This is a genomic window from Methanosarcina sp. DH2 (assembly GCF_020804225.1).
In the GTDB taxonomy this organism is placed as follows: domain Archaea; phylum Halobacteriota; class Methanosarcinia; order Methanosarcinales; family Methanosarcinaceae; genus Methanosarcina.
Map to the genome: position 1 here is coordinate 115,343 of NZ_WJBI01000015.1, position 56,723 is coordinate 172,065.

Sequence of the window (56,723 nt, forward strand, 5' to 3'; positions counted from 1 at the left end):
CGAATTTCTTTATATTGATAGCTGCATTAATGTCCCTATCATGCAAAACATTACAAGAAGGACAAAGCCACTCTCTAATATCTTCTGTCAAATTTGGATGCTTATAACCACAAACGTTACAAGTTTTTGAAGATGATTCCCATTGACCTATCTTGGTTCTTTTTCATTCCTTTAATATTTAAAGTTTCAACTGCTACTGCTTGGTTTTCGCTGATTAGCTTTTTTGAAACTTTATGTTGAAAGTCATGTCTCTGATTAGCAATTTTCTCATGCAACTTAGCAAGTTTGTATGCTGCCTTTCTACGGTTTTTTGAACCTATGACTTTCCTGGAAACTCTTCTTTGCAAGAATTTCAATCTTTCAAGAGAAATTTTCAGGAATTTARGATTATCTATTTTTTCTCCTGTAGAAAGAGTAGCAAAAGTCAAAAGTCCAACATCAACTCCAATCATTGTAGCATGGGAAAATGATTCAGGTTCAGGACATTTCTCTCCATCATCAGTTAAGATACTGATATAGTATTTTTCTGTAGGGGTTCTCGATACCGCTATTGTTTTTAGAAATTCAGAATTAGAATCACTTTTAATAATATTTCCTTCTAATCCCATTTCCTTAAAAAGTTGCTTATGTATCTTAACTTTTATCCARCCGATTTTTGGTAAATTAATTTTAGAGGTAGCAAAATTAATAATATAATGTTGTGGAATTTGGAAAGAGAAATGATTATCTCTTTTTCTTTTCTTTTGTGGATATTTAAACCCATCCTTAAAGAAATGGTTGAATGCAGAATTAAGATTTTTGCTAGTTTGTTGCAGAGATTGAGAATTTACTTCTTTCAAGAAGGGATAAGCTTCTTTAAGAACTTGAATATGGTTATTAAGTTCAAATTCAGATATACTTATTCTGAATTTTTTATACATTAATGATTTTATTTCAAGAAGTTTATTGTAGAYAAATCGAGTACTACCGAAGTGTTTTTCCATAAGGGCTTTTTGTTCCTTATTAGGGTAAATTCTGTATCGGATTCCTCTTTTCATCGGCATTATATACGTTTGGAAACTATATCAATATTAACAGGATAACTATCGGTATGATGTTGGGAAGTTGACGGCTCTCATCCCCTCCCTGTCCCATTCGGGCGAAAGCCCGATGTGCTGAGGAAGGGGGCTTCCCGCCTTATGAGATAAAAGAAACGAATGTGCATAAACGAGTACGCATAAACGAGTACGCATAAACGAGTACGCATAAACGAGCACGCATAAACGAGTACGCATAAACGAGCACGCATAAACGAGTATACATAACAGATCGGGGCAGGAAACAGAATAAGACAGGGAATCCTGACAAAGGCAGCACAGGGCGGAAAATAAACTCGAGAAGAGAAATTCTCTGCTTTTTCAGCCGCTTCTATCCTTTTCCACAACTTTCATAACATCTGCACTCGATGCGGTCTGCACAATAACAAACTGTTTGCTCACGGAAGCCGTTTTCTTTGCTGTGGTCTCCATGCAGAGCATAAGAATCTTCACTGCATTCTGGAGGTTACTTTTTTTCGTCCATTTATCCTGGAAGCATTTGTTGGCTACCTGCTTTGTAAACTCGTTTCCGAAAGCTATGAAATTGCTTCCTTTTCCCTGGGAAGTCAGCGTCAGTTCGGAATCCTTGAGTTCGGCAATTGCATAGTTTCCTGCTGAAGCATATAGCCTTCTTTTTTTGATGACTCCACCCTCAACCGAAGATACTTCCCCTACCAGGACGCTGTTTCTCTCTGAGACTTTCTCCTTACAGTCCGTAACTATTATTTTGACCCCAAACTCCTCCGCCTTTTTTGCCAGTTCCTCATCCGTAACTATTGTGCCGCTGTAAAGCTCTTTTTCGAGCTTTTCCCTGTCGATTTTCTCTCCTTCAAAAGTGATCTCACGCATATCTCCTGCCATGACTGTGCCGTTCTTTCCAATAAAAGCTATAACAAGAGTCATATTAATTGCTCCAGAACCTGCCTTAAAAATCTTTCTGTTTTAAGGTATTTATATTTCTTAATAATTCTCCTAAAAGAAATATTTCGCATGGACCAGGAAATAATTTTCCTGACCCCTAAGACCGTATTTTGACCTGCAGTTTATAGAATACTCCCGCAGCTTGCCTGGCGGCCCTTCCCAAAAGGAAAAAATATTGAGACCTGAAAAAAGTGTATTTTGGTATTATTTAGTTCAGTTCTGTTGTATTTTCACCATTACACACTTTTTCGATATATTTTAATTTTTGTATTTTTTCACTCTTTATTTCTAGCTTTTTCTCTTCTTTTTCGCGGAAAAGGCTGCTTTCCTGCATCAAACGTCATAAGGCTGGTCAGAGAAGGCCTGCCTCCAAAAAAACTCTTTTACCGGGATCGCTTTTTGATTGATATGTAAGATATAAAAGCCCCCGCCCGCTTGTCTGGTGGCCCTTTCCAAAAAGAAAAAGTAAAGAGAAATAGACGGAAGAAAACGAAACTGGAAAAAGCAATAAAGATAGATGCAGAAAAGAATTTTATTCAGGAAAATTCAATTCGGTTTCGTTTACATCTGCATAGACTTTTTATATCTTTATTCACTTTTGCTTTTTTCTTCTTTTTCTCTCTTATTGGGAAAGGACGTTCTCCCGCGTCGAACGTGACAAGAATGACACGGTATGGCGAATAAAGTTGTCCTGGTCAGAAATATCTAATTTAGTCCTTCTGAGCAAAGCTCACTGCGATAAACTATAAATTAGTCTGCTTGAGCGAGCGAAGCGAGTGAAACAGACCGCGTACTCCCGAGGCGCAATTCGGGCGAGGCGCAATTCGGGCGAGGCGCACTTCGGGCGAAACGCAATTCGGGTGAAGTATTCCGGGTAGAGTAATTTAGATGGAGTAAGCCGGATGGAGCAACTCGATCGGTTCAGGATTCAACTCGATCGATTCAGGATTCAGAATTTAAGCCAGTTTTGTTTTACTTAAGGGACTCTTTGCTGTATCCCTGAGATTCGGAATGTACGCATAAAGAGGCATTACAAATGAGCTGGACTCTCCGGTTTCTTTTTGCTTGAGATGTTCCTGGAATTTTTCGATTACTTCCTTCTGTATCTCTTCCGGGATATTGCTACTGCTTGCCATTGAAATAAATACATCGTGATCGGGCTCTTCTGCAGTTCTAATTAACCAGCATAAAATATTATGCCTTGTAGTTTCATCAGGGTGGCTTAGCAGTTCAAACATGGCGGAGGTATCTCTGGAGGAGAGAAAGTCACGGATGCTAACCGAAGCTCTTGCTGAAATAACCCCTCCAGAGGTTTTAAGAATTAAGATCAAACTCTCTCTTATCGCTTTTCTCTCCTCTTGTGAGAATCCTGTAGAATCAATGCCCTGAAGACCGACTGCAGAAGCCAGGATATAATACTGGTTTTCAGTCTCTCTCAGTCCCTTAAGAAGGCAGCTTATCCTGATATCCTCAGGTATGAGAAAGGGGTGAAAAAGCAGGTTGGCCACTGCCTGAGGTTTATTCCATTTTTTGAGTGTGAAGCGGATCTTCTTAATATCTTTCTCATCTAACTGCCTTAGTTTCGATCTGGCTTCCAGTAAATCATCCAGATCCTCTGCCTCAAAAAAAGCTTTAAGATCAGGACTTGTCCCAGTTGAAAAAATACCCATGTACCATATCCCCAAAGTTTTATACTCTAATTCTGCAAAAAGCTAATTAGAGACCCCGGCATGCCGGCATTGTTATAATACATAGTTACACATTTAGAACATATATGGGCTTAGAAGTTAATCTATTGTGATCTTATATCTAATTATACTTAAACTTATTTTTTATGTTCTTAGTTGAATATATAATTTATTAGCTTATTAATCTCTTATGAGTCTTATTAATCTTTCACAGTCCAATAGTAAAAATATAAATTATCAGTTATATAGATTCACATTAAGTATCATACAGTGAAAACCATATTTTCCCAACAAAACCAAATACCTCGACTACAGTATTTACATAGGGGATCGATGGGCGTGATACAATAATCGAGAATTCTGATGAGCTTGCGAATTATTGAAGATCAGAAAATTGGAACGAGGAAGAGTTGTGATGTGATAGCAGTGACCTACATCTAGCAGTGACCTACATCTGTTTCGCTGCACTCAACCGGATCCATTCTTTTTATATTTATGAGAAATATGGTAGATTATTTTTCGAGAGGTGGTAACTATAATGGCTAATCTCAGAAGAATAAGAAAAGTAAGGAAAAGTATGCCAACCGTCGAGGGTGCAGGGGTACACCTTAAGAGAGCTTTCGGGTTCCAGCATGTGCCTGAGTTCGACCCATTTTTATTGTTTGATGAATTTCATTCGGAAAAACCTGAGGAGTACAGTATGGGATTTCCATTTCACCCTCACAGGGGGATTGAGACTATTACTTATGTCCTGCAGGGGGAGGTAAGGCATGAGGACAGCCTGGGAAACAGGGGTATAATTCGGCCCGGCGAAGTACAGTGGATGACTGCTGGGAGCGGGATTATCCATCAGGAAATGCCACAGGGGGATGAAAACGGGGCTTTATGGGGTTTTCAACTCTGGGCTAACCTTCCGGCTTCGCAAAAGATGATGGAGCCGCGCTACCAGGAGATCAAAAGCAACCGGGTGCCTGAACTTTTAATGGAGAAAGGGCTGAAAGTAAGAATTATTTGCGGGGAAGTTAACGGGGTTGAAGGACCCGTGCGGGAAATAATAACCGATCCTGAGTATCTGGACGTGACAGTACCGGCAGATGAGAATTTTTCCCATATAACAGTCCCGGGCTATACTGTCTTTGCATACGTGATCGAGGGCAGCGGGCGTTTTGATAAGGAAAAAGACCCATGTGCCTTTGAAGTTGAAGGGGGAAGGTATCTTGACCCTGCAGAGGGTTGTGTGATAGGTCCGGAAACCCTTGTTCTCTATGGAGATGGGGATTCGATCGAGGTGACTGCAGGGGATAAAGGGATAAGGTTCCTTCTTATATCGGGAAAACCTATCGCTGAGCCTGTTGCCTGGTACGGACCGGTTGTTATGAACACAAAAGAAGAACTGAAAGTGGCTTTTGAAGAATACAGGCAAGGGTCATTTACAAGATAAATGGAAACAAAAAATTAAATTTATTATTCTTTTTATAAATGCATTATCGTTACTGAGAATGAACGCCTTATTCTGCCTAAACTGTAGACCTCTGAAATCAGCTTTAAAGTGAGTAAACTTTTTTATCGGTATACGATGTTTTGTCGGATTTTACTTGCAAGGTTATTGAGTTCTAATTAAGTTTTTACAAAGCCTTAAATGTTAAAACATGTTATTTATATCTAACACATGTTAGCTAAATCTAACTAAATGTTAGTGATTTCGAATAATATGTTGTAAATAAAGAACATAATTATTGATTTCCAATAAGAGATGTTCAATAAAGCCGCATTAAATAGAACAAGATTATTGAAGAGGATGTAAAATGAAAAATATAAAAAAAGAATATACGTACAGGCTTGCTTTAGGAATAGCCATTATGCTTGCGGGGATGTTTTCGGTAGTTTTTCATATATTTGAGACTTCTATCTCTATTTTTCTTATCAACCTCGGCCTGATCCTCTTTGTTATAACAGCTTTCAAACATTTCAGGCTGGGGGATCTCCCTGACAGAGACGAGAGAACAAAAAAACTGGCAGCTTACGGGATAACTTATTCCTGGCTTCTGACATTGGTGCTAATTGCAGTGCTCTACTGGATAGAATACTTCAAACTGATTGAATTTACTGCAGGAGATGTGCTTGGCATACTTCTTATTTTTATGACTATCTCAGCGAATGTCTTCAGGTGGTATTTCATGCAGAAAGGCGATGTTGAGTAAAGACTTCGGAGGATAAAGAGTGAAAACAAGGATCAAAGAGCTTCGGGCAAGGCATGACCTTACTCAGGAGGCTCTTGCAAATCTGGTAGGAGTAAGGAGAGAAACCATCGTCTTCCTGGAAAAAGGGAAGTATAATCCCTCTCTGAAACTTGCCTACAGGATAGCCAGAACACTTAACGCCACAATTGACGAACTGTTCATTTTTGAAGACTCGGACCTCGAATAAATATCAAGGTTCTCGGATCTCGAATAAATACCAGGGTTGTTTCTAAAACTGTTCCGAAAAAAACCGACACCAGCCAATATTATATTTATAATTTCTCTCCAGAGTATCAAACAATTAAAGTCCAGGGAACCGGGAAGACTGAAAAAGAGTCTGGAAGCAGCCAGTTTGAGAGTCCGGTTAGAAAGACTCATAAAAGGTTAATTAAAAGTAGTTTATTGTGTTTTAATTTATTCTGAGAAGTCTATATGAAGCCCATCTACCTGAAACTAAAAATGTATCAGATCCTAAAGAGTTGCTTTTGCCTCCCAATTAACTGACAAAGGAGCAATTGAATGAGATTATATCTAAAATATAAAAGCGTGAAGGAATTAAGTCGAGGCTGTAATTGCAGTAATGCTCACTTTGCTTTTTTGAATTTCACATTATATGGAGAACTTAGCTTTCTAAAGGGAAGAAAAATTAAATAAGTTTTTTAAATAACATATTATATTTACTAAACGAGTCATTCAGGAGAAAACATGGAAAATACACTGATTGCCTTTCAGAATGTCTGGAAAACCTATCAGATGGGAGAAGTTCAGGTCAATGCTTTGAAAAATGTAAGTGTGAAACTTGGAAGAAGGGAATTTGCCGCGATAATCGGGCCTTCAGGGAGCGGGAAATCCACTATGATGAACCTGGTGGGCTGTCTGGATATCCCTTCACAGGGCAAAATTTTCTTGAAAGGCAAGGATATAGCACGTCTTCAGGAATCGGATCTGGCAGCCCTTAGAGGCAGGACAATAGGATTCGTTTTCCAGCAGTACAACCTGATTCCAGGAATGACGGCTCTTGAAAATGTGCTTTTACCTCTGGAAATTCAGGAAATTGATGATAATACTGCGGAAAAAAGGGCAAAGGAATTGCTTGACCTTGTAGGGCTTTCCGATAAGATGCAGAACAAACCCTCCCAGCTATCTGGAGGCCAGCAACAGAGAGTTTCGATTGCAAGAGCCCTTGCCTGCGACCCCGAAATTATACTTGCGGACGAGCCGACAGGGGCGCTTGACAGCATCACCGGAAAAGAGGTGATTTCAATCCTTTACAGGCTCTGGAAAGAAAAAGGTAAAACAGTAGTTATGGTCACCCATGACATGCACCTTGCAGGATATGCCAGCCGGCACATTCAGCTCAAGGATGGAGAGATGGTCAGAGACGGGCCGAATAAAGAACAGATCAGTCCTGAAACATGACCAGGAATGTCTGGGTGAACTTCAAAGGAAAATTGGTTACAAGAGAAAGAAACTGGTTACAAGGGGAAATTGGGTTCGGTAAAAAAATTGGACTCAGTAGAAAACTAAACGGATTTCATGTTAATTTTCAAAATGGGTTTCTGATAAATCTTCTGGAAAAAAGTGGCAAAATTAAGAAATTAGTAAACTGAGGTATCCAAAAATGAATTTTAAACAATTTATCCTTTTTATTTGCATGATTATGCTGAGTTTGTCTTTATGCAGCGGAACTGCCCTGTCTGCAAGTACTTATGACACAAACAGGAGTCTTGATAAAGGCATAAGTGTTAACCTGCTCAACCAGGATCCTGACCCTGTAAATCCCGGGGATATACTTGAAGTCAGGATTTCTATTGAGAACACCGGTTATACAGATATAGAGAACTGTTATCTGGAAATCAAGCCAGAGTATCCTTTCAGGGCTCTTTCGGGAGAGAAACTTGTAGAGAGTATAGGCACTCTCGGAAAACGCTCTGAGGATGACCGTAGAAAAGTTGTTAAGTTCAAAGTCGGAATTGAAAATGACGTTAATGAAGGCAAATATCCACTCAAGGTATACCTTTACTCAACAGGCAGCAAAAATAAAATCTCCCTTACCAGGGAGCTAACAATAGATATTGATAGTGAATCAAACGCTGAAATAGAGCATATTAACGTCGAGAAGCTGGTGCCCGGGGAGAAAACCAGGCTTATTTTCGGCATAAAAAATGTAGGAAATTCTCCTCTCAAAAACTCAATGTTCTCCTGGGAATGCACAAACGATGTGATCCTGCCTGTGGGTTCCAGCAATGTCAAGCACGTTAACCTTATTGATGTTGGAGAAACTGCCAATGTCAGCTTTGAGGTTCTAACCAATGTGAATACAAAGCCTGGGCTGTACAAGCTGGATATGATACTCACCTATGATGATATCGAGGCACTCCAGACAATTACAGAAGCAGGAACCGTAGAGAACCAGAAGAGAAAGACAATCGAAAGCAAAGCAGGAATCTATATCGGAGGTACCACGGATTTCGATATTGCTTTTATGGAAAGGAGCCCTACCGGAGCTTATACGTTTTCAGTTTCTAATATCGGGAACAACGGCGCAAACTCGGTCAAAGTTTCTGTCCCCCTTCAGGCAAACTGGACAGTAACGGACGGCAGCAATTCCGTAATTCTTGGCAACCTCCAGAAAGGGGACTACACGATTGCGGATTTCAACCTGGAACCCGGAACTGTTGGCAAGGAGCTTCCTATAAAATTTGAAATCAGTTATACCTCAAGTGACGGGATGAGGCAGGTTGAGGAAAATGTACTCTCCCTTTATGCTTCCCCTTCTGCCCTTCCTGCAGGTTCCAAACTGCCAGAAGAAAGCAGCGGGTCGAGTTTCTCATATAAACTTGTATTACTTATCCTTCTCGGGGCTACAGGTCTTTTTATTTATAAAAAGTATCAGAAAAAAATGAAGGAAAATAATGCTGAAGGACTGAACGGCGAGAACCAGATAGAAGAAAAGAAGACGGACGAGTAAATTTGAAGCCCGGGCCTGTGGTTCCATGAAACTGGCAAAGATTTTGAAAATCGCCCTGAATATGGTCAAAGCCAATAAATTGAGGAGCTGGCTGACCATCATAGGGGTTATTATAGGCATTGCCTCGGTAATGGCAATCGTTACGACCGGGGAGTATTTCCAGGAGCAGGTGACTGAAACTCTGGAGGGACTGGGAGGTGATACCATTACAATCGTGGCATCAACTCCTTTCCAGATATCTTATGAAGAAGATGTGGGGTATGAAGAAAGCTCAGAAGAAAGTACAGTGACAACTGCAGAAAACAAAGAGGGATCTGAAAATGGCAGTTCTGAACCTATGGAAGTTGAACCCGTAACAGAGGCAGAACTCACAAGGATGGACGTATTTGTCCTTCGGAGCATTCCGGCTATCGAATATCTGAACGTCAACGTTGAAGACGGGGCGGAATTGAAATTCGGAAGCGAGTCAACTTACGTATGGGTTAAAGGTGTTGATCCTAATGTCTGGCCTGAACTCACAAAAAAGAAGGTGGGAGAGGGCAGGATGCTGGCACCCGGAGACAGGTCAGTTGTGATTATTTCTAATGAACTCGCAACGAATACCTTTGAGCGGGAAATCAGGCTCAACCAGATGATCCTCCTCAATGGCAGGTCTTACCGGGTAATCGGGATCCTGGCAAAGGACGGAGGACTTCTCGGGGGATTTGGAGGGCTTTTTGGGAGTAGCGTTTACATGCCTTACCAGGAGGTATATTCTCTTCAGTACAGCGATGAGGAAGTGCCTGAAAGGGAACGGGATGTCTACGACAATATAGAAATAAAGCTCTATAAAGGAGCAGATTACGATTTAGCCCTTCAGGAAATCGAGCGGAAATTAAGGCTATCGAGGAGAGTTACTGAAGATACTCAGGACTTTTATGTAAACTCTCAGAAAGAAGCAATTGAGAGTACTCAAAAACTGATTAACGGCCTTACAGCGTTCCTCGCGCTTATTGCAGGTATTTCCCTTCTTGTAGGCTCCACAGGGATTGCAAATACTATGTTTACCTCTGTCCTTGAGAAAACAAAAGAAATAGGAATTATGAAAGCCATAGGAGCGAAAAATAGCGATATCATGCTGATATTTCTCTTCAATGCCGCAATGATCAGCCTTGTAGGCGGAATAATAGGTATTCTTCTGGGTACAGCTGCAGTACAGGTAATTCTGCTCCTGATTTCAATTAAAATGAACATTCCCTTCGAATTTGCCCTCAGCCTGAAAGGCACTGTTGTTGCAACTCTTGTTTCCATAGTTGTGGGGCTTATTGCAGGTCTTGTGCCGGCAAAGAATGCATCCGAACTGAAGCCTGTGGATGCACTGAGGTATGAGTGAAGAATTCAGGAGTGCGGAATTCTGGCAAACAGAAGATCTAAAAACAGAGCAGAAAAAGAATGAAGAAAGAAGAAGAGACCGAAAAAAGTAGAAAAATTAAAGTATATACTTTTATTTAAACTATAGATAATAGTGCCAATAACTCTATATAATTAAAAAAGTATGTATGTTACGTATTTATATGGAGGGAAAAATGGATAGTATAAAATTATTTAAGCAGGTTACGGATGCAATCACCACAATCATCCTTTACATACTGCTGCTCGCGTTAATTGTGGGCATGGCAAAGACCTTACTTGATATTCGCTTTATTATTTTTGAGTCTCTTGAGAGCGGATTCACTCATATGGTAACAAGTGTACTGACAGTTTTTATTGTTATTGACCTTTTCAAAGCTTTTGTTGATTACCACGAACACGACCGGATTAAGCTTACGGATATAACGGATGCCACAATTTTAATAGTACTCCGTGAGATCGCTGTGGGCCTTTATTCCCAGAAGTTCGGGTATGAATTTATTTTGAGCCTTGCTGTACTGCTTCTTGTGCTGGGCATAATGAGAGTTCTTGCTGTCACATATTCCCCGGCAAAAGTCCAGGTGCCTTCTGCCCCTTTAAAAGCTCAAGAGCAGCCTTCAAAAACAGGCATAAGCGCCTTGCTTGAACGGTGCAGTCCTGAGCCCGACGGTAATTAACCTCATACCTGAAAACAATTAATCTATTACCTGAATTAGTCTATTACCTGAAAAACCTCTTAACAGATCTCATTTGCCCCCAAAAGGCAAGATGAGAAACACTACCTTTTTATCTGGAGAATCAAGAAAATGTAGATCCTATAATCGGCAGGTATTTTGTATTTTTTGAATAATTTTACCCGGTACCTTTTTTGCTATATTTTAGAAATACATCTGGTATCTATAATTCCATACACGCGCTCTCACTTATATGTGAATCGATGTATATGAATTGATATATATGAACCGAGGTTTCGAGCATGTGTAAACATTATCAAAAATTTTAAGACAGATATTATTGTTTCAAAAACAATACCATGAAAAAAGCTTAAATTTTTATGTCAACATGCCAAATATAGGTTAAATAGAGGAGAACCAATAGAAGAGAACCTAGTAAAAAATAAATATATAAATTAATTTTCTCTGTAAGCTCTCTCAACGTTACTTCCAATTCAGTTGATTTTATTTTTTCTTCTTATGTATCAAAGAAAATATACAGCGCACTATTGTGAATCATGAAATATGTCCCGGCTTCTGTGTCATATATTACCCGTGAATTCATATCAACAGCAGCATCTATAAGTTCCTGGAGTGAAGAAATCTCAACCTTCATAAGGGAATCCCTTTCTTCAGGGAGTTTGCCTTTGCTGATAAATTCCTTAAAAGTAGAGCGTCTGCGTTCCTTTTCCAGTTTTTCGATATATTCGGGCTCAACCTTATTCATTTTCATGAAAGGAAGAATCATCCCTACAAGTACTGTGCTTAGAAGGAATAAGGACAGGGGTATCTTGATAATGGACACCGATGGGTCCTTCTGGACTCTAAACTTTTTATATGTATCAGTATCTTCGCTGAACTTCAGTTCTTCAGGCATCTGATAGTATGAAGAACCTACTACGAGCGGTATGGCAAACTCTTCTGTACCTTCGACATTCTCCCCGTTTATTTTTCCGTCATAGTTGACGCGGGTTACAATTTCTATTGTTGAATCCTGTGAGTATTTTAGCTGGTCCTGCACTCCTTTGACCATTGCCTGAATTTCGGGCACGTTAAGGGAAAACTCCTGGGTGACCGAATCCCCGTTATTAATATGATCAAATCCTTCAGATTTCAAAGGAAACTCTTTTTGCCAGAAGATTTTCTCTTCTTCCCCGGATACTTCCTTACTTGTCGCAACAATTATTGTCTCCCTCTCTACGCTGACGTCCGCAGAATCCGTAGCTTCAAGGCAGTACGTAAAAGAAACGTCAACAGTTGGAGACACTGCAAAAAAATAAGCCGGCTTTCCCATCTCAAGTATTGTCCCCTTCGCATAGAGTGGGTTTGCCTCCGTTACAGGTGCAGTATATGTATACGTGCCATACTGCGTATAGGAAGAAACCAGTTTTTCCTGGACATCATACCCTGACCCTGTATATGCCCCATAAGTCCACAGCCCGGAAAAAACCATGGTCATCCCGAATACGAATATAAGTAGTGCAAATTTTTCTATTATAACATTTTTAAGTTTAAGAGACACAATATTCAGAGTCTTACCTCCATTTCCCCGTGTGTCATTAAGCACTTAAACATTTAAATCTTTTATCGGTTTTATGTATATCTTTTTATATTACGCTCAAATTATTGATTAAGTTCGGGGATAGGCAAACGTAGAGCTCAATTTCATCTGAAACGAATTCTCCGCAAGTTTAACTCATGTGTAACGTCCTTTTCCACTGTACAAACAACCGGTGGAATCTGACCCTCCTTCCCCTCCCTCCAACTGCCGATTTCCTGTACCAAAGAGGAAACAGGAGCAGTGTAAAAACTGAGGTATAAAGCAAAACTCCGGCAATCGCAGGAAGATAGGGGTTTATATCTGCCAGCAAAATTATCCAGAAGACCGGCAATATATAAGGCACTGAACTGACCGCAGCGGGTGTATTTTCCGGCGCAGTAACCTGAGTTATGTTGGCCGGGGGAACCACCCCGTACCAGGGTTCAATGGCAAGCCTCTGCCTCGAATCGTCAGGCACGAAAACATATACTGACGGCAGGAAGCCGGGGTTTTCTACCATATTTTCTCCCTCCAGCACTACAGGACCGTTCTCCCCCAGGTTTTCCGCAACAACCCCTGTAAAAACAAGCCCGCTTATAAGAATGAGCGCTGCAAGCCTTCTTCCCTTAACGACATAAGAAACGCGCCTTGCCGCCTTTTTCTGTTCGCGTTCCATTTTGCGGGCACGGGCTGGATTGGAGTACTCTATTATATTCCTGACCTCATCCAGAATGATCAGGCCTGCAGGCAGGATGACCGTAAGGAAAAAAAGCATTTTATCATTTGAAGCCTCGGGCAGATATCCTGCAAAAGGAATGACAAAAATCAGCTTTCCCACAATGTTCGATGCAGGCACCTTAAAGCTGTCTTCTTCCTCGTTTGCATCCCCTTTTGTCCTGAAAAGCCGTTCACCTCTCTCTTCGATGGATATAATCCTATGGGTAACAAAAGAATCAGGTTTACTGCCCGGGTCCCTGAAAGCTATAACGTCCCCTACCTCAAGCTCATCTGGATTGACAGATTTTACGGTTATCATATCTCCAGGCAGCATTAAAGGCGTCATACTCCCGCTCAACACTATCAGAGCCTTCGCTGACCCTGTAAAGAATGGAATTAAGGAACTAATAAGGAATACTGCAACCAGAAAGACAATTGCAGTCTGCAGGACTTCTTTTTCCTTCACGCTTCTACTCCTTTCACAAATTTCCATCCAGGGAAATTTTTGACCTTCCTGACCCCCTTCTTCTGTATTTATAGCAGGAGAGGAAAATCCTGACTTTCCCCTGTATCTATTACGTATTTTTCCTGTTACTGACTATTTTCTGTACAGGTACAGGTGCTTCCTGCCCATTTACAGATCCATATTCTTGGCTACTTTCTGTCTCTATTACTTCTGTATTTGGCGCAGATACTTCCTGTTCTTTCTGGCCCGTATCTATTCCGGAAGCTTCCTGCGCATTCGGACTCTCTATTTGTGGATCTGCCGCAAAAGATTCCTGAAAATTCGAGCGGTATTTGGGATCCGTTACAAAGCTCCTTACAGACCCATCACCCATAATAATGTTAATTGTGAAGGGTGCAAGGCTAAATATGTCGCTATCGAAATAAAACTCAAGATTTGCAGAAGAATCATTCCCAAGCACATAGTTCTCCACGTCCATTACTTCCCCTACTTTCCTGCTGCCTGTGAAGAATTCTTTTCCGTGTACCTTTATCTCTGTTATAGATCTGGCATCACCCTTGGAAATATCCCACCAGATCTGGATTTTATCAATGGTCACACTCTGGGTCCCACTGACATCAAAAGTGATTCCTTGAAGTTTTTCACCGTTTTCAATGAGCTTGCTGTCGGAAACTATGAGATGATCGGCTTCATTGTCCCAGACAGCTGCTGTCATTGCGTTTCCAGCACTGTATTCAACATCATAGAAATAAGCAAATGTATTTTCCGTCAAACAGTTGAATTCTGTTCCTGATAAAATGAGAGATGTTAACAGCATTCCATAAAGTATTATCTTATTGAATGCCCTCATTTTTATCGCCTCATTGAACCCATAATCTCAAGCAATTCCTGTATAATCAGGATTGATGCAGGAAAAATTACAAGTATTAAAAATCCCTTTGAAGTCCCTGCAAAATGAATTAAACTCCCAAAGTATGGTATCTTGAAAAGCATAATTCCTACAACGTCTTCAGGAGAAACCATGTAGTCATCTGGTTCAGTGTATGCGTCTCCTTTAGTTCTATAACTCCCTTTTTCGATTCCCACTATCCTGTGAGTGACTATAAGCCTCTCATTTTCTTCAAATGTATGATGATAGGACACTATATCTCCAACAACGGGCTGCGTTTCTGTAGTGTCGACCACAATTATATCGCTGGCTGTTATTGTGGGCTCCATGCTGCTTCCTGTCACAGTCATGAGCTGGACTGAGCCTGTTGGGATTATAGTGCTGAGAATTGGTATGATCACAATGATAAGCAATGTTGAAATAAAATTCTCTATTATTTTCATATTCCACAAGTCGATCTTATTTTCTTAGTCCATTTGTAAAAATAGAAATGTGTGGAATGTGCTGTTCGAAGTTCCCCACATTTACTTGCTTGCCTCCTGATTTACGGCGACTCCTATAGTCATACAAGTTTTATTAAGTGAGACATATTTAATTCCTTGGGAGATGGAAGGTTATCAAGTTTGGTTTTTGAGAGATCTCCAGGATATCTTACATTATTACAATTCTTATCGGATAAGAACTGATGATTGTACTGATATGAGCCACTTAGTACCATACGAGATCAGTTACAGGAACATTTATTACCACAACAGAATATTTCATTCCGTCAACCATGAGGAACTTTGTCATTTTTAACACCATTTTTGTCAGCATCTGACTCGGATCTATTCCGTGACCATTATTTGCTTTCCTATCGTCATCCTCATGTTCATCCTTATAAAAACGAATTTTGACATGGTTTGCTTCCAGGCTTCCAAGGTTGTGTATTCTGATATCTCCTCCTTAACTATGCTTCCGGGAGCCAATGACACTTCTACTAAGTATTAGGATGGAATTGTATCTGTTATATAAATTAAGAGTCCCAGCTGTCAAGGAATTTCCACTCGGTATCTCATATCGCGATTCTCTGCACACTCCCTATACAGGCTAGAAAACGCACAAGAGATATTGGCAGGACTGCAGAAGCAGAAGGTATCAGTTTCATTTTTGATGCCTCCTAATAAAAAATAGTAAGGAATAACCTTACTATTCCTTACTCAGGTCTGAGTTAAAGCCTGATTCAGAGTGAACTCAAGGTCGAAGACAAATTTGTCAGTTTGAATCTCGTTGTTTGCATTGTCAACTGCATATGTAAGATCAATCTTCGTGTCTGCACCATTAGAGAGCGATCCAAGACTCCTTGTATATATACTACCTTTATTATAAATTGTTAGATTATCTGCATAAATTGTCAGATGCTTTCCAAGCTCTCCTATTTCAGGAGTTGTATCGTCTTGAATTTCAGGATCTATTATACTATTTTCAAGATTTTTTATAGTTGTTTCATTAATAGTTACGGAGAGATTTCCGTCAACAGAACCTTCGTTTTTTACGTATATGGGTCCAATATTACCTTTATCATTTGGATATAAGCCATCAAGAGTGAAGCCAGAGACTCCATTAGAATAGTTAGTTCCATCCTTCGATAACTTAAGATTCATAGTTCCAGCCGTAAGTGTGTTTCCAGTACTTTTTTCAGTATCACTGAATTGTGCCCATGTTCCGGCACCTGTCACAGCAGCGACCAAGCCAATAATGAGCACGCTCAAAAGTATCTTCTTGTTAAGCATTTCTTTACACCTCTTTGATCAATCCTATAATTGTCAATCGTCAATTTGCTTGTCATTTGCTCCCCAATCTCTGCAATAGAAAGGGAAGAAGCCAATTTCTGGTCTCGGTCCTTCGACCTCCTGCTCCCTCGATCTGAGCTATAGGACATATGAATTTATTTAATATAGTTATTGGCTGATTAGTGGTGTTTTAGGAGTGTTAATGGGCAATTAAGGTTATCAAGAGGCTTTATGATCTTATGGAAAGATAGGGTATGCTTAATACCTGAATGCTGTAAAAAGGGAGACATTAACCAGGAAAAGGCTAAACTTCAATTTATTTTATATAAAGATTCTTCATCTAGGATCTTGAAAACTGGCCTGAGATTCGGGCAGAAGGATCTGGATTTGTCTACACGCTAAGAGGAATAGAAAAATGACTGGTTAAAAGAAATTTTTATCTTGATAATGTGGGGTTAACATTATCGGATGGCTTTTGGTTGCTACATGAAAAAACAGGGGTTAAATCTGCACTATGATATACGCCTATCCTTCAAGTTTACGGAGATGGCACATGTTGGTTGTTGAGGAGACAAGAAAGATTATGCTTACGAAAAGCATCCACTGAGAACTTGAGATCCATTCGATGAGACCTGATAAGATGGTGAGGCTGCCACCAATGGCAAGGATGCTCAAGCCTAAGTAGAACTGGCTCCAGGAGATGTCACCTTTATCTACGGTTTCCATATATATATCGAAATCATGGACTGCGTGAAGAAGTTCCACAGTGTCATGTTCCCTGTTGTAGGTGATTATTCCCAGGCTTTCCATTTTTGGGATATGTGTCTGGAGTAGAGAGATATATATGCTTTTTCTGACATTGCTATTTGGCTCTTCGGTTTCGGCTTCCAAACGGGCGATTTCTTCAGACAGGGAGCGTACACTCTGATTTCCCTGGCTGCGCAGGAGTTCCAGAACATGCCTTCTCCGATCATTCTGGAGGACTCCAAAAATATCACTCTTTGACAATTGCGATTGTGTCATGAGAAGATCACTCTGAATTAATTTATACTGTTTTTGAGCATATAAACTTATTTAATTTCTCTTACTATATTTTTATGCAGATTGACCACAGATTGTTTTTTAATTATAAAAAGTAATAAAACACTGCAACCACGTATATTATCGAATCTTGTAACTAGGAAAATCTAAACAATAATGTATTGGCCGGGCGCTAAAGTTCCTTTTTTCAGAATAAAATCGGCAGTGCGAGGAGAGTTTTTGAACCTGTCTGAAAAAAGAATATATTAATCGTGCTTGAACATATCAAAGTTCCATTCTGCTACTCCTGAAATACAAATAATAACAAAACACATTTAAAGTTTGAATTTAAGCAATCCAGAAAATTGAAAAGAGAATCAAAATGTCTAGCAACAGAAAATCCAGTGTTAAATCAGTCATTCAAATAATTTATGATTATCTCTTTAATTCATACGGCCCTCAGGGCTGGTGGCCTCTGACAGAACTTCACTACATAGACGGGACAAACCCTACAAAAACAGGATCTGTCCGGGGGTATCATCCCGGAGACTACACCTATCCACATACAGATAGTCAGCAGTTTGAAATCATCTGCGGAGCCCTGCTTACGCAGAACACGAGCTGGCAGCAGGTTGAAAGAGCTCTCATCAACCTCCGGCAAACAAACTCCCTTTCTCCGGAGTCAATCCTTTCCATTGACCCGGAAGCCTTAAAAGAATTTATAAAGCCTGCAGGCTATTATAACCAGAAAGCAGCACGCCTCAAAACCCTTGCAGAATGGTTTCTGGAGTTGAAAAGCAGAATACCTCAGAGAGAAGAACTGCTCTCGCTAAAAGGTATAGGTCCCGAGACTGCAGACTCGATTCTGCTTTATGCCTTTAAGCAGCCTTCATTTGTGGTTGACACATACACAAGAAGAGTCGTAAGCAATCTCGGTCTGGCTGATGAAAAAGCAAAATATTCTGAAATCAAGGAATTGTTTGAAGAGAATCTGCCGAAAGATCTGGTCATCTATCAGGAATATCATGCTCTTCTTGTGGAACATGCAAAGAGGTATTATCAAAAGAAGATTAACTATTCTAAGTGTCCGCTTCTAAGAAGCTTTCTGGACTGAAATTGCCGGTTTGAACCGTACAGGGTGAAAATTGTGGCCGTACGAACTGAAAATTCGTAGATTAAAAGGTTTTTAAGGGGAAGAAGTAGCTACTTGCGAAACTTCGGATGAAGTTCTCGCTGTATTATGTTTCTTAGCCCGACTTAAATACTGGTTTACGTGATCAAATTCTGGGCATTCAAATGTCCTTCCGTAATTGAATACTTGATCTAATCCAGAATTTCGTTACGCATTGGTTGTGCTTTGGTTGTGCTTTGGTTGTGCTTTGGTTGTGCTTTGGTTGTGCTTTGGTTGTGCTTTGGTTGTGCTTTGGTTGTGCTTTGGTTGTGCTTTGGTTGTGCTTTGGTTGTGCTTTGGTTGTACTTTCCTGTTTTTTCCCGAGAGGGGCAGCATCCTTATAAGAGCTTTATTCCATACCAGTCGGAAAGTTCTGCATCAAGGACCCCTTCATGGACCATCTTCTCGATCTCGTTTTCGACCTGTCCGTAAGTGAACTTATAGTCATATGAGATCGCTGAGATTACATCCGGGCTATGACAGAACCTGTCTGGAAATGCCTTATTGAATATTGTCACGTTCTCGATAATTAAGTTTCTAAGTTTTTCCATTTTATATCACCTTTTTTATTTTTAATTTATGGTTTATTCTTATTTTCATTTGTTTTCGGTTTCTCTTAGACATAATATAGTTTGTATGGCTCATATAAATAGATTATCCAAGTAGTCACTATATATCATAGTGATCTATATATTTCTAAAACTCACATCATTGAGAATATTTTTGACTAATATAAAATTACTCACTCCGAATAATTACCCAGTTTACTTATATAAATTTTGTGTTCAGTCTGAGAAAAAGTGTAAGGATTGAACACCAGAGGAAGTAATTTATTAGAGTAAAAGTATATTATAATGCAATAGGAGCAAGAAAACAAACAATAGCTACAAGAAAACAAACAATAGCTACAAGAACTTTTGTTCTAAACCTCTACCCGAGAAGAAATCTTAGGTCGTAGAGACGATTATTCAAAAATTTATAAATGCTGGCGGATTTCTGGTCTGCGAATATTAATTTCTGACTGAGGGCTTTTAGAGGGGTAGACTCCTGGGGGAAGGAGCATAGTGAATCAACTGGTGTTTCAAAATCCAAATCCTATTCTTCGGGCCGGGGCTGATGGGAGGGTCATCTATTCAAACACAGCAGGTGAGGCCCTGTTGCGCAGGTGGGATATTAAAGTAGGGGAGAAACTTCCTCATTCAGTAGAGGCTCTTATTAAAAGAGTTGTTTCCAGGACCGATCCGGAAAGAACAGAAGTTAAAGTGGGAAAAAAAGTGTATTTCATAGCTTTTTATCCCGTGCCCGGGAAGGAGTATGTAAACATCTACGGGTCTGACATAAGCGGGCAAAAAAAGCTGGGAGAAAAACTCCGTATCAAAGAAAAGCAGTATAACGCTCTTTATACACTCGGGAGAATGGCCCTCAAATGTGAAAGTCTTCAGGCTTTTATGGATGAAAGTGTAAGGCTGATCGCTAAAACCCTGGACCTTGAGTTTTGCAAAATCCTTGAACTCACACCTGACGGAAATTTCCTGCTCAGAGCAGGTACCGGCTGGAAACCCGGTTTTGTAGGAAAAGCAGTGGTAGAAGGAGGTAAATGGTCTCAGGCAGGATATACAGTGTTTTCAAAGGTGCCTGTAATAGTAAGAAATTTTGCAGAAGAAAACCGTTTTGAAGCCCCGGAAATCCTGAGAGAGCACGATATTGCAAGCGGGATTAGCGTCACTATAGGGGATGTAGAAAAACCATTCGGAGTGCTTGGCGCTCATTCTACAAAGAAAAGGAAATTTACCGCGGATGAAACCTACTTTTTAAATTCTGTTGCTTTTGTGATTGCGGAAGTTATTGAGCGCAGGCAGGCGGAAGAAGAGTTACGTCAGTACAAGGAACACCTGGAAGAGCTTGTTAATGAAAGGACTTCTGAGCTTACAAAAATAAATGAACAATTGTTCAGTGAAGTTTCGACCCGCAAACAGGTGGAAAAAGACCTTCAAAATAGCGTATACTTCCTTGAGACATTCCTTGATGCCATACCCTCTCCTGTGTTTTACAGAAACCTTGAAGGTATCTACCAGGGCTGCAATGAGATGTTTGCCAGACAGGTCCTCGGCCTTCCGAAAGAAAAAATAATAGGGCACTCCATGTACGAATTCAAGGGACAGTACTCTAAAGAGACGCTCAATAAATCCGTATATTATGACAATATACTTCTGAAAGAAGGCAAAAGCCTGCCTCACGAATTGAAAATAAAATGTGCAATAGATGGAGAGTTAAGGGATTTCCTTGCCCACAAAGCTATTTACAGTGATGTATCCGGGGAAATAATCGGGATTGTAGGCGTAATGCTTGATATTACGGAACGCAAAAAGGCAGAGCAGGCCCTTTTAAAAACTGAGGAAATCAGGAAAAAAGAGATCCACCACAGGATTAAAAACAACCTTCAGGTAATCTCATCCCTGCTCAGCCTCCAGGCCGAGCATTTCAGTGATAAAAAAGTAAAGGAATCCTTCCATGATAGCCAGAACAGGGTTATATCGATGTCCCTCATTCATGAAGAGCTTTATAAGACCGGACAGAACGGAGATGTAGAGACCTTTGATTTTAAAGCCTACATCCAGAAACTGGCAAATGAGCTCTTCCGGTCATATATGATAGGAAATGAAGGTATCCACTTAAAGCTTGATATGGAAAGCGCATTCCTTGGGATGGATACCGGAATTCCTCTGGGGATCATTATCAATGAACTTGTGTCTAATTCTTTAAAGCATGCTTTTCCTGCTGGAAGAGGCGGGGAAATACAGATTAAACTCCACCGTACAGGTATTATCAGTCAAAATCAGGACAATAACCGGCACCCTGAAAGTTGTGAGGTCTCTGAGTTCTTACTGACAGTTTCGGATAATGGAATCGGTCTTCCTGAATATATTGATTTCAGACGTACCTCCTCTCTCGGCCTTCAACTTGTAAATATTCTTGTAGACCAGATCGATGGTAGTATCGAACTTAAAGGAGGAAAAGGGACCGAATTCAGGATAAATTTCATGGAAGAAACCTGTCTTGAAGAGAAAAGTGGATGATGTTGGATTATTTATAAACCAATGAAGTGAACCAATGGAATAAACCAATGAAATAAACCAATGAAATAAACCGATAAAATTAATCGGTACAGGCTAATAAAAACCGAGGTTAGAGAATGGGGTCTCAGAAGGCTTTGAGCTTCAGTTTGCTTTGTGGCCTATCAGTTTTTCTGGCTGTGCTGCTGTCGGGCTGTGGGTGCATTGAGGTAGGAGAGCTTCAGGTTGAGTCCAGATCGGTTGAGCCGGCGGGAGCCGAATCTGCAGACCTGGAGTTTGATATGGCCAGTGGAAATATGGAAATCAGTGGAGGCACGGACAACCTGCTTGATGCCGAATTCCGGTACAATGTTGAAGACTGGAGACCGGAAATGGGATATGAAGTACGGGAAAAAACAGGCAGACTTACAATCAGGCAGCCTGAAGTACAGGGAGTTGCAGGAGGAAATCGAATCCGGAACGAATGGGACCTGCGTCTCAATCAGGAAATGCCGATAAACCTGAGTGCTGATCTTGAAAATGGAAACTCCGAGCTTTCCCTTGGCAGCTCTTTGCTTAATACACTTGCTCTCAACACTAATAACGGAAATATGCAGGCAGAACTTACAGGTAACCAGTCCCTGCTAAAAAAGGTGAATTTGATGCATTCCAATGGCAATGTCCTGCTAACTCTCTCAGGAGACTACCCCTCTCTATCAGGCATAACAATAGAGTCAGCCAATGGGAATATTCAGTCAGAGCTTTCAGGCAGCTACTCTTCCCTGGATCATGTGAGAATCAAACTGAACAACGGAAACATCCTTGCAGACCTCACAGGTAACTGGAGCCAGAACTCCAGTATAGAAGTGCTGGTGAATACCGGTGAAATAACCCTGCTCCTGCCCGGAAACACAGGGGTTTATGTTGAAGCCGCTACGCCTGTCGCTGTAGAAGCTGCAGGTTTCAGGCAGGAAGGAGATGCTTACGTCAACGACGCGTATGGAGAATCAGAAGTAACCTTAAACATAAGTGCCTCATCAAGCATAGGAAGTATTAAACTGCAGCTGGCAGATTAAAAGCCTCCAAGACCACAAGCGAAAATGATCATAAAATTATAAAACCGGCATTTTTCAGGAAATTGACTGGCGCCAATTAAAAGTCATTGCAGATTATAAGCAGAACCACGCAGCAAAAACAGACAAAATAAGCAGGAAAATAGATAAATTAGCCTGTGAACGGCTAAATCAGCCCGCGAAAGTCGAGGGCGGCAGGAGGGCATAAAACATGGTATTTGTTACCAAATCTGTTGAGCTTCCCAACAGGGTCGTGCTTCCATATGTTGAGCAGGGAGACATATCGGGCGTTCCCGTATTGTTTTTGCATGCCGTTGCAGACTCATGGCGTTCCTTCGAACGCTTGCTGCTTAACCTGCCCGAATCTATACATGCCATATCTCTGACGCAAAGGGGCCATGGTGATGCAAGCCGCCCTGAAGCGGGCTATCAACCACATGATTTTGCGGCTGACCTTCTGGCTTTTATGGACGTACTTCAGCTTGAAGCAGCCGTGGTCGTGGGGGGTTCCAGCGGAGGCATTATCGCCCGGCGCTTTGCAATCGACCATCCCGACCGCACCCTCGGGCTTGTGCTTCTGGGATCTCCTTTCACCCTGAAAGACAAAACGGTCCTGCAGGAGCTGTGGGACTCTACAATATCGAAAATGACAGAACCTGTTGACCCGCGGATTGCACGTGAATTTGTAGAGGATACACTTGCTCAGCCATTGCCGCAGGCATTTTTAGAAACGCTGGTGCAGGAAAGCCAGAAGGTCCCTGCACGTGTATGGAAAGCGACATTCGAAGGTCTCCTGGAAGATGATTCTTCTGGAGAGCTCGATAAGATAAAGGTTCCCACCCTGGTTATCTGGGGAGATCATGATGCATTCTTACCCCTGAGCGACCAGGAAACCCTAAAAGAAGCAATCCCAGGCTCACAATTCATTGTATATCCCGGTGCCGGACACGCATTCTACTGGGAAGATCCCGCTCGCGTTGCATCCTACCTTGTGGCATTCATCGAAGAGATCACCGATTGATTGTAAATGTATGGAAGGCAGTTACTGTCCCTTTATATTTTATATTTCTTAAAATCCCTCTGAATCCCTGAGCAATAAAAATCCCTTCTTTCTTTTTAAACTCTCTATTAACCTTATTTAACTCTCAATCTTATTTAACTCTCTATTAAGGAATAAAGAAGATACAATTTCATGATTTTTGTTCTCGGTATTGTCTTCAGCAATGGTTATGAAGTCATTCCCAAAGTGAATATTTGAAATTATATTTTTACCATTCCTAAGTTTTATTCACCCTCTATTTACTCTCTATTAAGAAGATTCTTAGATGTCCCGCTCGACTCCAGTATCTTAACCGCTTCAGCAAGATCTTCAGCTATCATCACTCTTTTTGATTTCTCAATCAGGTAATTCTGTCCAGTCTGCAAATATGAAGGAAAAACCCGCTTTCCCTCATAATAAAACTGATCCTTTCTTATTTTGTATGTAGAACCAGCAGGAATCGTATTTTTACCGTTCCGCCTCTTGCTGATGTAGTTGAAAGCCTTTATTGCAACATCCCCCATTAACAAATAAACCTCAATATTCGGAAAGAGAGAAAGCTCATTCTCCAGTACAAAAGAGCAATTTTTAATCGTTGCAGCTGAAATCCCATACTGAGTTTTTGGGCATTTTACCGCAGTCGTCAGGTAGAATCCGAGATCAAGGATCTCCTGTATGCTGCTTACAGAAATTCCAGCGTCATTAAACGCCTGTAAGGTTGTTTTCAAGAAAAACGGTTCTCCTGAAGCATAAAAATAGTCATGAGAGTTTTCAGGAGGAGCTTCAGAAATCATAATTACTTTAACTTTTCCAGGATCGATTTCCACAGCAGGCGCGAGACACCCGCTTTTATTGATATCGGAACAGGTAAAATCTTTACATTCAATATTTTCAGCAGGTTTCATTTTTGGGTTCACCTCGAGTTGACTCGCTGGTCACAGTGTAAGCTTTGCTTTCCTGCGGAATATCAAGCTGCTTTTAATCAGGTTTTCTTTGTGGGGCAGATTTGATGAATAGAAAGCTGTAGCCTACGACAACATAAGGCATAAGAACCCCATGAAGCTCTGAGTTTGATATATTCCTTCAAGTGCAGGATATGCTCATGTAAACTAAAATAATCTTTTAAGGTTACTTAATTTATTCGTGTATTTAAAGCTTCATTTAAAAAGCAACTAACAGGTAGCCGGTCAGAGCCCGGGGCTTTGGAGGCTGAAAATAACCTGTCATTCCGGTTGATTAAAACAAACAGGACCAAAGAAACAAACAGGAGCGAAGAAACAAACAGGAGCGAAGAAACAAACAAAACAGAAGAACTGAGGCTGGTATAATTAATCCAGAACCAAAACAAAGGTAAATAGAGAAATATAGAAAACAGAAATCAAAGTAACAGAGATTAAAGTATTAGAAAAGAGGGTATAAGTGACCCATAAGATCCGATCCACAATTCAATGTAGTTCTTTACTCAGTTAAGTTCTACTTATTTAAGTCACTACTCAGTTAAGTTACTACTTAGTCAAGTCATTACCTATTTAAGTTACATACCTTCTTCGTACGTCTTCTTCATAGATCTGGGACTGACCTTATGGATCAATTTATAATATGTTGTCAAGGTATAAAAAAATAGCGATAGAATACTTCTTTCTTTAGTAAGTAATAATTCCTGATATATAATCTGTATTTAAAAAACGATTGGCTAACCAGGAGTGGCTAGCCAGGTTATTAAGAAGGCGTTAGCACATTCCCAGGGCTTTAAGGAGTTTCCCTAAATCTGCCTTTGAGCTTTCGACAAAGACTCCCCTTGTTCCTGAGATCATAACAGTCCAATCACCGCCGCTGTACATCCAGTTATTCTGAGGCACCCAGTTCATCTTGTAGAGCTTTGAGTAAGCGCTCGCCAGAGCATCAAACATCATATTAACGGCTCCGCAGAACTTGGCGGTCATCTCTGCCATCTCCTTGGGCATCCCGTCCCTGGCTTTATAATCTACAAGCTTTCCTTCGGGACTGAAAATCCCAGCTGCCATTACCCCTTCAAACTTCAGGAGCTCATCTAACGATAGGTTGCATTCTTTTCCGTTCATATATTTCCCCCCAATAATTCCAGTATATACAGGTGAACTGCTCGCTAAATCTAAAGAGTTACAGGCTTCCTGCTTCATTTTTCGAATTGCCTTTTACAAATCCACAGGCTCTTCTCTTTGCCTGTGCATAAGATTAGTTTAGTAAGATAATAGCTCCTTTGTACCTGTTTTTTCTCATAAAGGAGTAGAAAAAGATTGACACAATATTATATAAATATATCAAATTAAAAAAAGAAAGTTAAAAACTTAAAAATCAGGCATTTCCATTTAATGAAAACCTGCTTAACACTGTTCTCAAAGTTAATTATAGACACTTTCAGGACTCTGTTTTGGAGAATATTGCATAATTAAAATCCAGTAAGGGCATTTTGGTAGTCTTAAAAACATACAGATTACTGAATACAAGCATTTGAATGACTGAAAAGAAGACTCAGATAGCTGAGATAAGCCTTCAGCTGAGATAAGCCTTCAAAAAATGCAGGAATATGACTTGAAATCGGTTTACTGGAATTCAAAGATGGAAAAGAAATCCAACTTATCCCAGTGTTCTAATTCAAAACTCTCATAAGGGATTTCATAGAGTTCAGGCATGTGAAAGGAGAAAAAGCAAACTGTCTTAAAAATGAAAAAATTACCCGAAAAAACTGAGAATCAACAGGAGATTTGAGAGCAACAAGTGAAATTTATTTGCTATTTTGATAAATATATTTATACAGTGCAAGTATGTGTTTTTGGGGCTTTTTAGATTGAAGAGGTACAGTTTGAAAGAATAATAATAGATATAAATATAGGCAGATATTAAAGATACCCCCAATTAATTAGTTATAATTATAAATAATTGATTGACTATACCAGCAGCATATGGGCGTATCCTGGCATAGACACCATAAATAATTTATATATTGAAAAATAATCAATTTAAAATATATGTTAAACTCTTCCGTTGTAACGAAAAAGAATTTCCATGCTGGGCAGTCTTACCTGTGTTTTACATAAAAGACTCTATATAAAAGAAGGTTAGACTTTTCTTTATGCAGGAAGGAGAGGAAAAGGAACTCACAGCCTATTGCGGGCTTTACTGTGCTGACTGTATCCATTTTTGTAATAAACATAGTAAACTTGCGGGACAGTTAAAAGAGGCACTTGAGGATGCAGGCTTTCAGAGTTATGCCAGTGTAAAAAGTCCTTTTGGTTCGGAGTTCCAGCAGTATGATGCGTTTCTTACCGTGCTTGAAGCTCTTATAAATCACACCTGCTCTGAAGGTTGCAGAACCGCAGGAGGGTGCAGTGCAGTGCCCTGCCAGATAATTCAGTGCTGCAAGGAAAAAGGCTACGAGGGATGCTGGGAATGCGGGGCTTTTGAAGCATGTGAGAAGTTTGAGTCCTTAAAACCCCGCTGTGAAGCTTCGGTAATGCATAACCTTAAGGAAATCAGGGAAAATGGTTTTGAAGGCTGGAGTAAGCGGCGCAGGCCTATTTATAACTGGCAGGAGGAGTGAACGTAGGAAGAGCCAAACTGAGAAAGGGCCTGTTTGAGAAGGAATCAGAACTCAAACAAGCCCAAAAAAGTAATCATATTTAATGATCAACTGGCGTGACCTACAAATGAACTTGAATCCAACCCGAATCGGAGAAATATTTTGGAGGCACTTCTATGGCAAATCCAGGCGATAAAATATCACCAATCGATGTAAAAACCGAAAAACTTAAAAACCTGCCAGTAATCAAAGATTATTACCTTGTTCTGGGTGGTGGAAAAATTGGCACAGATTTTCTTCATTACGCCCGCAAGAATAAGTTCCCCTTTATGCTTGTTATCGACAGGGATGAAAACGCGCCTGCTTCAAGAGAAGTTCAGGTTCTTAAAACCGAAAGCGAGATTGTAGATCTCCTCAAGAAAAGAGCAAAAGCTCCGGTTCAGGAAGGGATGAAGGAACAACTTCTCCGGGCAGAAGGGAAAAGGAAAGAAGAAAATAAGGAATCTGATAAGGAATCAAGTAAGGAATCAGGTAAAAAATCAGAAGCTTATTTTTACAGAATGGACATGCAGAGAATCCCTTTTCTCCTCAGCTCTGGCATCCCTGAATATATTATCCCTGCCGTGCCATGCCATGCAGTTGCATATATGCTTGCAGATATCCTTAAGTTCCCAATGCAGGAGGCAAAGAAAGAAGAAAGCCTCAAAGAAAACCGCAAAGCAGGCCTTCCAGAAATAAATAGTCCTGAAAAAAGCATTTCAGAGAAAAACAGCCCTGTAAATGAACTCTTTATCAGGCCTGAAGATTCGGAGCTAATGTCTTTTTTCAAAACAATTGCATCGGTGTTTCCTGAAGATGTAATCGCAGGCAGTTACCCTGAACACAGCATGCTGTTTTTCTCGTATGCAAGGGAAGGAGAAATTTGTCCCGATGGCTGCCCCGGACCGAGAGATAAATGTCCTACCTTCGGGCGGAAAAAACCGAAAACCATTACCGAATATACAAGAGAACTTATCCACACCATCCCGGGATGGGTCTTTGAAAGCCATCAAATGAAGCCTGGAATAGGTGGATTGAAGGGCGTGGAGTTTAAACGGAATATGCTGGAGATCCGGGAATTCGTAAGTAAGCTTCAGGAAAACGGGAGCGCGAAAAAGTCTGAAAAACTCGAGGACAGGGCTTTTTTCATAGCTACTACCTGCACATGCCATGGGGTTTTGAACATTTTCTACGTTACCTGAATTGATTATTGAACATCCGCCGGCCCTATCCTGACTATCGAGCTCTTATCCGAAATATCAAGTCTCTATATACAAATTATCAAATAACCTTTCATAGAACCTTTCATAGAACCTTTCATAGACCAGCCGTTCAAACGATCAAGCAGCTTTTCATAGACCAGATCTTCCATAAACCAAAGGTACATCTGTTAGCAGACACGATACTGATGGGGATTACATGGATGCATTTGTGGGCACAAGCGGCTGGTACTATGAGTGGAATAAAAAGAAAAATCTGGAGTGGTTTGTGGAGAACTCCGGTTTGAATTCCGTAGAGCTCAACGCAAGTTTCTACAGGTTTCCATTTCCAAACAATATAACAGGCTGGAGCACAAAAGGTGCGGAGCTCAGGTGGAGTGTAAAAGTCCACAGGTCTATAACCCACTGGCGCCAGTTCAGTGAAAGCGCTCTTGATATATGGGAAAACTTTCGGCAACTGTTTGAGCCCCTGGACCACCTTATTGATTTTTATCTTTTTCAGGCACCGCCAAAATTCGATGATCTTGAAAAAGCCCTGTGGTTTGCAGGAGAAACGGGACTTGGCGAAAGATTTGCTCTGGAAATAAGGAATAAAGAACTGCTTGGAAACGATGAGCTGTGTACAGAGCTTACGGAGAATGTGACCCTGGTATCGGTAGACTCACCGGATCACAGGGACCGAATATTTCCCGGAAAAATCGTTTATATGAGAATGCACGGAAGAGAAGGCTGGTACAGTTACAATTACTCACAGGAAGAAATTAAAGAAACTGTCCTGAAAATAAATGAATCCGGGAGTGAGAAAGTCTACATTTATTTTAATAACAATCATAACATGCTCGAAAACGCAAGGACGGCATTAAAAGTCTTTTCAGATATGTAAACCCGGGAGTTTTACCCCGGTTTTCAAAAATCTCTATTTTTATGGACTGAAAATATCTGGCTTAACGGCTTCAGACTTCTATTCTAATAAGAAAAAAAATTTGCTCCAATTGTTAACCAGTGATATGAATAAATTATTATATAAAGAGCTATATTTAAAGTTTGATCCGGATAACCCACATGGTCAAAAGTTATATGTCTCAAAATAAGAGTTTAATTCTATGGCATTGTAACTGGTGACAAAAAGGTATTTGCCCGGAACTCCCTATATATAAAAAAGAAGTGAAATATATGTTCTGGAGTAAAGATGATATTGTCGAAAGGCTAAGCAAAATACCTAGAACGCTGGAAGATATCTCAATAGAGGTCTTTGAAGGCGTACCCCCAGCCAATGATCTGGTATACAAAACAGACCTTTCGAGAGAACATTGTGCAGATGCATCCAACGGCTGCAGAAACCCACAAACAAATATAAGTATAGAACAGGTGAGCATAGAGAAGGAACTTATGTATCCTTATATGGATGGCTCTCTTTCGAATGAATTTGCCATTCACTCAGATCAGTACCGGTTTATGCTGCCTTATGAGATCCTGGGCTACAATATAAAGAAAGAATACAGAATCTTTCAGCCGGAGGAGTTAAAGACCAGGTTCCCAATAGCTTATAAACAGCTGATGGAAACAAAACAAGAGTCTGGAACCGAGAAACAGGAACTGGATTCTGCCGAGTGCTATCGTCTGGAAAACGAAAGCTTCCTGCAGTATATAAAAACACCTAAAATAATCATTACCAACCACTACCGACTTCATGCTTCATATGATGCGAATGGAAAACACGTGTTTGCAGACGGGATAGGAGTTGTTCTTGGAGATCCCACACTCTACCATTATGTCACATCCGTGCTTAACTCTTCGATAGCAAGGGCTCTTCCTGATATATGGAACCGTGAAAAAATGCAGAATAACCAGCATTTGAACTCAAAAATGCTGAAAAGGTTTCCAATTGAGTTTCCTAAAAAAGAAGTTACTGAGACCCTTATAAGCACAATCTGCAGATACCTGATTTATCTCAACAGGCAAAAGCAGACAGCAAAAGCGTACTCCATACCAGGTTACCAGAACCTGATTGATTTTTACAAAAGAATTGCAGATCTTCTGATCCTGGACACCTATATCACAAATGATCTTGATCCGAAGCTCCTTGAAATCCTTGCAGAAAATATCACAGCATCCGGAGAAGAATTCGAGTACAGTAACGACATAAGCCTTTTAATAGGGCTGCAGGCAATAAAGAAAAATATCCTGGACTCTGCTGATTTCCGGAAATGCAGGTTCAACAATGAATTCACCAATATTCTGGCTACCCTGAAAAACAACGGTGTCTGGTAAAAAAGAACAGGGACTCTGGCTTTTAAGAATTTTTTAGTTTTCTTATTCCTTTTCTTTTTCAGCCAGTCTTTTTTCCAGCAGACATTTTTCCAGTATATATTCTTTCAGTAGATATTTTTCCAGCAGACATTTTTCCAATATATTCTCTCAGTAGATATTTTTCCAGTAGATATTTTTTCGGTCAGCCTTTTTCGGTTAATTCTCTTTTCAGGTCATTTATCAGGTCTTTTTATCAGTTTGGTTCTCTCAATTAATTCCTTCAGTCTTGAATGAATTGTGATGGACGGTCGCCGTGAGTAGCTGAAAAGGCACATGTCCCACAACTATCTCCCTTTGATTCAAAGCTATTTATTAACTGCAGAAGCGTCTGTTTATTTAAGTCCTCTTTTTGCATGACAAACGAAACATTGTTGTTTAATATTTTCATTTCCTGCGCGCTCAGGTCTTTTGCAGTGCATACGATTATAGGGATATCCACGGTCTCAGGGTTTTTCTTAAGGGCCCTTACAACCTCAAAACCTGATACATCAGGCATCATCAGATTCAGGATTATAGCATCCGGAAGTTCTGTAGATGCCCTTTCAATTGCTTCCTTTCCGCCATATGCCCGGCTGATAACATAACCTTCCTCTTTAACCAGAGAAGCTATAAGTTCAGTCATAGTTTCCTTGTCATCCGCAATCAGAATCTTTGGAGATTCCTTTTTCATTTTCTCTTTTAATCGGTCCAGAGTTGAAAGCAGGATTGACTTTTCGACCGGCTTTACAAGATGGTCAAAGGCACCCCAGAGCATTTTGCAGTCACTTCTTTCATCTATTGAGAGAACAAGTACTGGAATTCCTGCAGTCCCGCTGTCTTTTTTCAGGTTTTGAAGCACGTCCCATCCATTCATTTCGGGCAGCATAAGGTCCAGAGTAATTAAAAAAGGCTTTAATTTCCGGGCAAGAAAGAGAGCTTGCTTCCCTGTGACAGCCTGGGCTACTCTGTAGCCTGCTTCCTTTAATGTGAACATGAGAAGTTCTCTGGACAGCTTATCATCCTCAACAACCATAACAAGGGGTCCGGATCCTTCTGATCCTTCGGGCTCAAAAATATCAGAGAAACCTTTTTCTTCGTTATTTCCTGCCTGATCTTCGGTCTCAGGTTCATCTGTTTCGCCTTTTTTGTCAGAGGGTTCGAGAGTTTTCCCTATTTCATCAGGAGTTTCGAGAGGTTTCTCTATTTTATCAGGAGCTTCAAGAACCTTTTCTCCATTTATCTCACAGGTTTCAGGTATCCTTATTTTTTCACCGGCACACAGGATCTTTACAGGCATCTCAAAAGTGAAGGTTGAACCTTTACCGGGTTCACTCTCAACCGATATCCTGCCTCCGTGCATCTCTACAAATTTTTTAGCGAGAACAAGACCAAGGCCAGTACCTTCGTATTTGCGGCTGAGGGCAGAGTCAATCTGCTTGAAGGGTTTGAAAAGATGTTTTATGCCATCTTTTGAAATCCCTATACCTGTGTCGGATACGGCAACCCTGATCCCGTTTTCGGATCTTGACCCCAGGACTTCGACAGAGCCGCCAGCAGGAGTGAACTTTATCGCATTGCTTACAAGATTATACATAATCTGTTTGAAACGGGTCCTGTCCGCGTAGATAAAGAAACCTGATTCAACATTGAAATTCATTGAAATGTTTTTCTTCAGGGCAAGAGGGGAAATTATATTTTTAGTATCAGTAAAGGTATCGTAAAGTGTAAAATAGTCAAGTTCAAGGTCCATTTTCCCGGCTTCTATCTTGGAGAGGTCCAGAATACTATTTATGAGCGAAAGAAGATGTTTTTCGCTATTTGAGATATTTCCAAGAAACTTTTTGTTCAGTTCGTCGAACTCACCAGTGGTCCCTCCAAGCATGAGTTCCGAAAAACCGATTATGGCAGTAAGGGGGGTACGCAGTTCGTGGCTCATGGTCGCAAGGAATTCGCTCATTGCGCGGTTCGCCCCTTCGGCTGCAAGCTTTGCCTGCAGGAGGTCTTCTTCAGCTTTTTTATACTCCGAGAGATCTATAAAGCTTTCAACAAAATAACCGTTTCCTCCTATTGAGACAGGCACGACATTTCTAAGAATTGGTATGGGATCTCCTCTGGCTTTGAAAAGCAAACTTTCAGAGAGATCTTCAGCCTGGTCCAGAGAAAGGGCAGTGCATCTTTCTTCCCCGGCCTGGCAGATTAACTGGCTGCAGACCATTCCTATAAGTTCCTTTTCGGAATAACCAGTCGTTTTCAGGGCAACAGGATTTGCATCTACAATTTTCCTGGAGGAGGCCTCGATCAGCAGGATACTGCACAGCGTATTATCAAGGATAGTTTTAAGCCTTTCCCGATTCTCCTGTTCCCACCTTTCTGCATTTTTCCTATCGGTAATATCCTGGGCTACAATCTGAACAATATTATCTTTCCTGTCGATAAGGGACAGGTTAACTTCTATGTCAACAATTTCCCCGTCAGGCTTCTGATACCTCATTTCAAAGTAAGAAGAATCCTGTTTGAAAGTTTCCTTAAGTGCCTGTTGAAGCTCAGGAAGGTACTCACCTGGAATAAAGGACATTAGAGAAGCATTAAGTGGGCGCTTCTGTCCGAAACCGAAAATTTCGCAGCCTTTTTTATTAATATCCATGACCTTTTTTCCGTCTGAAATGATAACAGCATCATTGGACTGCTCAAAAAGAGCTATGTACATCTTATCTTTTTCCTTAAGGTCGTCTTCTGCTTCCTTGTAAAGTACGAGAGCATTTTCGAGCTCCATCCATCTCCTGAGAGAAAATATTCCCATTCCAAAAGAGACATATATTGAAAGAACGAGCAGAAGACCCAAACCCTCACGGTCGTAATTTTCAACAAACAACACAACAGATTCAAAAAGATTGTAGTTAGAAGCTGCCAGTGTAAATATAAAGCCCAGGACAAGAATAAGTACGAGTTCGTTAGACCTTTTTGTGAATGGCGACTTTGAAATATTTACCATCCCTTCATCCCCCTTAAAGGACCAGAAACTGCGTAAACTCCTTACACTGCTCTGCATTCACCTGTGCACATCTCTAATATTGATTTGAATCTGCCGATGTCAATGGGTTTAGAAACATACCCACTGCAACCTGCTTTTAAAAACCTGTCCTCATCCCCCTGCATGGTATGAGCTGTAAGGGCAATTACAGGTGTCCTCTGGATTTCGGGGATTTTTTTGATTTCTTTAAGGACTTCAAGCCCGTCAAATCCTGGCAGCTGTATGTCAAGAAGTATGAGATCGAACCTGTTTTCTTTAGCAATTCTGAGAGCTTCAAACCCATCACTCGCTTCTTTACTCTCATAGTCAAAAGTAGTAAGAAGGAATTTGATAAGTTCCATAATTACAGGACTATCCTCAACTACAAGTATACTTTTCATTTCCATGACCCCTCAATCTGCATATATTAAGAGACCTGGCAAAATACAGATGCTTCCCTAGCAAAGTGATTATTTTTCCAAGCTCTGGATTGGTACGAACTCTGGATCGATATTTTAAGTAGATGCCTCTACCAGTCCATCTAAACAATTACAAGTCCATATAAAGGTTATATATCCTTTAAAACATCAGAGCTAAAAGCAAAGAGTATTTTTGGCAGACTCGGTAAGACAATTGCATCTAGACCCTGTCGTTTTCCCCTATTTGATAAACTTACTAGACAGTAAGTTAATATATTATTCGTTTTCCCCGAATATAATAGAATTTAGTAAAGTTTAAAAGTTACAAAGTAATTGTATTCCATACATATAAAAATTTTGTTTTTTGCCAAGAAAAAGCCTGATCAGCAGGTAAATAGAACCGGCTTTCTTAAAAAAAGAAGTTATGTTTCCCAAAAAACAGGATAATAATGGGAGAATAGCTGAAGAATAGCTGAAGAATAGCTGAAGAGTAGCTGGAGACTAACCTGGGATTGACCATGCAAAAAGTACCCAGCTAAATATGAAAAACAAAGATGGGAAACGCTCTGGAGATTGAAGCTGTTTAAGATATGAAAAATGATGTTAAGAATAACGAATAAAATTTGAAAGTTGAGGGTTAAAAATCAACTTTTAACTTACAGGTCCTTTTCTTCCCGTATTCTTCCACAATACACGTTACTCTCCGTTGATTAAATAACTTGAATTTAACACATGGGTTTGGTAGCCTTTGATTAATCAGTTTACTTATTCAGGATCAGGAGAAAGAGTGTTTAGTTCTTTTCTTGAGCTTATCCCAAAACTAGGTTTCTTCTTAAATTAATAAAAGTTTCAGAACTATTTTCTATGATCATAAACTCGATTGATTGTTCAAAATTCGAGATTCAGAGGATCAATTTTCAGTTTTGGGATAAGCTCATAAAACAATTCTCTTTTTCTATGTGAATCAGTAGATCTTAATCTCGAAGTACAAATCTGAGATTACGTCTTTTTAAAACTTGTTTTCTATTTTACGTACTTTATAAATTCGTAAAAATATTTATATGTCTCTGAGCATTCTATATATCGTAGTTTTTTCTCTATGGGGGGATCCAATATGATTTGGATTTTTGACATTTCAATTGTCTTTTTATTTATCCATAGATGGGAAAAAAGGTAAAAAAACTGACTATAAAAGATCTTCAAATAAAAATTATAAAAAATAATATGGGAGTAAGGAGAGTTTTTATGACTAGAAGATTTCCAAGTCCTAGTTTGGTACTTTTCATAGCTGTCCTATTGGGGGTTTTGCTGGTTGTACCAGCCACAGCACACACTATTGATTATATTGCGACTGATATACAGCCTGAGGCCGAATTTTCCGGTCAGTCCGGCCACTTCAAGGTAATCGATCCTATTGCTCCCGGGGGCAATGTTACATTTATGCTTACTTTTGAATTGATAGAAAGCTCTGGAGGGCCTACAACAGCGCTTCCTTTGACTTCCACTTTCTCCGTCAAGAACAAAGGTGGTCCCGCGGACTTTGACGTAACATTTGGTCCTGCACCTGGCACGGCGACGGCCTCCTATATGTATGAAAAGAACGCTGGGAAGATTATGCCGTTCACTACACAGGTGAAAGCTATAGCTCCCAGTACCCCCGGAAGCTACCACTTCAAAATTCAAGCTGAACAAGGCACTCTGAGCAAGGGATTGCAGCCGGGTGAAGGCATAGTCATTCACTTCAAGGTTGCTGAGCCTGATCAGCCATGTGATCCAGTTGAAACGGTGCTTATTATCGACGAACCAACCTGTACACTTTTTAAACAGCCCTCGATCGATTATACAGCCACGCTGACCTACAACAATGGTGGTACCTATGTGCCACTGTCTGACAAACAGATTGATTTCTCTGTAGATGGCAAATCCATCGGCTCTGCGACCACTTCTACCGATGGTAAGGCAACGATCACTTACAACCCCAGCGCTCTGTCGGTCGGTGACCATACTGTCGTAGCTAAATACCAAGGTGAAGAGTGCGCATATATGTCTGACAGCCACTCTGCCACTTTTGGAGTAATATACAGGTTCCTGGGCTTCCAGCCCCCAGTCCAGATTGACGGAGTAGGATCAGGTCTCTTCTCAGGCAAAGTCATACCTGTCAAGATCAAGATCGCCGACTATTATGGTAATCCGGTAACGGATGCGACAGCTCGCGTCTACTTTACTCAAACGACTCAGGCTCTGGAGATTCAGGCAACAGCTATCCAGTCAGTGATTGTGGATACAGGCAATCTTATGCGTTATGACGCCACCCTGGATCAGTACATTCTGAACTGGGACATCAGCAACATGCAGAATGGTGCCTATAACATCCGTGTAGCGATGGGCGAAGGAGAAAAGTGCGCTGTAGGTCACTGGGCCCCAGTAATGATCCAAAAGAGTGGAAAGAAATCTACTACAACGTTGGCACTCAGTTTCCCAGCTTTGTTTCAGATAAAAATTTAAGACAACCGCATTTAGACGATGATCAAGAATGCAGGCAGTCTGATGCGTTATGGCGCCGTCTAAGGCTAGTACATTCTGAGCTGTGACGCCATAAAACGCAGAGCAGCACCTTTAAAATCCGTGATGTGGTGGGTGAAGGACAGAAAAACTCCTTCGCCCATGAGCATCTTCCAGGATCTAAGACAGATTGATATTACGTATCCTCTAGATCGAAACATTTTTTGATGAGCTCAATTATTAGGGGAGCTTTAAACCTCATCATTCTTAAAATAGAGAAGCGGTTATAGTTATATTGGTCTCTTCGAAACCTCTATAAAGATACGCTCTTGATCATTAAATATAGGTATTTTTATGACAGAAAGCTTTGATAAAATAGACGCACATCTTGACAAAAAAGCCAAGCCCACCGAAGGTGAAGCTACCAAAATGAACATATGATGTTGGAAAAGGTCTCAATGAATCCTTCAAGAAGAAAGCTTCTCAGGGTTGTTGGGGTCTTCGGAAAAGACGAGAAACAATTAAGGGAAGAATCGGGATTAAACGATTTCTTTTTTAAATACAGTATGGATTTCCTTCTCAAAGAGAATTTACTTAAGTTAGAAGATGGAGTGTACCGCCTTACAGATCCCGGAATTGCTCTACATGACTCTGTATGTTAAATAAGGGGTATCAACCTTTGCCTCAAAAATTTTTAGCTCCTTAAAGCTTAGCAGTTTTAATATATTTCATTTTATATAATATTGCTTTTAGGATAGGCTCGAAGATAAATAAATGGTTTCTTATTAATATATGATTTAAAATGCAGATATATAACTGACCTATAATATTCTAGTAACGTATACAATACTCTAATATATCCTGCAGTATCCTAATATAGCATCGATCCGGAATGTTTACAATTAGAAATTTCACTGAAGATCTTAATTATTCTGCTTTTCATTCAGGAGGGGTGATTTACGGCTAATTTTACAAAAAATTCAGAAAATGAGAAAGTTTCTGCCGAAAGAGGCTCTATTGAAAACCACGAAATTCTGCTTGAAAGATACGGAGAGCGGTTAAGGAACCTGGACCCTGAACTGGTCACATCTGAGGATGAAATTATCTTAAAAGAAGGTTACAGGCATGCAAAAGAGGTTTTAGAGCCCGAGGGGCTGGTAAACTGGTTTAGAAATGCTGCCGAGCCGTTCTACAGGTCAGCAACCTGGGAAGTGCTTTTACCTATATACGAAGAACTGCTTGATACCGCGGAAAAAGAGCTCGGACCGGAAGCCCCCGGAACTGCAGCAGTGCTGAACGGGCTTGCAGGGATTTATCGTTATATAGGAAAGTACGAAGAAGCCCTGAGGTTATTTACAAGAGCACTCAGCATCCGTGAAAAATTTTTAGGTCCGGAGCAGCCTGAAACCGGAGACACTCTCGGTGAACTTGGAATTCTCTACTATGTTATGGACAGGCAGGAAGAAGCCCTTTCATACTACAGCAAGGCTCTCGGAGTTCAGGAAAAATTTCTGAATCCGGAGAATCTGGGAGCTATAAGGACACTTAACAGGATGGCTTTTTATTACAAGGGAATGGAAAGGACGGAAAAAGCGGAAGAACTTTTCATCCGTACCCTCGGGATGCTTGAAAAACTTGAGGAAAAAGACCCAGAGAATAAAAAAGTCCTGGCTTATACTGCCGGCACCCTGAATAATCTTGGGGTTCTACTTGCAGAAATGGGCAAACTTGAGGAAGCTGAGGAAAGATACGGACAGGCTTTAAAACTTCAGGAAAATATATACGGAAAGGAACACCCGCAGATAGCTCAGACATTAAACAACCTTGCCCTTCTCTATTTTCAGACAACAAGATATGAAAAAGCCCTTATTCTCTATACTCGCTCCCTTGAAATCATGCAAAACCTGGGAAAAACCGAGCACGCCGGCTTTGCAACAACCCTGAATAACCTTGCAGGGGTCTATGTCCAGAAAGGCCGCCATGAAAAAGCCCTTGAACTCTACACGCGAGCCCTCGATATCCGGGAACGTGTCCTTGGTCCGGACAGTCCAGAGGTTGCCAAGACGTTAAACAACCTTGGCGAACTGCACAGAATCCTGGGCCAGCACAAAAAAGCTCTCCCTCTCTACTCCCGCGCCCTCAAGATCTATGAAGCCACACTCGGCCCCACCCACCCCGATGTCGGAACCACTCTGAACAACCTCGCAGGCCTGCACGAAAGTATGGAGGAGTACGAGACTGCAATCGAGCTTTATGAAAAAGCCCTCGATATAATAGAAAAAGAATACGGGCCTGACCACCCTTATTTCAAGATCACACGAAACAATTTACTCGGCCTGTACGAGAAAATGGAAAGAAGCTGGCGGAGCTAAACTTTTAATGGGTTAATAGGTTAAAATTAATTGCCTTTATTTTTATTCTTATTAAGCCTGCCAATTACTGAATAAAGATTAGATGCGGTTGAAATTAGATGTAGTTGGAGATCAGATGCAGACTCGCGGAAGAAAAATGATAGTCCTGTATCAGCTCTCCAAACTTAAAAGCATGAAAGCAACGAGTGCTTCACATGACTAAAAATTAATGTACGGCGAGTTAAAATAACAGACGGCAGGATACTGTTAATAAGGGAGCCAATAAGGGGGAATTTTCTGGCTATAATTGGCAGCACAACGTTCAGTATCTGGAATTTAATATTTCTTTTGTTCGTTTTCCTTTTTCTTTATGCCATAATTTACCCGCGGTCTCAGCTCAAAAAAATCCGTATGCAGCGTATAGCAAAACTGAAATCTATGGAAAGGCGTCACGGCTGTAAAGTGCTGACAATGATCCACAGGCGGGAAGCGATCTCCTTTTTCGGGCTGCCTGCTTACCAGTTCATAGACGAGGAGGATGCCGAACAGATCCTGCGCTGGATAAGGAAATACAGGGATTACCCCCTTGAACTGATTCTGCATACTCCGGGAGGGCAGCTCCATGCAAGCATACAGATTGCCCGTGCCCTGAAAAACCACCCAAAAAAGACCCGTGTGCTCGTCCCCCATTACTCAATGTCAGGGGGCACAATTATTGCTCTTGCAGCAGACGAGATAGTAATGGATAAAGATGCTGTCATAGGACCTATCGACCCTCAGGTAGGAGATCTCATGCGAGGTCTCTTTCCTGCGCCTTCCTGGATTTATGCTGCAGAAATGAAAAAAGAAAATGCTGAAGATGTCACCCTTGTTATGAGTGATATATCCAGAAAAGCCCTTAAACTTACCAGAAACGTCGCAACCGAACTCCTTGAAGGCAAAATCACACCTGTTCCCGGCAGGGAAAACAGCCTGGATAAAGTGGTCGAAAAGCTGGTCAGCGGAGAAATGATCCATAGCACTCCCCTTTCAGCCGCAGAAGCTAAAGAAATAGGGCTTTCAGTAAGCACGGATTTTCCCGAAGACGTGCACGAGTTTATGAAACTCTTCCGACCTGTAAAAAGGAATGTGGAGTATGTGGAATAAATCCTCTGCACGTTAAAACTTTCAGAATCGGGTTCCGTATAACTGTTTTAAAGTGAATATCTCCTGCAATACACTCCTACAAAAGTACATCCACCAGAGTACATTCCTACAAAAGTACATCCACCAGAGTACATTCCTATAAAAGTACATCCACCAGAGTACATTCCTACAAAAGTACATCCCCACGAGTACGTCCCTACCAGAGTACACCCCAGCCAGAATACATCTTTCCAGGCTACCTCAAAATTAACTTTATCTCCCATCTGGTCGATGGGCAGTATTGACTAAACTCGATAGGCAATGTTATGAACATTAAATTCTGATTAACTGCAGTATGAAATATTTTGTTCTAAATGTAAATATTTGTCAGGTTTTGTGACAGCCATTTTTGGTTTTTTATTGACATTTTTTTAAAATAGTAGAACTGCCAACTAAATCATATTTTTTATCACAGTTTAAATTTAAAAACAATAATGCTATTTAAATCTTCCCCCGATTTCTAATTAAATAATGGCTTTTGATGGCTTTTTTATACAGAATAAGTATTTATACGACTATAACGATTATACTATTGATAGAATATAATACTATCAGACAAACAAAAATCATGGTTGTTGGGGATAATATGATTTTTCTATTTCTAAAAAAATTTCAGTTGATAATACAGCTTTTGCAGCAAGTACTGGATACGCCGGGACGGGGAAGAGGATACAGGTTACGAAATCCATACATGTTCATGATTGAGAGAAATGTTTGCATCTCCGAATGAATTCATGAAAAATAAAGCATAAACTAAGGCAACAGTAGCTATGAAACAGTGCTGAAATTAAGAAAATGTTAAAATCAGTATAAAAGAAACTAAATCTTCGGGGAGTGGCGCTAGATGGTTCTTTCTAACCTGACTGAAGCTGAAAAAACAATATTGATGGATGAAACCGTTACTGACTTAAAGCATTCTTTAGAAACTGTCATTAAAAACTTACTTGCAGAATACGAGACAGATCTTGAATCTAACCTTAATATTTCGAGAGTTGAGGTAAACTTCATTGTAAAACTGGATGATATTGAAGTATGAAGTTTATGACTCCGGGAATGCGGAGGTTCACGGATACCCTGCCTTGGGAGCTGGGATAAAGTGGATTCCCGCAGGCTTTTCTTCCTGTTCTTTTAACTTGACAAACAGCGACTATTGCTAAATATAAATACCTGATATTCTACAGTAAGCGAGTTAAAAAAGATTAAGAATTGATTGAGGGTGTCTGTTGTTGTTTTACACCTTTCCCGTTATCTTCCTGGCAGGTCCCTGGATTCACTCCCTTTTTGAAAAATACAGGTGCTGTGGCTTCAGATATAGAAGTTGCCCTAAAAGCTCTTGGAAAAGAGAAAGATATCAAAGTAATAGCTATAGGGGGCGACGGCGCTGCTATGGATATAGGCTTCGGGGCCATCTCAGGTTCATTTAAGCGCGGCTATGGCTTTACTATATCTGTATGGACAATGAAGCCTACATGAACACTGGAGTCCAGCGCAGCAGCGGAACTCCTTTTGAGGCCAGCACCACAACGACTTCCCTGGAAAATTCTCTTTCGTAAACCCATTTCCAAAAAAGAACATGGTTGCAATTATGGAAGCCTATGGTTCTCCATACGTAGCTACAACCTAAATCGGCTTTCCGAGAGACATGATGGTAAAGTCAAGAAAGCCACGGAATCGTGGGCCTGACCTTATATCCACGCCCATGCCCCCTATATCACAGGCTGGGGTTTTGATACTTCCAAAGACTCTGGAAGTTACCAAACTTGCAGTAGAGATGTGCCTCTGGCCAATGTACGAAATGAACGGAGAAATCACGCAGGTCACAGAAAGGTAAAGGACCTGAGACCGGTCGAGGATTACCTGAGAGTTCAGAAGCGCTTTAAACACCTTTTCATCATGGAGGAGGGCGAAGAAGAATTATAGAGGATGATGAAGAAAAAATCATGGAGGATGGTGAAGAAAAAATCAAGAAAATCCAGACAATGGCGAATTGGAACATAAAACACTATGGACTTCAGTAAAAACTATGTTCTATTTTTGTTTTGATTTTGTACTTTAAATACTTGATCAACCTCAAATACTTAGCTCAAATATTTAGCCCAAATATTTAGCCATATACATTTTTGTCTATTAAATAACCTCTAGAAACTCACTATTTGCATGGCTCAGTCACTTTTTCGCTTTTTTAACCTTTGCATTCTCTTCACTCAGCCCTGTCCAGATTACTTTATACCCAAGGTATTCGAGCACAGGATAATAGAGGCTGCTGTCAAGCCCGAAACCCTCAAAGACTTTTACCGCATCGGCGTATGTTTCTGCAGCGCCTGGCTTTTCAAGCTCAAGATTTATTCTCTTAAGCAGCTGCCTGTGAATTACGTAGTTTTCAAGAAGCACATAGTCTGCATATTTTCCGGACTCTTCGGGCTCTTTAGGCTCTTTGAATTCTTTTTGCGCCCTCAATTTTTTAGATTCGCGGGCTTCTGCAAGCCTTTCTGTAAGCACTCCTTTTAAAGCTCCGGACATGACTCCTTTCTCGGCTGCAATTTCTGCAAGGCTGATCATTTCCCCGGAAAGAGGGAGCTCCATTTTCTGCAGTTTTGACAGGTCTTCTTCAAACTTTCTTCCCTCATATTTTCTGAGCACCTGCATGACTTCATTTGCCGGAATCTTCCTGTCAAAGAAAATCACATCCTGGGCAGGAAAGTCTTTTTCCGAACACTTGAGTTTCCTGTTAATCAGGAGAATAACTGGTTCCTTTACTTCCTTCAGTTTCTCGATCTTCTTTTTAAGATATTCCGGTGTCCAGAAACCGACAACCTCGACGTACACTTTCATCCCGTCCCTTTGCAGGGAAAAGTCCGGAATAAATGCGTACCTGCCTGCTTTCAGGATCGTTGGTTCTCTTTTTGCTTTCCAGCCTCCTAAACTTAAGCTGGCAAACTGTTGTTCATAAGTGCTGTCATAAGCTGCAATTTCAGCATCTATTTCAGCATCTGCTTCTACTACCTGAGTTCCAGCTTCCTTTCGCTCAACCCCGCTCCCATTCTCAATTCCTGTTCTGTATCCTTCCTGCCCTTCCGCAAGCTGAAACTCGGGAGAAACTCTTTCAGGATATCTGGCTGCTTCCCGTGTGAGTGTGAAAGTTTCTTCCGAGCTGTCAAGGGCAAAATCAAGGATGCGCTTCCCCTGGTAACCTTTATGGAGAATTCCTGCCTTCAGGCTCCAGCCCTTTGATTTCAGGAGGGTGGGGAAGAGTTTTGCAAAAGAATTTCCATATCGTTCCGACATCCTGAAAAGAGATGCTGGCCCGTCAAGGTGAAGGTGAACGCTTTTCAACCTTTCAGTTTCTTCTTTTTCGCCTGCTTTCTCTTCAGCTTCCTCCAGAGAATACATAAGCCCGGATCTGAGAATCTTCCAGAGAACGTTCTGGAAATCGCCTGTTATCCAGATATCCAGATCAACAGCGCGGAAAAGGAGGGTCTGGGTCAGAGAGATATTATATTGCCTGAGAAGCTCTGCAGGGGAAAGGGGGTTGAATTCTTTGAGGATCTGATTTTCCTCAAGGTCTGCCCAGAGAGATTTTTCAAGCTCAGGAATTGAAATCGAGAGTTTTTTTGCGGCTTTTTGAAGCGCCTTTTTTCTTTCAGCAGGGGAAAGCGCCATCCCGGCACAGGCTTCAAAAACCGCTTCCCTGGCTATGGAAGGGTCAACAGCTGAAGATGTTTCAACTACAGCCCGCCTTCCAAGGAGCTGGGAAAGCCCCCGGATGAAGCGGTAATTCATCTCTTCATAACCTTCAAGCTCTGCCAGGAGGTCGCCGTAGGCTTTTCCTGTATGCTGCTCAAAGGTATCTATAAGGAGCCCTGCAAGCTCAAGATTTTCGGAATTAAAGGATGCATATGCCGGTTTGATTTTTCCTCCGGAAATACGGGTTACAAGAAGGTCAGAAGTTAGCATGAGAACCACCTTTCTGTCTTTCAGAGCTTTCTACTCCTGTGCCCTGATTTTCTTTTTCTGCTTTTTCTTTTTCTGCCTTCTGTTTTTCCATCTTCTGTTTTTCGGTCTTCTGTTTTTCGGTCTTTTTCCCGGGATCTTCTACCGAACCTTTTCCAGAAGAGAAAGCCTCTTTTCTTCTCTGTGCAGTTCCTTTTTCTGTGGTCTCCTCAGCAACAATTTCGTAGAGCACGGCTTCCTTTCCTTCTTTTTTCCTGAGGATCCTTCCAAGGCGCTGGATGTATGCCCGTTTGCTGCCTGTCCCGCTTGCTATAATTCCTATATTTGCTTCCGGGACATCAATTCCTTCATCCAGTACCTTTGAGGTAACGACAGCTCTGTAGCTGCCTGTCCTGAACTTTTCAAGAATGGAGTTCCTTTCTTTTGAAGGAGTCCGATATGTAATTGCAGGGATAAAGAATATATTGGAAATCCGGTGTACAAGCCGGTTGTGTTCCGTGAAGATAAACACCCTGTCTTCTCTGTGCTGCTCCAGGATCTCTCTCAGTTTCTCAATTTTGGAATCGCTGTTGAAAGCAAGGTCTCTTGCTGCATTTCTTGCAAGGAGGGCTTTTCGGGCTTCAGGGTCTCTTCCGCTTTTCATGACAAGTTTTTGGAAATCCTGCGGGCCTCTCATGATCATCCCGGTTTTTCTGAGGTAATCAAGGAATACGGAATAGTTCTGATCGTACTCTCTCTGTTCTTCATCCGTGAGAGCCACAGCAACCCGCTTTATCGTATAAGGGGCGAGGTGTCCGCCTGCAAGTTCCGAGACCTTTTTCTCGTAAACCTTTCCCCCTACAAGCCGGTTGAGTTCAGTATGCAAACCATCTTCCCTTTCGTATGTGGCTGTAAGCCCGAGCCTGCAGGGGGCTGCTGAAAACTCGGCAATGCTCCTGTACCCGGCTGCAGGCAGGTGATGAACTTCATCAAAAACAAGAAGGCCGAATCTGTTCCCGAGGGTTTCGGCATGAATATAAGCAGAATCGTAAGTGGAAACCGTTATCGGAAGGACTTTCTTTTCCCCGCCCCCAAGTTTTCCGATTTCCATGGAAAAGGCTTCTTCAAGCTGCTTTTTCCACTGTTCAAGCAGGTCAAGGGTCGGGACAACTATAAGGGCAGGTGTATTGCACCCTGCAATTGCCCTGATTCCAGCAAGGGTCTTTCCGCTTCCTGTTGGCAAGACGAGCACTCCCCTTTTCTCGTTTTCCCCCCAGGCGATGAGAGCTTCTGCCTGGTAGTCTCTCAACTTCAGCTTCTTTCCCGAAGCCTCATAAGCTGCTGCAAGGTCAGGACAGGGAAGAAGGTCAAGGACAGTATCTTCAAAATCGATCCTGGACTCTTTCAGATAGTTAATAATATCTCTATAGTACATTGCAGGAGCCCTGAAACTTCCACTCCTTTCGTCCCATATGGAGTTCGGGACCCTGACATTGCCCTTTATGAGAATAGTTCCCTGCTTGAAGCTGATTTTGATCATTGTTTATTAAGAATCTGGACATTATATATAACAATTCAGTCATCAGCGGGCTCAGATAGATTTTTTGGAAATTACAGTATTTGTGCAGTAGAATTGCGCCAGCCAAATTTTGCTTCGCCCGAATTTTCGTTAACTTCGCATACATCCAGGGCAGCCAGCTCACACCGTCTCCTGACCGCTTCCAGTAGGCGGTGTTGCTCGGCACGAGCTCATGTACGTAGTCAGGCTGCCACAGTACCCTGGATATTGATCAGCTGGACATTTTATCTCACCCCTCCTTCGGCATGGGTGCGTCGAGAAAATCCGTAATCATCGAAAGAAGCCAATCAGAGCGATCCACAAGTGTAACGTGAGTGGTGCCTGGAAGTACTGCAAGCTGGGATCGCGGGAGGCCGACGAGGTCCCCAGCCACTCCGCCGCCTAGCAGTCGGAATATTTCAATTACGTGCTCGGGGCGGACGATGTCGGAATCTCCTATTATAACCAGCGTGGGTGCTTTGATCGCCTGAATATCATCAGGTGTCCAGCCCTTAAACTCCCGCGTAAGTTGCTGCTCTTTGGCGATCAACACATGCCAATGTTCCGGATTCGGTGCGATCCTTGCGTAAGCTTTTTGCCACTCTGACCCGTCAAGATCCTCAGGCTTCATTTTTTCTTCTCCTTCGAGGATTCCAGGGTAGAGCCCTTCATTAGTGTAAGCTAGAGAAGCAACCACAAGTTTGCGTACTATGTCCGGATGCTTAATAGCAATTTGCAGAGCAATGGCGGCTCCCATGCTGTATCCAAAGAAATCGGCTTTTTCTATCTTGAGCTGTCTCAGAAGCTCAATGGCATCCTCAGCCATTTGCTCATAGGTCAACAGGCGGTCGATATCGGCTGTACGGCCGTGTCCCTGCTGTTCCATTGCGATTACCTGCCCTTTCTCTGAGAGGGATGGCAGAAACTTTCCAAAAGAGGTATCGATTGTTGTCAGGGAGCCGTGAAGTAGAACCAGTGGTCTGCCTGTGCCGTGGATTTCATAGTACATCCTGAGTCCGTTCACGGAAGCATAGCCGCTCCTGTAACTTTTATTTCTTTCACTGTGCACTCTTTCCGCCCTGATACCCCCTTTGCTATTCAGGTTCCGTAGAAGTATTCTGCTTTGATTTTTACTCTATATTTTTTATACTCATCCTGTTATAAAATAGCTTCTTATTTTTCCAACAGATGTTAGTATAATGATCTCAGACCGACGGTCGGGCATATCTGAATTGGGCTAATGTGTCTGGCCCCCACAAGAACGCCACAATTACAGCCACAATTGCAAAAACCGAATAGTGAACGTCCGGGTAATCGACCAGCGGGTTATGAGTTTTATCGGCTGGAAACGTAGCCCTGCATACATTGTGTATAGCATGGAAGAGGATGACTGCAAACACGCTCTTTCCTGTATTGTTGTAGAGCCAGACCATCACGACCCGCAAAGCAGTGATGCCGAAAGTAGACCATGCTATCCATTTCAGGCCCCTGCCCTGCACAATCATTGACGGATAATGCCCTATCATTGTCACCAATCCAAGAACAGTGGCGGCTTTTAGCGAGCTCCATCGTTTCTGCATAGGATCGATAGCATATCCCGTCCAGCCTATCTCTTCACCCACGGCAAGGGCAAAAAACAAAACGAACAGGAATGGTATCTTCTGGAATGGAATTTGAGTTTTGGCCGGGAGTGGTCGCCCCAGTATGAGCATTGCACCATAGATTAGCGAAAATAGAAGAAAACTCAACAAAACAGTGGGCACGTACCAGATCTTATTTTTTGGTCTCTTATAATCGAAAACTCTTTTTAGTAACCGCTTTGCGCCGCTCAGACCCTCTTCCCTGCAAACAAGGATCGCGGCTGCTGTCAATGGCATGAACGCGAGCATAAGATCAGTAACAGGAATATTCAGTGGAAGTCCTTCAACTTTGACCACTAAGTTAAGCATCCAGAACGGAGTAGCAAGAGCGAAGGTCAATATAAAGAATTTCAAAGACGACCTTTTAGATAATGTACAGGCTTTCATAGCTTGTTGTCTCCCTGACGGCTAAACTTAATCTTAATTAAATGCGAATTTTCCTTTTGTGCTGCATTCGTTCTCTGTTTTCTTGTCATTCAACCGTTGAGCATAATAGCCTCACGCTCCTGAACGGGCATACCTGAGTGTAGCTAACGTTTTTGGACCCCACAGTAAAGTCACGATCGTAGCGACAATTGCGGTAATTGTTCCGGTAATAACAGGGTCGTAATGTGAACCGTAATCTGGAAAAAGAAACTCGCTGACGTTCATCATGTCGTGGAAGAGGATTGCCGCAAGCACACTTCTTCCAGTATTATTATAGAGCCAGAAAATAATGACTCGAAGTGCTACTGTAGAGATAAATTGTCCTGTGGTCCATGTTAGAGTATGGTGAGTTTGATAATACCATCCCACAAGATGCCATAATCCCCATACCGAACCCATGATAATGCCAGCTCTTAATGCACCCCAACGATATTGCATGGGATCAGCGGCATATCCCATCCAGCCTGCCTCTTCACATACAGCAGGTATTAAGAACAGGATAAAAAATAACGGTATTGCAAGAAACGGAATCTGCGGTTCGGGAAGCGGTCGCCCGATCAGGCGCATTACCCCATAAGAAAGTAGCATAACAGCAGGCATCAGCAAAAAGATCGGCAGATACCAGATCTTTGGCTTTATTCTCCTGTAATCGAGAGCTTTTTTCAATAGCTGTTTTATTCCATCGAATTTTTTTTCTTTATATACCAGGATTGAAGCCGCTATGAGCGGGCAAACGAACATGAACGCACTCACGGGGAGATTTATCGGAAGTGGAAGTCCCTGCTTAGCAATAGCCCCAATTAGCCAGAATGGAATAGAAAGAGCGAAAATCAATAAAAAGAATTTTGAAGGCGACTTTTCTGATAATGTATTTGCGTTCACAATTTAGTCTCCTGGAAAGCTTAATTTTTCCTTTCTGTGACTCTCAGATACGTTTGAACATTTTCGGAAAATCTGTCACCAGTCCTTCATCGTCTACCGTAATATCGGAAACGAAATCAGGCAGTATAATGTCCTCATATCGATATGTTTGCTCATTTACCTTGCTGTAAATTTGCTGCAGCCGGGATAGTGAAAATTTGTTTTCGTCAAAGTAGATAACGTCTACTTTTTGCGTTTTCTCTTCATCGAACTTCAGCCGCTTAATTGGCAGAGTATTTGTAAACGGTGAGATCGAAATGTCCACCAGTTCTACGCCATCAAACTCGGTCAGATGCTTACCCGAGCTGTCATACCACTGGTTACTCTTGCGCACAAGCTTAATAAAACGGTCATCCAGCAGTGATTTAATCGACACCTCTTTAATATCCCAGCCTATCGTCAGCTCCATATCATACTCCATAGCAAATGGGATATTGTGATCAGTTTTACCAACCGCCAGGCCATAGCCATTAATGCCTTTATCGACCGTGTGAGTATGAACAACTGTGCTCGGCCATGACAATGCCTGCCAAACAATCATTCGCTTTTTATCCATTACCATTACTCTATGTTTCGAGGATCAGGTAATGAGTCTTTTCTGCTATATTTTTTCTTTTTAGTCTGTAACCAGTACACTATAAACCTGTGCAGAGCCTGAATCTATTGAATATCCTGCGGTGATACCCATCCAACTATACCAGGTGTAAATTCGTATGCAAAGATACTTTAGTGCAGGGAACGGTTGAATGTATAGTGGTTACTTTTGAGAGGGCAATAATACATATGGACAAAGTAAGGTCTAAAGACGGAACACTTATTGCCTACGAACGGAGTGGGTCAGGGCCTGCTCTGGTTCTGGTACATGGCACAAGCGCGGATCACACACGATGGGCATCTGTCCTTCCCATGCTGGAGCAAAAATTTACCGTTTATGCCCTTGATCGGCGTGGCCGCGGTCAGAGTGGAGATTCGGCAGTCTACTCCCTAGAACGTGAATATGAAGATATTGCCGCGGTAGTAAGTTCTATCCATGAGCCGGTGAATCTGCTGGGTCATTCGTATGGCGCATTGATTTGTCTGGAAGCAGCTCTCCGTGTCACTAATCTCAATAAACTGATACTCTATGAACCACTCTTTCATTTAAATGGGTCCTTATATCCGCCTGGCTTTCGGGCACGAATCCGGTCACTACTTGATTCAGGGGAGAGGGAGGAAGTCGTGGCAGTATTCTTCCGAGAGATTGTTGGTGTATCGGAGGATGAACTCGAAGGATTGCGAAACGAGCCAGCCTGGGCAGGCCGGTTGGCGGCGGTTCATACCATTCCACGGGAATTCGCTGATGATGACTACATACTCGACCCCCAGCGCTTTAAGAACTTAACTGTCCCTACTATTCTCTTGCAGGGTAGCGAAAGTCCTGATTATCTCAAGACAGCAACGGAGGCATTACAGGCAGCATTACCCAATAGCAGGATTGTTGTTATGCCAGGGCAGCAGCACATCGCTATGAGAACAGCACCGGAAATGTTTGTGCGCCTGGTCACTGAATTTTTGATAGGGTCAATCTAAATGGTCAAGAACGATTAGCAGCACGCCTCTTTATTATTCGCGGCGCCCTCATTATGGACCCCTTCCGACCATTGTTGACCGAGGTTGGGAAAATTCACCAGTTGTTATTGGAGCGGTTGCCACATGTCCACGGTTTTATCCTTCCAGGCGCAGTGCACGGGCTGCAGATGCAGAACCTACATGAAATGGCCAAGGCTCTCAAGGACTTCTTCATGCACCACTCCCGACCAGTGCACCACCCCCGACCAGACCTGGCCTTTAACCCATGGAGAGCTTGCCTTTGAGCATGGACTTCGATCTCTATAACTATCAATCAAAATTAATGCCACATGGCGCTCATGACCCTGTGGTAGCGACATCAGACCATACAATCCCATGGATTGCTCCGATGTCGTTCCTTACAGCCTGGCAATAATGATATAATGATACGGCCCGGCCTCCTTTACTGACGCCACATGAAACCCGGCAGACTCAATTAGTTGCCGAGCTTTATCGATGGAGAACCTCTTTCCCGGTGGCGGGCCAAATGACATCGGCTCGGGTTTCCAATCGAGGTCGACTAACAGCCCTGATGGTCGGAGCATCCGTTTGGCATTCCTGATCACCTGTGCCGGGTCAGCAAAATCATGGAGATCTATCCCAAAGAAAACGAGGTCGGCACATCCCTCGCAGGCGATGAATTCCTCCGCAGCCTGCGCTTCAGCTGATAGATGTCCGAATCCCTCTTCTGCTGCCTTTTGCTGGAGTCGTATTATGGAACCTTTATCGATGTCTACTGCGATCACTTTTCCTTCCTTTCCTACTATCCTCGCTGAGGGTATGGCGAAGTACCCGTCGCCGCATCCCACATCCACAAATGTCATACCCGGCTCCAGGCCGATGTCGGTCAAAATCTTTTCCGGGTCCTGCCATTTCCGGCGCTCTGGATCATTTATCGGGAATTGTCTATGTACCATATAATGAACCTCATGCAACTACTGGTCAGGTAAAAAACGTTTCATGCAAATTTATTTTTTATGCATCTCTACTGGCTACCACTGGCTATTGTTCAATCAGAACTATCATTGAGCCAAAATTTGATATTCACTACCCTAGGCCGTCAAGCCTGGGCAGTTGACTGCAACTACTTGTTGAGTAAGGGCACAGGTGAGGATATAACACTCCCTGCCAACTTACGAAAGGCCCGCAATAATGCTCTGCGTAAATTTGCTAGCAATCGAACCATCTGGATCAAGCGTGGGATTGAAAATAGTAATCGTTATACCCTTTGCCTGATCTGATACCATTAGAGCTCTCAACAGATCACTTAACTCATCCCATTGTAAACCACCACCCTGTAAGGGGTAATCTACTGCCGGCATAATCGCATTGTCCAGCACATCAGCATCGAGATGAATCCAGAACCCGTCGAGCTGGCTTTTTTGTAACCTGTCGAGAGATTTTTGAGCAGCTTTGGCGCTTCCCAAGCTACGTATCTGCTCCAGGCTAAAAGCGTTTATCGAAGTCTCTAGAATATCCTGGCTGGCGTATTCCTTCTGTTCTTCAGTATCGCGGTAGCCGAATGCGATGATGTTTTCATCTCGCACGAGCGGCTTAAGCCCGTCTATATTCGTCAGAACGCCTGGGCCTCTACCGGAAACGATAGCCAATTCCATAGAGGCAACCTCACCGTTTGGCTCAGCCTCCGGTTGATAAAAATCGGCGTGACCATCAATAAAAAACAACCCGTATTTGCCTGAATGCCGTAAAGCTAACATACACCCAATCAGAATGCTGCAATCGCCCCCGAGCACAATGGGAAACTGCTCCTTCTTTCGCACGTCGGCAACTTTCTCTGCCAGATGCAAAGAAAATTCTTTGATTGAATACGGATTAAGAAGGAGCGTGGATTTGTCTCTTTCCGGTTTATAAGGTGAAGCATCAACCCGGCCCGCATATTCGGCCTGTAAGCCATGGATCAAACCGGCTTTTTTCAATGCTTCCGGTAAAGTTTCAACTCCTGTAGGTTTAAGCCCTAAAATAGAGGGAGCATCAACTACTGAGAATTGTAACATAGTTTCTACATCCTTGTTATTTGAGTAAGGACTTTCGACATATTTCAAAGATTCAGCGAGCTTGTCGGAGAATTATTTTCCAGCCAGCTTCGGTCAAAAGATATTTTCGTCCTTCGGGGCACAAATATGACGCAGGGTAAGCTGACCCAGTACAAATGAATAAAACCCACAACGATAAAAGAAATACACACGCAATCACATATAACTCATCATGGTGAGTACGGTGAATGGGAAAAGATTACGTAAGGCGGGTGGCGGGTAATGAAGTTCACCCAGTATTCCGATATCTACGTCGCTATGCAGGATGCCGGCGTCAATCGGATCCTTAACCACATTATGGCACAGCGACCCTCACTCTTCAACTACGGGTCAATTCTTCCTGCAACCAATCCCCGGCCTATCTGCAGGGAAATCCATACTGTGCCGCAGGTGGTGCAGGCAAACAATCCTCTTATAAGCAGGACGGATCCATTGTCGATCATCCGGACGCCCATCACGCTAGACTACATCATTCAATTGACCAGAGGGACGATAGACTTTTTCCCGGGAAGCGCTTTCAGTCTCCCGCCGGAACTGGACCCTCCTCTCAAAGAGCAGCAGTTTGCTGTTAACTTTAAGGTATGTACCAGCCTGATCTGCCAGCCCTGGAATAGCATTTTGCCTTTTGCCAGTAGCGGTAAGAAAGAGGAAGGAGATATCGACTGCTTTTGCTTAAACCTTTTTGCGACCGGTGGCTTTGGGATAGCGGGAATTCCAGGAAAGCAGAATATTTCGATGAATATATCCGGCATAGAGATTCCTGAGCTCAATCTGGAAAGTTTGGAGAAGATGATAGGGTGCTATGCTCTCCTTACCCTGAACCAGGGAATTTTCCCCCAGATAATGGATGCGATCTCTGCGCTCGCTTTCAATGCCATTAATCTCCCCAAGAGCATGGGTAGCCTTATCATTTCCGCATCGGCGACAGCTCCCCATAACCCGGCTGTAGAGGATAGCCAGTTAAAGGTTTTTGCCAATCTTGACAGCATTACGTTCAACCTGCTGCCTTCAGAGCCAACTCCCTCCGAGAAAAAATCTGCCGGAGCCGTAACGCGGATCAGTCGGCCGAGGAATAGAAAGGGAACCTTTGACTTTAATGCCGCCGTTTCCGCCGCCGCCTTCGAAAAAATCTTTACCGCTATTGTGAAGGGTTTTCGTTTCTCAAAGTCGGGTACAGATAGCTATGGCCCATTCTCCGTTAACTATGATGTGGTGGCGCACTTCGAAGGCGGTTCCCTCGAGATGCGAGACGACGGCACGATTGTTATCAAAGAACTCGACGTCAAATGGGATGAATTCAAACTCAGTATCGGGATTAATATCCCCAAGCTCTGTGTTGGAGGTGGTGAGGTCTGTTTAATGCCGCCGTATCCTTCCTGCAATGTCCCTGTAGTGGGATGCAGGGATTGCGTGGCGCTCCCATCATACTGCTTTTTCAGCGACAGCCCGGATATTACCGTCCCGATAGACTTAAGCGAATCCATCACATCGGAGGTAACCTTCAACGCACGGGTAGAAGCATTTTACGGAGTATATTCAGGGACACCAAATCGATGGCAGATTGTTGCCATTCCGACCTTACCCTCAGATCTCCACGTCACCGGCATTGCAGACACCGTTGGAGATCTCTTCAAAAACCGCGTGAAGGGTTCGATCGACAACCTTCTTAGCTCTTCAAAGGCGCCCGACTGGGCAATTAACCTTATCTACGAGATTTTGGGAGGGATAGATAACATCATCAGGAACATCCTCAATATCCCGGAAGATATCGGGAAATGGTTCATAGATATGATTCACAAGATCGGGATAACTAAGAACCTATCCGAAAAGTCCTGCTGCTCTGAGTGTTATCCATGCGCATGCTAAATGTAGCATAGCAAGGTAATTCTCAATTTTCTTTTCCCATCTTATAAGCAGTCTTCTGAATCTGTTTATCCAGGAATGTGTCCTTTCGACAACCCACCTCCTTGCCCTAAAACCTGGTATCTCTATTCTTACTTTTTCCTCCCCACGGCTTTTGATATGGGCAGTGTAACCATATTCTTTAACCAGTTCTCTGATATCAGGAAAATCATATCCTTTATCCATACACATATTCTGAATAACATCATCTGGAGAAGTTCTTTCAAAAATAATGGCATCTAAAGTCTCTTTTACAAGCTTTTTATCGTGACGATTTGCTCCATCAACAGTAACCGATAATGGTATACCTTTACCATCTGTTAACAGACTCCTTTTTGTACCTTTTTTGCCACGATCAGTTGGATTCGCTCCGGTCCCAGGTCCACCTAATGGCGCTTTTGTCATAGCACCGTCAATTGCTTGCCATTCCCACTCTAATCCTTTTTTATTATCATACTCAAGAAGACCAGCTTTCCACATAGTCTCAAATAATCCAGCTTTTTGCCATTCCTGAAATCGATCATGGACAGTGCTTGGAGCTCCATAAAATCGTGGCAGAGATTTCCATTGGCAACCAGTACGAAGGAGATAAAAAATACCACTCAGTATTCTCTTATCATCTTTTCGAGGTCTTCCAGCCTTCTTTTTCGGTTTAGAGAGAGGTAATAATGCTTTTATTTTATTCCAAAATTCGTCAGAAATCTCATAGTCTTGTACGTTTTTTCGTCTTACCACTAATCAATATTACCCTAAAATCTAGTTAGTCTACTTTTCGGATAGGCTCTAAATCACTCTTTAATGATCTCCATGACTACCTTACCTTCAAGATACCGACAGCTCTCGAGATCGAGGACCCCTTTCAGGTCCTGAGACCCGACGACCTCATGATTCCGGTGAAGATTCCTATCGAGTTCATCGAGGTCAGTGTGAATTCCCATGAGATAGTGATAAAAGGAGATGTGGGAGATTGATGATGAAATCCATACTGGACTGCACTCTGGCTATTGTTAATGGCCAGTAATAGAGTTTCAGTCCTTGCTGAATATCCCACGGGTTCGAGGGACAGCTTCAGGCAGGTAATTTCCGGAAGCTCTATCGTCCCTTCTTTACAGCGTTTCCCGGTGCGGCAGATTACTTAACAAAGATTATTTAACGAGAACTGCAGGGATTCCCACAAACTTTCCATATCGAATAACCTCTGATCCTAATGCCTCTTGCTCGTCTTCTTTCAATTGCCGAAACGGATTTAGCCTGATTTCAAACGTGCTTTTCTTCAAAGCTTTATTCCAGGTACCCGCTACTTTGCCGTTTAAGATGATGACTGCAGTCAAAGCATTACCCATTGAAATCATTCTCTCAATGTCTCGAGCCTTACTTATATCGCTTCTATCTTTGTAGGCGATCGTGTACTCATCATAAATAGATAGTAAAAATGCGGATGGTGACTTCGGTATTGTCACTTCTTCGTGGGCAGGGAACCAGTACGTTTTGCCATCAAACGTTGCTTGCTTTAATTCTGATTTGATTAAATCGAGGGCGTCTCTCGCGTATTTAACTGTAAGTCCCGACCACCAGGAAAAGTCTTTCAGCTGGGCTGGCCCGTGACCTGTAAAATAATTGAGTGCAAGTTTAGCAAGAGCCTGTTCTCGATCCAACTTTTTTGTTTTTTCCGCACGTTCTTCCAGAAGTGCATAGGTAAATTGTTTCCCACGCCTTGGTCCGCTGCAAATCAATCCGTCCAGCTCTGCCCACATAATGATGTGAGCCAGACGTTGGACATCGGTCTCGATACCTATGCTCGTCAGTACAATCTTAAGCTCTTGCCTGGTGAGATATGTATGACTCTGCAGAGCTCTGGCGATTTCGGCATTGCTTCTGGCAAACAACGCGTCGTCGAGATCGAGTTTCCTATTGTAATGCGCAAGGAGCGCTTTCACTCGCGGTGCCGTCAACTCAAGCATCCAGCGGATATCTTCAGGCACGACAAAATGCCAGGTTGGACGCATCACATGAGTGCGCAGGATCGTACCTTCGTTGAAAGCTTTTTCGATGTCTTCATCGGTTGAATTTTTAACACGAAGCCCGAGCGCCCATTTGGCAGCAGCAAAATTCTGCGCCTGAACTGCACCCAGATGAGAAACCGCATTAGCTGGACTTTTAAACGGAGAATGACTTAAACCGGTATTTTGAAGCCGAAGTCTGGGAATTTCTGAAGCATTCATGTTAGTAATGTAGGACTTACGCATTTGCCTGCTTTGCAGGCAACTTTTTCATTTTCTCAATTTTTAAACTAAAGTATAGATTGGCTTTCTTATAAATTGATTAACAGCGTTTCTAGTAATGTTCCATTTCGTTTCAAACCATGTAATGCC

At 41.9% G+C, this 56,723-nt stretch carries 49 protein-coding genes and 2 pseudogenes (1 of these 51 cut by a window edge); 26 read left to right on the plus strand and 25 right to left on the minus strand.

All coding sequences use genetic code 11. From position 1 onward, the window contains the following. The 3 genes and pseudogenes from FXV91_RS15230 to FXV91_RS15240 all read right to left on the minus strand — a co-directional run. Positions 1 to 1,037 (minus strand): annotated as a pseudogene (locus FXV91_RS15230) (RNA-guided endonuclease TnpB family protein); it reaches 20 nt to the left of the window's first position. A gap of 360 nt (positions 1,038 to 1,397) precedes the next feature. Further along, the gene (locus FXV91_RS15235; RefSeq protein WP_229391533.1) at positions 1,398 to 1,979 is read right to left on the minus strand and encodes a DUF2121 domain-containing protein; all 582 of its coding nucleotides are present in this window, start codon (positions 1,977 to 1,979) and stop codon (positions 1,398 to 1,400) included. A gap of 974 nt (positions 1,980 to 2,953) precedes the next feature. Then, positions 2,954 to 3,667, minus strand: a complete 714-nt coding sequence (locus FXV91_RS15240) for a hypothetical protein (RefSeq protein WP_229391534.1) — start codon at positions 3,665 to 3,667, stop codon at positions 2,954 to 2,956. A gap of 556 nt (positions 3,668 to 4,223) precedes the next feature. Between FXV91_RS15240 and FXV91_RS15245 the strand changes: the two genes are divergently transcribed. The 7 genes from FXV91_RS15245 to FXV91_RS15275 all read left to right on the plus strand — a co-directional run bounded on the left by FXV91_RS15245 (position 4,224) and on the right by FXV91_RS15275 (position 10,962). After that, entirely contained in the window at positions 4,224 to 5,126 is a 903-nt protein-coding gene (locus FXV91_RS15245; protein WP_229391535.1) for a pirin family protein, read from the plus strand. A 364-nt stretch (positions 5,127 to 5,490) separates the two neighbouring features. Beyond that, the gene (locus tag FXV91_RS15250) at positions 5,491 to 5,886 is read left to right on the plus strand and encodes a hypothetical protein (protein ID WP_229391536.1); all 396 of its coding nucleotides are present in this window, start codon (positions 5,491 to 5,493) and stop codon (positions 5,884 to 5,886) included. A 19-nt stretch (positions 5,887 to 5,905) separates the two neighbouring features. Next, the gene (locus FXV91_RS15255; protein ID WP_229391537.1) at positions 5,906 to 6,112 is read left to right on the plus strand and encodes a helix-turn-helix transcriptional regulator; all 207 of its coding nucleotides are present in this window, start codon (positions 5,906 to 5,908) and stop codon (positions 6,110 to 6,112) included. 518 nt (positions 6,113 to 6,630) lie between these two features. Beyond that, positions 6,631 to 7,344 carry an ABC transporter ATP-binding protein gene (locus FXV91_RS15260; protein ID WP_229391538.1) on the plus strand — a complete coding sequence of 238 codons (714 nt, stop codon included), beginning with the start codon at positions 6,631 to 6,633 and terminating at the stop codon, positions 7,342 to 7,344. A 235-nt stretch (positions 7,345 to 7,579) separates the two neighbouring features. After that, positions 7,580 to 8,896 carry a COG1361 S-layer family protein gene (locus FXV91_RS15265; protein ID WP_229391539.1) on the plus strand — a complete coding sequence of 439 codons (1,317 nt, stop codon included), beginning with the start codon at positions 7,580 to 7,582 and terminating at the stop codon, positions 8,894 to 8,896. A gap of 25 nt (positions 8,897 to 8,921) precedes the next feature. Further along, on the plus strand, positions 8,922 to 10,268 hold the full coding sequence (locus tag FXV91_RS15270; RefSeq protein WP_229391540.1) for an ABC transporter permease: 1,347 nt from the start codon (positions 8,922 to 8,924) through the stop codon (positions 10,266 to 10,268). A gap of 193 nt (positions 10,269 to 10,461) precedes the next feature. After that, positions 10,462 to 10,962, plus strand: coding sequence for a phosphate-starvation-inducible PsiE family protein (locus FXV91_RS15275; protein ID WP_229391541.1), 501 nt, complete (start codon positions 10,462 to 10,464; stop codon positions 10,960 to 10,962). A gap of 514 nt (positions 10,963 to 11,476) precedes the next feature. Here FXV91_RS15275 and FXV91_RS15280 read toward each other — a convergent pair. The 6 genes from FXV91_RS15280 to FXV91_RS15305 all read right to left on the minus strand — a co-directional run bounded on the left by FXV91_RS15280 (position 11,477) and on the right by FXV91_RS15305 (position 17,405). Next, on the minus strand, positions 11,477 to 12,565 hold the full coding sequence (locus FXV91_RS15280) for a DUF5305 domain-containing protein (RefSeq protein WP_229391542.1): 1,089 nt from the start codon (positions 12,563 to 12,565) through the stop codon (positions 11,477 to 11,479). 124 nt (positions 12,566 to 12,689) lie between these two features. Continuing rightward, complete coding sequence (locus tag FXV91_RS15285; protein ID WP_229391543.1) at positions 12,690 to 13,721, minus strand: signal peptidase I; 1,032 nt, start codon at positions 13,719 to 13,721, stop codon at positions 12,690 to 12,692. Between the two features lie 109 nt (positions 13,722 to 13,830). After that, the gene (locus FXV91_RS15290) at positions 13,831 to 14,493 is read right to left on the minus strand and encodes a hypothetical protein (RefSeq protein WP_229391544.1); all 663 of its coding nucleotides are present in this window, start codon (positions 14,491 to 14,493) and stop codon (positions 13,831 to 13,833) included. 80 nt (positions 14,494 to 14,573) lie between these two features. Further along, complete coding sequence (locus FXV91_RS15295; RefSeq protein ID WP_229391545.1) at positions 14,574 to 15,053, minus strand: signal peptidase I; 480 nt, start codon at positions 15,051 to 15,053, stop codon at positions 14,574 to 14,576. 756 nt (positions 15,054 to 15,809) lie between these two features. Beyond that, entirely contained in the window at positions 15,810 to 16,382 is a 573-nt protein-coding gene (locus tag FXV91_RS15300; protein WP_229391546.1) for a SipW-dependent-type signal peptide-containing protein, read from the minus strand. Between the two features lie 525 nt (positions 16,383 to 16,907). Further along, positions 16,908 to 17,405, minus strand: a complete 498-nt coding sequence (locus tag FXV91_RS15305) for a hypothetical protein (RefSeq protein ID WP_229391547.1) — start codon at positions 17,403 to 17,405, stop codon at positions 16,908 to 16,910. A gap of 379 nt (positions 17,406 to 17,784) precedes the next feature. Between FXV91_RS15305 and FXV91_RS15310 the strand changes: the two genes are divergently transcribed. Continuing rightward, positions 17,785 to 18,516, plus strand: a complete 732-nt coding sequence (locus FXV91_RS15310) for an endonuclease III domain-containing protein (protein WP_229391548.1) — start codon at positions 17,785 to 17,787, stop codon at positions 18,514 to 18,516. 395 nt (positions 18,517 to 18,911) lie between these two features. On the opposite strand, the gene FXV91_RS15315 is transcribed toward FXV91_RS15310, so the two are convergent. Continuing rightward, complete coding sequence (locus tag FXV91_RS15315; RefSeq protein ID WP_229391549.1) at positions 18,912 to 19,124, minus strand: hypothetical protein; 213 nt, start codon at positions 19,122 to 19,124, stop codon at positions 18,912 to 18,914. A 513-nt stretch (positions 19,125 to 19,637) separates the two neighbouring features. On the opposite strand from FXV91_RS15315, the gene FXV91_RS15320 reads away from it, so the two are divergent. From FXV91_RS15320 to FXV91_RS15330, 3 genes are all read left to right on the plus strand, one after another. Continuing rightward, positions 19,638 to 21,650 (plus strand): histidine kinase dimerization/phosphoacceptor domain -containing protein, encoded by a 2,013-nt coding sequence (locus FXV91_RS15320; protein ID WP_229391550.1) that lies wholly within the window; start codon positions 19,638 to 19,640, stop codon positions 21,648 to 21,650. Between the two features lie 116 nt (positions 21,651 to 21,766). Continuing rightward, positions 21,767 to 22,702 carry a toast rack family protein gene (locus FXV91_RS15325; protein ID WP_229391551.1) on the plus strand — a complete coding sequence of 312 codons (936 nt, stop codon included), beginning with the start codon at positions 21,767 to 21,769 and terminating at the stop codon, positions 22,700 to 22,702. Between the two features lie 208 nt (positions 22,703 to 22,910). Continuing rightward, the gene (locus FXV91_RS15330; protein ID WP_229391552.1) at positions 22,911 to 23,720 is read left to right on the plus strand and encodes an alpha/beta hydrolase; all 810 of its coding nucleotides are present in this window, start codon (positions 22,911 to 22,913) and stop codon (positions 23,718 to 23,720) included. Positions 23,721 to 23,998: 278 nt separating this feature from the next. Here the strand turns inward: FXV91_RS15330 and FXV91_RS15335 are convergent, their stop codons facing one another. Continuing rightward, positions 23,999 to 24,643: a uracil-DNA glycosylase family protein gene (locus tag FXV91_RS15335; protein ID WP_229391553.1), complete on the minus strand. Its 645-nt coding sequence runs from the start codon at positions 24,641 to 24,643 to the stop codon at positions 23,999 to 24,001. Positions 24,644 to 24,940: 297 nt separating this feature from the next. Between FXV91_RS15335 and FXV91_RS19940 the strand changes: the two genes are divergently transcribed. After that, positions 24,941 to 25,066 carry a hypothetical protein gene (locus FXV91_RS19940; RefSeq protein WP_255680645.1) on the plus strand — a complete coding sequence of 42 codons (126 nt, stop codon included), beginning with the start codon at positions 24,941 to 24,943 and terminating at the stop codon, positions 25,064 to 25,066. A gap of 402 nt (positions 25,067 to 25,468) precedes the next feature. On the opposite strand, the gene FXV91_RS15340 is transcribed toward FXV91_RS19940, so the two are convergent. Continuing rightward, positions 25,469 to 25,819 (minus strand): DUF2173 family protein, encoded by a 351-nt coding sequence (locus FXV91_RS15340; RefSeq protein ID WP_229391554.1) that lies wholly within the window; start codon positions 25,817 to 25,819, stop codon positions 25,469 to 25,471. A gap of 1,031 nt (positions 25,820 to 26,850) precedes the next feature. On the opposite strand from FXV91_RS15340, the gene FXV91_RS15345 reads away from it, so the two are divergent. The 4 genes from FXV91_RS15345 to FXV91_RS15360 all read left to right on the plus strand — a co-directional run bounded on the left by FXV91_RS15345 (position 26,851) and on the right by FXV91_RS15360 (position 30,827). Then, positions 26,851 to 27,318, plus strand: a complete 468-nt coding sequence (locus tag FXV91_RS15345; protein WP_229391555.1) for a DUF3795 domain-containing protein — start codon at positions 26,851 to 26,853, stop codon at positions 27,316 to 27,318. Between the two features lie 155 nt (positions 27,319 to 27,473). Beyond that, entirely contained in the window at positions 27,474 to 28,538 is a 1,065-nt protein-coding gene (locus FXV91_RS15350) for a hypothetical protein (protein ID WP_229391556.1), read from the plus strand. Positions 28,539 to 28,755: 217 nt separating this feature from the next. After that, positions 28,756 to 29,439 (plus strand): DUF72 domain-containing protein, encoded by a 684-nt coding sequence (locus tag FXV91_RS15355; protein WP_229391557.1) that lies wholly within the window; start codon positions 28,756 to 28,758, stop codon positions 29,437 to 29,439. A 290-nt stretch (positions 29,440 to 29,729) separates the two neighbouring features. Next, complete coding sequence (locus FXV91_RS15360; RefSeq protein WP_229391558.1) at positions 29,730 to 30,827, plus strand: hypothetical protein; 1,098 nt, start codon at positions 29,730 to 29,732, stop codon at positions 30,825 to 30,827. A 259-nt stretch (positions 30,828 to 31,086) separates the two neighbouring features. On the opposite strand, the gene FXV91_RS15365 is transcribed toward FXV91_RS15360, so the two are convergent. From FXV91_RS15365 to FXV91_RS15375, 3 genes are all read right to left on the minus strand, one after another. Continuing rightward, positions 31,087 to 33,837: a response regulator gene (locus FXV91_RS15365; protein WP_229391559.1), complete on the minus strand. Its 2,751-nt coding sequence runs from the start codon at positions 33,835 to 33,837 to the stop codon at positions 31,087 to 31,089. Positions 33,838 to 33,878: 41 nt separating this feature from the next. Next, positions 33,879 to 34,256, minus strand: a complete 378-nt coding sequence (locus tag FXV91_RS15370; protein ID WP_229391560.1) for a response regulator — start codon at positions 34,254 to 34,256, stop codon at positions 33,879 to 33,881. A 1,311-nt stretch (positions 34,257 to 35,567) separates the two neighbouring features. After that, on the minus strand, positions 35,568 to 36,299 hold the full coding sequence (locus FXV91_RS15375; protein WP_229391561.1) for a hypothetical protein: 732 nt from the start codon (positions 36,297 to 36,299) through the stop codon (positions 35,568 to 35,570). A gap of 18 nt (positions 36,300 to 36,317) precedes the next feature. Between FXV91_RS15375 and FXV91_RS15380 the strand changes: the two genes are divergently transcribed. From FXV91_RS15380 to FXV91_RS15405, 6 genes and pseudogenes are all read left to right on the plus strand, one after another. Then, positions 36,318 to 36,779, plus strand: coding sequence for a PxKF domain-containing protein (locus FXV91_RS15380; protein ID WP_229391562.1), 462 nt, complete (start codon positions 36,318 to 36,320; stop codon positions 36,777 to 36,779). A gap of 434 nt (positions 36,780 to 37,213) precedes the next feature. After that, positions 37,214 to 37,438: a hypothetical protein gene (locus FXV91_RS15385; RefSeq protein WP_229391563.1), complete on the plus strand. Its 225-nt coding sequence runs from the start codon at positions 37,214 to 37,216 to the stop codon at positions 37,436 to 37,438. A gap of 549 nt (positions 37,439 to 37,987) precedes the next feature. Further along, on the plus strand, positions 37,988 to 39,148 hold the full coding sequence (locus FXV91_RS15390) for a tetratricopeptide repeat protein (RefSeq protein WP_229391564.1): 1,161 nt from the start codon (positions 37,988 to 37,990) through the stop codon (positions 39,146 to 39,148). A 327-nt stretch (positions 39,149 to 39,475) separates the two neighbouring features. Further along, on the plus strand, positions 39,476 to 40,273 hold the full coding sequence (locus FXV91_RS15395) for a hypothetical protein (protein ID WP_229391565.1): 798 nt from the start codon (positions 39,476 to 39,478) through the stop codon (positions 40,271 to 40,273). Positions 40,274 to 41,156: 883 nt separating this feature from the next. Beyond that, the gene (locus FXV91_RS15400; RefSeq protein WP_229391566.1) at positions 41,157 to 41,348 is read left to right on the plus strand and encodes a hypothetical protein; all 192 of its coding nucleotides are present in this window, start codon (positions 41,157 to 41,159) and stop codon (positions 41,346 to 41,348) included. A gap of 197 nt (positions 41,349 to 41,545) precedes the next feature. After that, a pseudogene (locus FXV91_RS15405) lies at positions 41,546 to 42,330 on the plus strand (thiamine pyrophosphate-dependent enzyme); the annotation flags it as partial. A gap of 148 nt (positions 42,331 to 42,478) precedes the next feature. Here the strand turns inward: FXV91_RS15405 and FXV91_RS15410 are convergent. From FXV91_RS15410 to FXV91_RS15435, 6 genes are all read right to left on the minus strand, one after another. Beyond that, entirely contained in the window at positions 42,479 to 44,266 is a 1,788-nt protein-coding gene (locus FXV91_RS15410) for a DUF790 family protein (RefSeq protein ID WP_229391567.1), read from the minus strand. Beyond that, positions 44,253 to 45,782: a DEAD/DEAH box helicase family protein gene (locus tag FXV91_RS15415; RefSeq protein WP_229391568.1), complete on the minus strand. Its 1,530-nt coding sequence runs from the start codon at positions 45,780 to 45,782 to the stop codon at positions 44,253 to 44,255. Before FXV91_RS15415 ends, FXV91_RS15410 begins: the two co-directional genes overlap by 14 nt. 268 nt (positions 45,783 to 46,050) lie before the next feature. Beyond that, on the minus strand, positions 46,051 to 46,869 hold the full coding sequence (locus tag FXV91_RS15420; RefSeq protein ID WP_229391569.1) for an alpha/beta hydrolase: 819 nt from the start codon (positions 46,867 to 46,869) through the stop codon (positions 46,051 to 46,053). Positions 46,870 to 47,005: 136 nt separating this feature from the next. Beyond that, complete coding sequence (locus tag FXV91_RS15425) at positions 47,006 to 47,827, minus strand: CPBP family intramembrane glutamic endopeptidase (protein WP_229391570.1); 822 nt, start codon at positions 47,825 to 47,827, stop codon at positions 47,006 to 47,008. Between the two features lie 111 nt (positions 47,828 to 47,938). Further along, entirely contained in the window at positions 47,939 to 48,619 is a 681-nt protein-coding gene (locus FXV91_RS15430) for a CPBP family intramembrane glutamic endopeptidase (protein WP_229391571.1), read from the minus strand. Positions 48,620 to 48,791: 172 nt separating this feature from the next. Continuing rightward, positions 48,792 to 49,349 (minus strand): putative glycolipid-binding domain-containing protein, encoded by a 558-nt coding sequence (locus FXV91_RS15435; protein ID WP_229391572.1) that lies wholly within the window; start codon positions 49,347 to 49,349, stop codon positions 48,792 to 48,794. 221 nt (positions 49,350 to 49,570) lie between these two features. Between FXV91_RS15435 and FXV91_RS15440 the strand changes: the two genes are divergently transcribed. Beyond that, on the plus strand, positions 49,571 to 50,356 hold the full coding sequence (locus FXV91_RS15440) for an alpha/beta hydrolase (protein ID WP_229391573.1): 786 nt from the start codon (positions 49,571 to 49,573) through the stop codon (positions 50,354 to 50,356). A gap of 123 nt (positions 50,357 to 50,479) precedes the next feature. Continuing rightward, positions 50,480 to 50,662 carry a hypothetical protein gene (locus FXV91_RS15445; protein WP_229391574.1) on the plus strand — a complete coding sequence of 61 codons (183 nt, stop codon included), beginning with the start codon at positions 50,480 to 50,482 and terminating at the stop codon, positions 50,660 to 50,662. A 92-nt stretch (positions 50,663 to 50,754) separates the two neighbouring features. On the opposite strand, the gene FXV91_RS15450 is transcribed toward FXV91_RS15445, so the two are convergent. Continuing rightward, the gene (locus FXV91_RS15450) at positions 50,755 to 51,312 is read right to left on the minus strand and encodes a methyltransferase domain-containing protein (protein WP_229391575.1); all 558 of its coding nucleotides are present in this window, start codon (positions 51,310 to 51,312) and stop codon (positions 50,755 to 50,757) included. Between the two features lie 216 nt (positions 51,313 to 51,528). Beyond that, positions 51,529 to 52,458, minus strand: a complete 930-nt coding sequence (locus FXV91_RS15455) for an arginase family protein (protein WP_229391576.1) — start codon at positions 52,456 to 52,458, stop codon at positions 51,529 to 51,531. 249 nt (positions 52,459 to 52,707) lie between these two features. Here FXV91_RS15455 and FXV91_RS15460 point away from each other — a divergent pair, with 249 nt between their 5' ends. Next, complete coding sequence (locus FXV91_RS15460; RefSeq protein ID WP_229391577.1) at positions 52,708 to 54,315, plus strand: hypothetical protein; 1,608 nt, start codon at positions 52,708 to 52,710, stop codon at positions 54,313 to 54,315. On the opposite strand, the gene FXV91_RS15465 is transcribed toward FXV91_RS15460, so the two are convergent. After that, on the minus strand, positions 54,268 to 55,086 hold the full coding sequence (locus FXV91_RS15465; RefSeq protein ID WP_229391578.1) for an IS5 family transposase: 819 nt from the start codon (positions 55,084 to 55,086) through the stop codon (positions 54,268 to 54,270). The two genes, FXV91_RS15460 and FXV91_RS15465, sit on opposite strands and share 48 nt — an antisense overlap. Before the next feature lie 275 nt (positions 55,087 to 55,361). Between FXV91_RS15465 and FXV91_RS19945 the strand changes: the two genes are divergently transcribed. Then, positions 55,362 to 55,490, plus strand: coding sequence for a hypothetical protein (locus FXV91_RS19945; RefSeq protein ID WP_255680646.1), 129 nt, complete (start codon positions 55,362 to 55,364; stop codon positions 55,488 to 55,490). A gap of 6 nt (positions 55,491 to 55,496) precedes the next feature. On the opposite strand, the gene FXV91_RS15470 is transcribed toward FXV91_RS19945, so the two are convergent. Then, positions 55,497 to 56,597 carry a winged helix DNA-binding domain-containing protein gene (locus FXV91_RS15470; protein ID WP_229391579.1) on the minus strand — a complete coding sequence of 367 codons (1,101 nt, stop codon included), beginning with the start codon at positions 56,595 to 56,597 and terminating at the stop codon, positions 55,497 to 55,499. Between the last annotated feature and the right edge of the window lie 126 nt (positions 56,598 to 56,723).

Excerpts from the sequence above, each read along its gene's own strand:
- FXV91_RS15235 (WP_229391533.1), bottom strand. The coding sequence starts at position 1,979 with ATGACTCTTGTTATAGCTTTTATTGGAAAGAACGGCACAGTCATGGCA.
- FXV91_RS15240 (WP_229391534.1), bottom strand. The coding sequence starts at position 3,667 with ATGGGTATTTTTTCAACTGGGACAAGTCCTGATCTTAAAGCTTTTTTT.
- FXV91_RS15245 (WP_229391535.1), top strand. The coding sequence starts at position 4,224 with ATGGCTAATCTCAGAAGAATAAGAAAAGTAAGGAAAAGTATGCCAACC.
- FXV91_RS15250 (WP_229391536.1), top strand. The coding sequence starts at position 5,491 with ATGAAAAATATAAAAAAAGAATATACGTACAGGCTTGCTTTAGGAATA.
- FXV91_RS15260 (WP_229391538.1), top strand. The coding sequence starts at position 6,631 with ATGGAAAATACACTGATTGCCTTTCAGAATGTCTGGAAAACCTATCAG.
- FXV91_RS15265 (WP_229391539.1), top strand. The coding sequence starts at position 7,580 with ATGATTATGCTGAGTTTGTCTTTATGCAGCGGAACTGCCCTGTCTGCA.
- FXV91_RS15270 (WP_229391540.1), top strand. The coding sequence starts at position 8,922 with ATGAAACTGGCAAAGATTTTGAAAATCGCCCTGAATATGGTCAAAGCC.
- FXV91_RS15275 (WP_229391541.1), top strand. The coding sequence starts at position 10,462 with ATGGATAGTATAAAATTATTTAAGCAGGTTACGGATGCAATCACCACA.
- FXV91_RS15295 (WP_229391545.1), bottom strand. The coding sequence starts at position 15,053 with ATGAAAATAATAGAGAATTTTATTTCAACATTGCTTATCATTGTGATC.
- FXV91_RS15300 (WP_229391546.1), bottom strand. The coding sequence starts at position 16,382 with ATGCTTAACAAGAAGATACTTTTGAGCGTGCTCATTATTGGCTTGGTC.
- FXV91_RS15305 (WP_229391547.1), bottom strand. The coding sequence starts at position 17,405 with ATGACACAATCGCAATTGTCAAAGAGTGATATTTTTGGAGTCCTCCAG.
- FXV91_RS15310 (WP_229391548.1), top strand. The coding sequence starts at position 17,785 with ATGTCTAGCAACAGAAAATCCAGTGTTAAATCAGTCATTCAAATAATT.
- FXV91_RS15315 (WP_229391549.1), bottom strand. The coding sequence starts at position 19,124 with ATGGAAAAACTTAGAAACTTAATTATCGAGAACGTGACAATATTCAAT.
- FXV91_RS15325 (WP_229391551.1), top strand. The coding sequence starts at position 21,767 with ATGGGGTCTCAGAAGGCTTTGAGCTTCAGTTTGCTTTGTGGCCTATCA.
- FXV91_RS15330 (WP_229391552.1), top strand. The coding sequence starts at position 22,911 with ATGGTATTTGTTACCAAATCTGTTGAGCTTCCCAACAGGGTCGTGCTT.
- FXV91_RS15335 (WP_229391553.1), bottom strand. The coding sequence starts at position 24,643 with ATGAAACCTGCTGAAAATATTGAATGTAAAGATTTTACCTGTTCCGAT.
- FXV91_RS15340 (WP_229391554.1), bottom strand. The coding sequence starts at position 25,819 with ATGAACGGAAAAGAATGCAACCTATCGTTAGATGAGCTCCTGAAGTTT.
- FXV91_RS15345 (WP_229391555.1), top strand. The coding sequence starts at position 26,851 with ATGCAGGAAGGAGAGGAAAAGGAACTCACAGCCTATTGCGGGCTTTAC.
- FXV91_RS15350 (WP_229391556.1), top strand. The coding sequence starts at position 27,474 with ATGGCAAATCCAGGCGATAAAATATCACCAATCGATGTAAAAACCGAA.
- FXV91_RS15355 (WP_229391557.1), top strand. The coding sequence starts at position 28,756 with ATGGATGCATTTGTGGGCACAAGCGGCTGGTACTATGAGTGGAATAAA.
- FXV91_RS15360 (WP_229391558.1), top strand. The coding sequence starts at position 29,730 with ATGTTCTGGAGTAAAGATGATATTGTCGAAAGGCTAAGCAAAATACCT.
- FXV91_RS15365 (WP_229391559.1), bottom strand. The coding sequence starts at position 33,837 with ATGGTAAATATTTCAAAGTCGCCATTCACAAAAAGGTCTAACGAACTC.
- FXV91_RS15370 (WP_229391560.1), bottom strand. The coding sequence starts at position 34,256 with ATGAAAAGTATACTTGTAGTTGAGGATAGTCCTGTAATTATGGAACTT.
- FXV91_RS15380 (WP_229391562.1), top strand. The coding sequence starts at position 36,318 with ATGTCTGACAGCCACTCTGCCACTTTTGGAGTAATATACAGGTTCCTG.
- FXV91_RS15385 (WP_229391563.1), top strand. The coding sequence starts at position 37,214 with ATGATGTTGGAAAAGGTCTCAATGAATCCTTCAAGAAGAAAGCTTCTC.
- FXV91_RS15400 (WP_229391566.1), top strand. The coding sequence starts at position 41,157 with ATGGTTCTTTCTAACCTGACTGAAGCTGAAAAAACAATATTGATGGAT.
- FXV91_RS15410 (WP_229391567.1), bottom strand. The coding sequence starts at position 44,266 with ATGCTAACTTCTGACCTTCTTGTAACCCGTATTTCCGGAGGAAAAATC.
- FXV91_RS15415 (WP_229391568.1), bottom strand. The coding sequence starts at position 45,782 with ATGATCAAAATCAGCTTCAAGCAGGGAACTATTCTCATAAAGGGCAAT.
- FXV91_RS15425 (WP_229391570.1), bottom strand. The coding sequence starts at position 47,827 with ATGAAAGCCTGTACATTATCTAAAAGGTCGTCTTTGAAATTCTTTATA.
- FXV91_RS15435 (WP_229391572.1), bottom strand. The coding sequence starts at position 49,349 with ATGGTAATGGATAAAAAGCGAATGATTGTTTGGCAGGCATTGTCATGG.
- FXV91_RS15440 (WP_229391573.1), top strand. The coding sequence starts at position 49,571 with ATGGACAAAGTAAGGTCTAAAGACGGAACACTTATTGCCTACGAACGG.
- FXV91_RS15445 (WP_229391574.1), top strand. The coding sequence starts at position 50,480 with ATGTCCACGGTTTTATCCTTCCAGGCGCAGTGCACGGGCTGCAGATGC.
- FXV91_RS15450 (WP_229391575.1), bottom strand. The coding sequence starts at position 51,312 with ATGGTACATAGACAATTCCCGATAAATGATCCAGAGCGCCGGAAATGG.
- FXV91_RS15460 (WP_229391577.1), top strand. The coding sequence starts at position 52,708 with ATGCAGGATGCCGGCGTCAATCGGATCCTTAACCACATTATGGCACAG.
- FXV91_RS19945 (WP_255680646.1), top strand. The coding sequence starts at position 55,362 with ATGGCCAGTAATAGAGTTTCAGTCCTTGCTGAATATCCCACGGGTTCG.
- FXV91_RS15470 (WP_229391579.1), bottom strand. The coding sequence starts at position 56,597 with ATGCGTAAGTCCTACATTACTAACATGAATGCTTCAGAAATTCCCAGA.